The 47,606-nt window shown below is 38.4% G+C and carries 39 protein-coding genes and 2 tRNA genes; 23 read left to right on the forward strand and 18 right to left on the reverse strand.

The window, feature by feature from the left end:
* Positions 1 to 211: 211 nt before the first annotated feature.
* The gene (locus tag H7U22_RS00795) at positions 212 to 1,312 is read right to left on the reverse strand and encodes an NADH:flavin oxidoreductase (protein WP_187069438.1); all 1,101 of its coding nucleotides are present in this window, start codon (positions 1,310 to 1,312) and stop codon (positions 212 to 214) included.
* Between the two features lie 14 nt (positions 1,313 to 1,326).
* A complete protein-coding gene (locus tag H7U22_RS00800) occupies positions 1,327 to 1,629 on the reverse strand; it encodes an ArsR/SmtB family transcription factor (protein ID WP_187069439.1) in 303 nt (100 codons plus the stop codon).
* 175 nt (positions 1,630 to 1,804) lie between these two features.
* On the opposite strand from H7U22_RS00800, the gene H7U22_RS00805 reads away from it, so the two are divergent.
* From H7U22_RS00805 to H7U22_RS00830, 6 genes are all read left to right on the forward strand, one after another.
* Complete coding sequence (locus H7U22_RS00805; RefSeq protein ID WP_187069440.1) at positions 1,805 to 2,383, forward strand: RNA polymerase sigma factor; 579 nt, start codon at positions 1,805 to 1,807, stop codon at positions 2,381 to 2,383.
* Between the two features lie 613 nt (positions 2,384 to 2,996).
* Positions 2,997 to 4,172, forward strand: a complete 1,176-nt coding sequence (locus tag H7U22_RS00810; RefSeq protein WP_187069441.1) for a FecR family protein — start codon at positions 2,997 to 2,999, stop codon at positions 4,170 to 4,172.
* A gap of 216 nt (positions 4,173 to 4,388) precedes the next feature.
* Positions 4,389 to 7,745 (forward strand): TonB-dependent receptor, encoded by a 3,357-nt coding sequence (locus H7U22_RS00815; protein ID WP_248284643.1) that lies wholly within the window; start codon positions 4,389 to 4,391, stop codon positions 7,743 to 7,745.
* 8 nt (positions 7,746 to 7,753) lie between these two features.
* The gene (locus H7U22_RS00820; RefSeq protein WP_222621771.1) at positions 7,754 to 9,265 is read left to right on the forward strand and encodes a RagB/SusD family nutrient uptake outer membrane protein; all 1,512 of its coding nucleotides are present in this window, start codon (positions 7,754 to 7,756) and stop codon (positions 9,263 to 9,265) included.
* An 11-nt stretch (positions 9,266 to 9,276) separates the two neighbouring features.
* Complete coding sequence (locus H7U22_RS00825) at positions 9,277 to 10,698, forward strand: PKD domain-containing protein (RefSeq protein WP_187069443.1); 1,422 nt, start codon at positions 9,277 to 9,279, stop codon at positions 10,696 to 10,698.
* A gap of 73 nt (positions 10,699 to 10,771) precedes the next feature.
* A complete protein-coding gene (locus tag H7U22_RS00830; RefSeq protein WP_187069444.1) occupies positions 10,772 to 11,656 on the forward strand; it encodes a glycoside hydrolase family 16 protein in 885 nt (294 codons plus the stop codon).
* Between the two features lie 845 nt (positions 11,657 to 12,501).
* On the opposite strand, the gene H7U22_RS00835 is transcribed toward H7U22_RS00830, so the two are convergent.
* The 6 genes from H7U22_RS00835 to H7U22_RS00860 all read right to left on the reverse strand — a co-directional run bounded on the left by H7U22_RS00835 (position 12,502) and on the right by H7U22_RS00860 (position 16,488).
* Positions 12,502 to 13,140, reverse strand: coding sequence for a hypothetical protein (locus tag H7U22_RS00835; RefSeq protein WP_187069445.1), 639 nt, complete (start codon positions 13,138 to 13,140; stop codon positions 12,502 to 12,504).
* Positions 13,141 to 13,262: 122 nt separating this feature from the next.
* Positions 13,263 to 13,646 (reverse strand): winged helix-turn-helix transcriptional regulator, encoded by a 384-nt coding sequence (locus H7U22_RS00840; RefSeq protein WP_187069446.1) that lies wholly within the window; start codon positions 13,644 to 13,646, stop codon positions 13,263 to 13,265.
* Positions 13,647 to 13,903: 257 nt separating this feature from the next.
* A complete protein-coding gene (locus tag H7U22_RS00845; protein ID WP_187069447.1) occupies positions 13,904 to 14,476 on the reverse strand; it encodes an isochorismatase family protein in 573 nt (190 codons plus the stop codon).
* 15 nt (positions 14,477 to 14,491) lie between these two features.
* A complete protein-coding gene (locus tag H7U22_RS00850; protein WP_187069448.1) occupies positions 14,492 to 15,751 on the reverse strand; it encodes an MFS transporter in 1,260 nt (419 codons plus the stop codon).
* Positions 15,752 to 15,760: 9 nt separating this feature from the next.
* Positions 15,761 to 16,186 carry a MarR family winged helix-turn-helix transcriptional regulator gene (locus tag H7U22_RS00855; RefSeq protein WP_187069449.1) on the reverse strand — a complete coding sequence of 142 codons (426 nt, stop codon included), beginning with the start codon at positions 16,184 to 16,186 and terminating at the stop codon, positions 15,761 to 15,763.
* 104 nt (positions 16,187 to 16,290) lie between these two features.
* A complete protein-coding gene (locus tag H7U22_RS00860) occupies positions 16,291 to 16,488 on the reverse strand; it encodes a hypothetical protein (RefSeq protein ID WP_187069450.1) in 198 nt (65 codons plus the stop codon).
* Positions 16,489 to 16,642: 154 nt separating this feature from the next.
* On the opposite strand from H7U22_RS00860, the gene H7U22_RS00865 reads away from it, so the two are divergent.
* Positions 16,643 to 17,521 (forward strand): oxidoreductase, encoded by an 879-nt coding sequence (locus tag H7U22_RS00865; protein WP_248284644.1) that lies wholly within the window; start codon positions 16,643 to 16,645, stop codon positions 17,519 to 17,521.
* A 272-nt stretch (positions 17,522 to 17,793) separates the two neighbouring features.
* Positions 17,794 to 18,597 carry a helix-turn-helix domain-containing protein gene (locus H7U22_RS00870; RefSeq protein ID WP_187069451.1) on the forward strand — a complete coding sequence of 268 codons (804 nt, stop codon included), beginning with the start codon at positions 17,794 to 17,796 and terminating at the stop codon, positions 18,595 to 18,597.
* On the opposite strand, the gene H7U22_RS22985 is transcribed toward H7U22_RS00870, so the two are convergent.
* The 3 genes from H7U22_RS22985 to H7U22_RS00885 form a co-directional block, all read right to left on the reverse strand.
* Positions 18,598 to 20,859, reverse strand: a complete 2,262-nt coding sequence (locus H7U22_RS22985) for a T9SS type B sorting domain-containing protein (protein WP_222621772.1) — start codon at positions 20,857 to 20,859, stop codon at positions 18,598 to 18,600.
* Between the two features lie 172 nt (positions 20,860 to 21,031).
* Positions 21,032 to 22,960, reverse strand: a complete 1,929-nt coding sequence (locus H7U22_RS00880) for a carbohydrate-binding domain-containing protein (protein WP_187069453.1) — start codon at positions 22,958 to 22,960, stop codon at positions 21,032 to 21,034.
* A 139-nt stretch (positions 22,961 to 23,099) separates the two neighbouring features.
* On the reverse strand, positions 23,100 to 23,546 hold the full coding sequence (locus tag H7U22_RS00885) for a GNAT family N-acetyltransferase (RefSeq protein WP_187069454.1): 447 nt from the start codon (positions 23,544 to 23,546) through the stop codon (positions 23,100 to 23,102).
* 168 nt (positions 23,547 to 23,714) lie between these two features.
* Between H7U22_RS00885 and H7U22_RS00890 the strand changes: the two genes are divergently transcribed.
* On the forward strand, positions 23,715 to 24,845 hold the full coding sequence (locus H7U22_RS00890) for an alkaline phosphatase (RefSeq protein ID WP_187069455.1): 1,131 nt from the start codon (positions 23,715 to 23,717) through the stop codon (positions 24,843 to 24,845).
* A 252-nt stretch (positions 24,846 to 25,097) separates the two neighbouring features.
* Here H7U22_RS00890 and H7U22_RS00895 read toward each other — a convergent pair whose 3' ends face one another.
* Positions 25,098 to 26,153 carry a PepSY-associated TM helix domain-containing protein gene (locus H7U22_RS00895; RefSeq protein ID WP_187069456.1) on the reverse strand — a complete coding sequence of 352 codons (1,056 nt, stop codon included), beginning with the start codon at positions 26,151 to 26,153 and terminating at the stop codon, positions 25,098 to 25,100.
* 292 nt (positions 26,154 to 26,445) lie between these two features.
* On the opposite strand from H7U22_RS00895, the gene H7U22_RS00900 reads away from it, so the two are divergent.
* From H7U22_RS00900 to H7U22_RS00960, 12 genes are all read left to right on the forward strand, one after another.
* On the forward strand, positions 26,446 to 27,792 hold the full coding sequence (locus H7U22_RS00900; RefSeq protein WP_187069457.1) for a histidine phosphatase family protein: 1,347 nt from the start codon (positions 26,446 to 26,448) through the stop codon (positions 27,790 to 27,792).
* A gap of 119 nt (positions 27,793 to 27,911) precedes the next feature.
* Positions 27,912 to 30,731: a TonB-dependent receptor gene (locus H7U22_RS00905; protein ID WP_187069458.1), complete on the forward strand. Its 2,820-nt coding sequence runs from the start codon at positions 27,912 to 27,914 to the stop codon at positions 30,729 to 30,731.
* 4 nt (positions 30,732 to 30,735) lie between these two features.
* Positions 30,736 to 32,154 carry a hypothetical protein gene (locus H7U22_RS00910; protein WP_187069459.1) on the forward strand — a complete coding sequence of 473 codons (1,419 nt, stop codon included), beginning with the start codon at positions 30,736 to 30,738 and terminating at the stop codon, positions 32,152 to 32,154.
* Positions 32,155 to 32,346: 192 nt separating this feature from the next.
* Positions 32,347 to 33,609, forward strand: coding sequence for a sensor histidine kinase (locus H7U22_RS00915; protein ID WP_187069460.1), 1,263 nt, complete (start codon positions 32,347 to 32,349; stop codon positions 33,607 to 33,609).
* Positions 33,610 to 33,659: 50 nt separating this feature from the next.
* Entirely contained in the window at positions 33,660 to 34,067 is a 408-nt protein-coding gene (locus H7U22_RS00920; RefSeq protein ID WP_187069461.1) for a hypothetical protein, read from the forward strand.
* A 3-nt stretch (positions 34,068 to 34,070) separates the two neighbouring features.
* Positions 34,071 to 34,862 (forward strand): phosphatase PAP2 family protein, encoded by a 792-nt coding sequence (locus H7U22_RS00925; protein WP_187069462.1) that lies wholly within the window; start codon positions 34,071 to 34,073, stop codon positions 34,860 to 34,862.
* 18 nt (positions 34,863 to 34,880) lie between these two features.
* A complete protein-coding gene (locus tag H7U22_RS00930; protein ID WP_187069463.1) occupies positions 34,881 to 36,122 on the forward strand; it encodes a TolC family protein in 1,242 nt (413 codons plus the stop codon).
* 2 nt (positions 36,123 to 36,124) lie between these two features.
* On the forward strand, positions 36,125 to 37,051 hold the full coding sequence (locus H7U22_RS00935) for an efflux RND transporter periplasmic adaptor subunit (RefSeq protein WP_187069464.1): 927 nt from the start codon (positions 36,125 to 36,127) through the stop codon (positions 37,049 to 37,051).
* Positions 37,052 to 37,053: 2 nt separating this feature from the next.
* On the forward strand, positions 37,054 to 40,101 hold the full coding sequence (locus tag H7U22_RS00940) for an efflux RND transporter permease subunit (RefSeq protein ID WP_187069465.1): 3,048 nt from the start codon (positions 37,054 to 37,056) through the stop codon (positions 40,099 to 40,101).
* A 1-nt stretch (position 40,102) separates the two neighbouring features.
* Positions 40,103 to 41,110, forward strand: a complete 1,008-nt coding sequence (locus tag H7U22_RS00945) for a YncE family protein (protein ID WP_187069466.1) — start codon at positions 40,103 to 40,105, stop codon at positions 41,108 to 41,110.
* A gap of 330 nt (positions 41,111 to 41,440) precedes the next feature.
* Positions 41,441 to 41,851, forward strand: a complete 411-nt coding sequence (locus tag H7U22_RS00950; RefSeq protein WP_187069467.1) for a DUF805 domain-containing protein — start codon at positions 41,441 to 41,443, stop codon at positions 41,849 to 41,851.
* A 197-nt stretch (positions 41,852 to 42,048) separates the two neighbouring features.
* Entirely contained in the window at positions 42,049 to 42,207 is a 159-nt protein-coding gene (locus H7U22_RS00960) for a hypothetical protein (protein ID WP_187069469.1), read from the forward strand.
* A 125-nt stretch (positions 42,208 to 42,332) separates the two neighbouring features.
* Here the strand turns inward: H7U22_RS00960 and H7U22_RS00965 are convergent, their stop codons facing one another.
* Together H7U22_RS00965 and H7U22_RS00970 are read right to left on the reverse strand one after the other, a co-directional pair.
* Positions 42,333 to 43,907, reverse strand: coding sequence for a Na+/H+ antiporter (locus H7U22_RS00965; RefSeq protein WP_187069470.1), 1,575 nt, complete (start codon positions 43,905 to 43,907; stop codon positions 42,333 to 42,335).
* A 328-nt stretch (positions 43,908 to 44,235) separates the two neighbouring features.
* On the reverse strand, positions 44,236 to 44,634 hold the full coding sequence (locus H7U22_RS00970; RefSeq protein ID WP_187069471.1) for a response regulator: 399 nt from the start codon (positions 44,632 to 44,634) through the stop codon (positions 44,236 to 44,238).
* A gap of 504 nt (positions 44,635 to 45,138) precedes the next feature.
* On the opposite strand from H7U22_RS00970, the gene H7U22_RS00975 reads away from it, so the two are divergent.
* Both H7U22_RS00975 and H7U22_RS00980 read left to right on the forward strand, forming a co-directional pair.
* On the forward strand, positions 45,139 to 45,348 hold the full coding sequence (locus H7U22_RS00975) for a hypothetical protein (RefSeq protein WP_187069472.1): 210 nt from the start codon (positions 45,139 to 45,141) through the stop codon (positions 45,346 to 45,348).
* A 33-nt stretch (positions 45,349 to 45,381) separates the two neighbouring features.
* Positions 45,382 to 45,591, forward strand: a complete 210-nt coding sequence (locus tag H7U22_RS00980; RefSeq protein ID WP_187069473.1) for a hypothetical protein — start codon at positions 45,382 to 45,384, stop codon at positions 45,589 to 45,591.
* An 86-nt stretch (positions 45,592 to 45,677) separates the two neighbouring features.
* On the opposite strand, the gene H7U22_RS00985 is transcribed toward H7U22_RS00980, so the two are convergent.
* From H7U22_RS00985 to H7U22_RS01000, 4 genes are all read right to left on the reverse strand, one after another.
* On the reverse strand, positions 45,678 to 46,568 hold the full coding sequence (locus tag H7U22_RS00985) for an SDR family oxidoreductase (protein WP_187069474.1): 891 nt from the start codon (positions 46,566 to 46,568) through the stop codon (positions 45,678 to 45,680).
* A 101-nt stretch (positions 46,569 to 46,669) separates the two neighbouring features.
* Complete coding sequence (locus H7U22_RS00990; RefSeq protein ID WP_187069475.1) at positions 46,670 to 47,254, reverse strand: Crp/Fnr family transcriptional regulator; 585 nt, start codon at positions 47,252 to 47,254, stop codon at positions 46,670 to 46,672.
* Positions 47,255 to 47,376: 122 nt separating this feature from the next.
* Positions 47,377 to 47,448 (reverse strand) — tRNA-Glu (locus tag H7U22_RS00995).
* A gap of 79 nt (positions 47,449 to 47,527) precedes the next feature.
* Positions 47,528 to 47,603: transfer RNA gene (locus tag H7U22_RS01000), tRNA-Met, on the reverse strand.
* Between the last annotated feature and the right edge of the window lie 3 nt (positions 47,604 to 47,606).

The following is a 47,606-nucleotide window of genomic DNA, read 5'->3' on the forward strand; positions in this document are numbered from 1 at the left end:
AATCTCTCCGCAGGAGTCCCTTTGGGATAATGCATTTGCAAATTTGGCAAATATAGTACACGATTGAATCGGGACAGATTGAACAAAAAAAGCATTCCTTTCAGAATGCTTTTTAAACTTAAAAAGAAAAAATATTAGCGATCGTTGCAGTCTTATCCCAAAGGAATTGCTTTGTAGCTTTATGCCTTGCAATAAACGAATAACCTACAAATTATACCAATTCTGCCAAAGCTTCTTTGCTAAAACCTTTCAATTCGCTGGTACGGTTATTTTTAATTTTTTCTACCCAATTTGGATCCGCCAAAAGTGGTCTACCAACAGCAACTAAATCAAAATCGCCACGATCCATTCTACGCACCAATTCATCTAAAGAACTTGGTTGAGAACTCTGACCAGCAAATGCACCGAAGAAATCGCCATCTAAACCAACAGAACCAACCGAAATGGTTGCTTTACCAGTTAGTTTTTTAGCCCAGCCTGCAAAGTTCAAATCAGAACCTTCAAACTCTGGTTCCCAGAAACGACGTTGTGAACAATGAAAAATATCTATTCCGGCATCAGCCAATGGCGTTAACCATTGCTCCATTTCTTGTTCGTTTTTTGCTAATTTGAAATCGTAAGCGGCCGGTTTAAATTGCGATAAACGAATAATTAAAGCGAAATCTTCACCAACTCTTTTACGCACTTCTTTAATTACTTCTACGGCGAAACGAGAACGTTCTGCTAGGGTTTTGCCACCATAAATATCTGTACGGTTATTTGTGGCATCCCAGAAAAACTGATCGATTAAATATTGGTGTGCACCATGAATTTCAACAGTATCAAATCCTAATGCTTTTGCATCAGCAGCAGCTTGGCCGAAAGCGGCAATCGTATCTGCAATTGCAGCATCAGTCATAGCTACCCCATTTTCAAAACCAGGGCTATTTAAAGTAGACGGGCCTTCAAAAGGAGTGCTAGGCAACCATCCAGAAGCATGATTTGCATGAATGCCTTGATGCCAAATCTGTGGACCCATTTGGCCACCAGCCGAATGAATATCGTTAATTACTTTTTTCCAAGCAGTTAAAGCTTGGTCGCCATAAAAATGAGGAATGTTTGGGTCTGCAGAAAATGATGGTCTGTTGATCACCGTTCCCTCTGATAAAATTAAACCCACTTCACCTTCAGCTCTTTTTGCATAATAGGTGGCAACATCATCAGTTGGGATTCCGTTTGGCGAGAAAGATCTCGTCATCGGTGCCATTACAATTCTGTTTTTTGTATGCAATGTTTTAAGGCTAAATGGCCTAAATAAACTATCTGTATTCATAATATATTCTGATTTTATAATTCTTGATTAATTAATTTGCCCAGTTCTGCGAAGCCTTCTTCGTTACGTTTGTAGTAAGTCCATTGCCCAACTCGCGTAGAGTTAATTAACTCGGCACGCTGTAAAATGGAAAGGTATTCGGAAATGGTACTTTGAGATAAACCACTTTTAATTTGAATCTGCCCAACACAAACACCAACGTTTTCAAAATCTGCATTTGGCTGATCAGGGAAATGCGTTGCTGGCGATTTTAGCCAGTTTAAAATCTGTAAACGGGTTTTGTTAGAAAGGGCTTTAAAAACTTCTACTTGATCCATGGTACAAATGTATATCGACTTTTCCCGATATGCCAATTAAAAAACCAAAGATTACAATTACGTGTAAAACGGATTATAATCGTCGTTAAAACGTTTTAAATTAGTTTTGATATTTAAAATTTAGTTAGGATTTAATTTAAACTATTCCTTACATTCGTTTAACCATTCTAACCAAATGTATACTTATAAATCATTAACTGACAACGAACTCTTCTGTCTTATGCAAGATGGGGATAAGTATGCTTTCGAAGAAATTTACGAACGCTTTAATGGTTTGCTTTACATCTATGCCTGCAAATTGGTTCATGATAAGGAGGATGCCCGCGATATTGTTCAGGAAATCTTTGTTTATCTGTGGAGTAATCCAAATATCAAAATCAAATCTCAATTATCGTCTTATTTGTACACTGCCGTTCGATATAAAATTTTCGATTGGCTGGATAAAAATAAATCTAAATCCAATTACCTTTTATCGCTAGAGAAATTTGTAGATCAAGGCGATTGCATTACAGATAACTACATTCGTGAGAAAGAATTTGCCTCTATTATTGAGAAAGAAGTAAGCTTGTTGCCACCAAAAATGCGACAGATTTTCGAAATGAGCCGTCAGCAACATTTATCGCAGAGGGAAATTGCCGAACTGCTTCATCTTTCTGATAAAACGGTTAAAAAACAAATGAGCAATGCGCTTAAAGTTTTACGTTTAAAACTAACTTCATTTTTAATTCTTGCCATCGTTTTAATAATTTCTTAGGCATAACTTAGGAAGTCGAGGGGTGAGAAAAAAATCAGGTTTAGATTTGACAAATTAATAGCCAAAGGAAAGTTGCCAAATCCTATTTAGAAAGAATTTCGTGAGTATTTAAAATATCATTCTGTTTTTTGGAAAGCAACAGTAGTGCTTATCGGTTTCGATAGTCCCGCTCTTTGCTTTAATCTTTTTTGATGAGATTTCTTCTAGTTTTCAGTGTTTCTGCAATCAAAAAGGATTAATGCGGCGATCGGGTTTACCTAACCTTAAACAGTGCTAAAAACTTAATTTCTTAAACCCGACATGGCGGATACCGGCCTTAGTGTGTAAGGCCTGCAGGCGTATGAGCATGTGGCGGGCACAAACGTTAAAATGAAATACAGGTTTTGCTTTACTAATATTTAATTTACTTCAGGTTAGATTTGACAACTTTAATAACTAATAGATAAGAAAGTTGTCAAATCTTTTAGGTCGATCCAACAAAAGAACTCCGTAAATTTAAAAGCAACCTCTTTAAAATTTTACAAATAAAGAAAATTAAAATTATTTTCATTTCATCTACTACCTAGCCTTTACTTAACCTACTTGTATTTAATTAGCCAAATATATTAAAGTGATGAATAAAGCAGAAGTTGAGAAACTTTTACAGAAATATAGCGACGGATTGTGCACAGAGCAAGAAAAAGCTTTAGTAGAATCGTGGCACTTAGCTGAGCTTTCAGGTAAAAATTCTGATTTAAATCATGCCGATTTAATTGATGCCAAAAACCAAATCTGGAATGCAATAGAAGAACAAACTGAACTAAAGAGTGGTAAAAAATATTCTTTATGGTTAAAAATAGCTTCGGCCGCGGTGGTTCTTTTCTTCATCGGTTTTGTAATTAATAATCAAATTAAAAAACAACTTCCTGCTGAACAAAATTTTGGTAAAACCCTAACAAAAACCATAAAACCTGGAGGCAATAAGGCAACTTTAACCTTGGCCGATGGTTCTAAAATTTCTCTAACGGATGCTACAAACGGAATTATTGCCAAGCAAGCCGGCATCAACATTACCAAAACCGATAAAGGAGAACTTATTTATACCGTGGCATCGGTATCAACGGCAAAAGCAAAAGATTTATTTAATACAATAGAAACTCCCCGTGGCGGCCAATATCAAGTTAATTTGCCCGATGGCACTAAGGTTTGGCTCAATGCAGAATCATCTTTAAAATATCCAGCAGTTTTTAACCAGAGCAATAGAGTGGTCGAATTAAAGGGTGAAGCTTATTTCGAGGTCGCCAAGTTGCTGAATAAAACAGGTAATCGGGTTCCGTTTAAAGTTAAAAGCAATTTGGGTGCTGGCAGAAATCAAGAGGTTGAAGTGTTGGGAACGCATTTTAACATTAATGCTTATGATGATGAACCCAATAACAAAACCACATTGCTTGAGGGGAGTGTTAGGATTTCAAATCTCAGTGCCTCAACTTCAAACCTGTTAAAACCCGGCCAGCAATCTATTATTAGTTCTTCATCTCCATCAATTTTAATTAAAGATGTAGATGCGGAAGAAGCGGTGACTTGGAAAGACGGCTTTTTTAGCTTTAATGATGAGAATTTAGAAACCATTATGAATAAAATTTCGCGTTGGTACAATGTAGATATCGAATACCGCGGAACAAAAATAAATAAACTTTTTGGGGGTCGCATTTCGCGTTTCAACAGCGTTAATGAAGTGTTGGAAACGTTACAGACTACTGGCGATGTTCACTTTAAAATTGAAGAGAGGAGGATTTTAGTTATGCCTTAAACCTATACTTTCTTCATCATAAAATGATGTTTTGGAATAGACCTTAACTAAAAAAATCGGAAGCGCGGCAACGCTCCCGACTATAAAATTAGGGCTTTATTCTAATCGTAAAAATTGTGAGATACAACTATTCTAAACCTAATAACCAAATATATGAATTTTTATACTGAATGGTTGCCCAAACCTAAGGGGCGCCTGTTTAAAATTTTGTTGATTATGAAATTGACTTTTGTCTTATTAATCACCACCTTTCTTCAAATCAGTTACGGAGCACGAGCACAAAACGTAACGCTTTCAGAAAAGAATACGGCCTTACTTAAAGTTTTTCGAAAGTTAAACAAGAGCATTGGCTACAGCTTTTTGTACAATACCGAGCTTTTAAAAGAAGCGAAGCCGGTAACAATCGATATTAAAAATACAGACATAAAAGAGGTGCTAAGACAGATTTTTAGCGAACAGCCTCTTGGTTACACTATAAAAAATAATACCATTATCATTCATAGAAAATCTTTGGATGGCTCGCCTTTATTGCTTCGGGCTTATATAGATATTCGCGGAAAAGTGGTTGATGAAAACGGTGCACCAATGATTGGTGCCAGCGTAAAAGTAAAAGGATCTAACCAAGGTGTGGTAACCGATGCCAATGGTATTTTCGTTTTAAAAACCGTTGAGGATAATGCAACAATTGTAGTTTCATTTATCGGATATGAGAATAAGGAAGTTAAAGCGCCTTCTTCGGGAGAGCTAACCATCCAATTGGCACCACAGGCAGGTTTACTTGCCGATGCGGTTGTAATTGGTTATGGTACACAAAAGAAAAGCGTGGTAACTGGCGCAATTTCTCAGGTTAAAGCAACCGATTTAGAAAATATGCCAGTTGTGCGTATCGAGCAATCTTTGCAAGGCCGTACCTCGGGTCTAACCATTACTACAGCTTCTGGTCAGCCAGGTGAAGGCGCAACTTTGCGGATTCGTGGTACAACTTCAATTAACAACAGTGAGGCTTTGTATATTGTTGATGGTGTGCAAGTGGGTGGTGGAATTGATTATTTGAATCAAGCAGATATCGAATCTATTGAGGTTTTAAAAGATGCGGCTTCTGGAGCCATTTACGGTGCTAGAGCAGCAAACGGTGTAATTATTATTACCACCAAAAAGGGAAATAAAAATGGCCGAATGAGTGTAAATTACAACACTTATTTGGGTACCCAAGCACCATCTAGAAAACTGGATTTATTAAACGCAACACAGTATGCTACCATTTATAATGAAGCTGAATATGCTAAAACTCCAGGTTTAACCACTCCAAGATTCCCGAACCCATCGCAATATGGTGTTGGAACGGATTGGCAGGCTGCGGTATTTAACAACGATGCAAGAATTCAAAACCACGAATTGAGCATCAGTGGTGGAAACGAAAAATCTACTTATTATAGCTCGTTCGGTTATTTTGATCAAGATGGAATTGTAGCAACAAGTAATTCTCAGTATAAAAGATTTACCGCTCGTTTTAACTCTGAACATCAATTAACTAAAGCGATTAAATTCGGACAAACCATTGGTTATACCCGCACAAATTCTGTGGGTGTTGGTACCAATACCGAATACGGTTCGCCATTAAACAGAGCAATCAATATCGATCCAATTACGCCGATTGTAGAAACTGATCCAGCGAAATATGGCGCTGCGCCTTACATTGGCAATCCAGTTGTACGAAACGAAGCTGGTTTTCCGTATGGAATTTCTCAATATGCGCAATCAGAAATCTTAAACCCTGTTGCGGCTTTACAAGTTGCACAAGGCAATGGCTGGTCTGATAAAGTGGTTGCGAATGCTTTTGTTGAGGCTGAAATTATTAAAGGTTTAAAAGTAAGATCGCAAGGTGGGGTAGATTTAGCCTTTTGGGGCAGTGAAGGTTTTACGCCGATTTACTACCTAAACTCTATTAATCAAACTACTATTACTTCTTATAATAGAAACTCGAACAGAGGGTTATTTTATTCTTTAGAAAACACGGTTAGTTACAACAAACAAATCGCTAAGCATAATTTTACAGGCTTAATCGGTTATTCTTTCCAAAAAAACAGAGGCGAAACACAAGGTGGAACCAAAGAAGGAATTCCGGTTAACAATATCAAAGATGCTTCGTTGCAGTTTCCAGTTTCAAGAGCGAATGATGTGTTTTATGGTGGAGAATATTTAAATACCTTAAACTCGGCCTTTGCTCGTTTAACGTATAACTATGATGAGAAATATCTTTTCACAGGTATAGTTCGTAGAGATGGTTCTTCTCGCTTCGGGCCAAATAACAAATTCGGTTATTTCCCATCGGGATCAGTTGGTTGGGTAGCCAGTAAGGAAGATTTTTTTCCTAAAAACGACTACGTAACCTTCGTAAAATTCAGAGGTTCTTATGGTGTTGTAGGTAACGATAACATCGGAGATTTTAGATATTTATCAACCGTAAGTGGTGGTAGAAACTATACTTTGGGTACTTCCGCAGGTTTAAATAATGGGGTGAGTCCTGATGCCTTATCAAACCCAGATTTGAAATGGGAAGAAACTTCATCAACAGATATTGGTGTAGATATGAACCTTTTTGGCAACTTCACTTTAACCGCAGATTGGTACAAGAAAAAAACAACAGGTATGTTGTTGCAAATCGCTGTTCCGGGTTATGTTGGTAATGCTGGCCCGATTGGAAACATTGCCGATTTATCAAATAGAGGTTTTGAACTGGAATTGGGTTACACCAAAAGATTCGGAGAATTCTCTTTAAAAGTAAACGCAAACGGTGCTTTTGTTAAAAACAATATCGATTTCTTAGGTGATGATAAAGAATACTTGGGTGGACAAACTGTTACACCACAATCTTTAGAAATTACCCGTACTAAAGTTGGTTATGCAATTGGATCATTTTATGGTTATAGAAGCGATGGTTTATTCCAAAATCAGGCACAGATTAACAACTACAAAAATGCTGGTGGAACATTAATTCAGCCAAATGCTAAACCAGGCGATATTAAATTTGCAGATTTAAATGGCGATGGCCAGATTAACAATGATGATAGAGAAGTAATCGGCGATCCTACTCCTGATTTTACTTATGGTATGACTTTTAATTTAGCCTATAAAGGGTTCGATTTAATTGTTTTAGGACAAGGCGTTGCGGGCAACCAGATCTTTAATGCGTTAAGAAGGTTCGATTTGCCAACTGCAAATTATACTACTTCAATTTTAAACAGATGGACGGGCGATGGAACAAGTAATACCATCCCAAGGGTAACTTTAGATGATACCAACCAAAACTACAGTCGTGTTTCTAGTCTGTTTTTAGAAAGTGGATCTTATTTCAGAATCAAGACTTTACAGGTTGGATATTCACTTCCAAAAAACCTGATCAAAAAAGCTGGTTTGGATAAAGTAAGATTTTATGTAATGGCCAACAACTTGGTAACCTTTACAAAATATACTGGCTACGATCCAGAAATTGGTGGTGGAAGTTACGGGGTTGATCGTGGTTTCTATCCACAGGCAAGAACTTTCTTTGCTGGCTTAAATGTTGGTTTTTAATAATGGAAATGATGAGAAATAAAAATATTAAAAGTGCAATCGCAATAGTTGCGGTTATGCTGGTTTTTGTATCATGTAAAAAGGATTATCTAGAGCTTACCCCAAGAGGAACTGCTTTGGAAGATAACTTTTATCAAAATGAAAAAGAAGTAATGCAAGGCGTGCTTGCAGTTTACGATGTAACGCAATGGGGAACAACGGGTGGTTATACCATGAAAATGCCTTTGTTAAGTGCGGCATCTGATGATTGTTTCGCCGGCGGAAGTAATGCTTCCGATCAGCCAAATTGGGTGGCTTATGATAATTTTAACATGAACTCTAGTTTGGGGCCGCAGGTTGGATTATGGAATAAAAACTTCTCAGGAATTAACCGTGCGAATTTAATTTTAAGCAAAATCGATAAGTCGACCACGCTGAGCGCCGCATTTAAAACCCGCGTAACTGCTGAAGCCAAATTTTTAAGAGCCTATTTCTACTTTGATCTGGTTCGCTTTTTTGGCAATGTTCCCTTAATTACAAAGGTTTTATCAACAAGTGAGCTTTATGCACAGGTACAATCTACTCCTGCTCAGATTTATGCGCAGATTGAAAAAGATTTAAGAGAAGCGGGACCAGGTTTGCCACCAACAATTGCTGATGCTGATAAAGGGAGAGTTTCTCAAGGTGCAGCAAAAGCACAGTTGGCAAAAGTTTTATTGTATCAAAACGATAATACTAAAATGGCTGAGGCTGCAACAATTTTTGAAGATGTAAATCGTGTTGGTAATCCTTATGGGTATTCTTTACTGCCTAATTATGCCGATATTTTTAACCCTGCAAATAAATTTAATGCAGAAGCTATTTTAGAAATTCCGCATTCAAATAATGCTGCATGGACAGATTGGGGCTATATTAATGGTGGTGAAGGAAATGTTGGAACGCAATTTATTGGGATGGATAGCTACAATGGCGATACTTACTCTAGTGGTTGGGGCTTTTGCCCAGTAACATTGGATTTGGTAAACGTGATGAAAACTGACCCTCGCTTTGCGGCAACCATTATTGATGGAGCGGCGTTAAAAGCTTCGGGTGCAACCTACAATGCTCGATACCAAAACACCGATTATTTCATTAAAAAATATGCGCCATTAAAAGCATTCCGTTCGGCGAGTGGTGTTGCAGAACAAAACTGGCCTATTGATGAAATTGAAATCCGTTTGGCTGATACTTACTTAATGCAGGCAGAGGCTTTGTTAAGAAGCGGAGGTAGCGCAACCCGTGCTAAGGAATTGCTAGATGCAGTTAGAGCTAGAGTTGGATTACCCTCTATTCCAGCTACGCTTGATAATATTTACGCAGAACGTAGATTAGAATTGGCTACCGAAGGGCACCGTTTCTTTGATTTGGTTCGTACAGGAAAAGCAGTAACTGTTTTAGGCCCATCAGGGTATAAAGCAGGGAAAAGCGAGTACTTACCGATTCCTTTAAACGAAATTGAAGTTACCAAAGGTGGTATTAAACAAAATCCAGGTTACAACTAATCCGCACTGAAATGAAATTATTTAAAAACAATATAAAAACATCAGCCCTGCTTTGTCTGGGCATAATGTTTAGCGTTATCGTTTCTTGTAAAAAAAGTGAAACTGTTAAAGGTATTGGCACACCGCCAACTTCGGCAGAAATTCAGTTTACAACAACGCCAACGGCTACCAATCCAAATATCATCAATTTCAAAAGTCTTTACAATGGAATTAATGCCCATTGGGATTTTGGAAATGGCGCTACGGCCGATGGTAACGATGTACAATCATCATATCCAATCGCCGGAACGTATACCATTAAATTAACCGTATTGGCCGATGGGGGTTCGGTATCAACAACAAAAACTGTTGTTGTAGCCACTACCAATACCAGTATGTTAAGCGATCCGGCTTATGCTTTGCTTTCTGGAGGATTATCAAATCCAGCTGGTAAAGTTTGGGTAATTGATCAAACACAACCGGGCCATTTGGGTGTTGGACCAATTACTTCTCAAGGCCCAGATTGGTATCAAGCTGGTCCAAATGAAAAAACTGGAACAGGTTTCTACGATGATGAAATGACGTTTGCAATGGGCGCAACTTCGCTAAAATATACTTATGCGAATAATGGAACAACCTTTGCAAATGCATCAAATGCGCCAGGTATTGGTGGCCCTGTTGGCAGTAATGACCCAACGGTAAACTATACGCCTCCAACTAACTTAACTTGGATTTTAAATGTTGTAAATGGAACAAAGTACATTAACATTAGCAACAATGGTTTTATTTCTTACTATTTAGGTGTTTCATCTTATCAAATTTTAACGCTTACCGCTGATGAAATGTGGTTAAGATGTTTAGATAAATCTAATGCAGGTAACGCTTGGTATTTAAAACTGATTAGAAAAGGTTACGTTAGACCAGTTGTTCCTCCTGTTCAAAAACCGATTCAGGCTGCTAACTTAGCTGATGATTTTCAGGCTGCAACCGGCATGGCTTGGGTAACAGAAAATATGGATTACATCAGAAACTACGATAATCCATCTAAATTCCCTTTAAATACATCATCTAAAGTGGCGTATTATGAAAAAAGAACTGGACCGGATGGACAATATGGAAACTTAAACATTACCCTTCCGTATCGTTTTGATCTGGCTGCCAAAAATAAAATCAGGTTAAAAGTGTTTATTCCAGGCGGGAACGATTTTACCAAAGTTGCACCAACGGTTTCAGTTAAACTGCAAAACTCTTTGTTGGGTGGCAATGCATACACGACTCAAATCGAGATTGTAAAAACCATTACGCCAGCACAATACAACACTTGGGTACAGTTAGAATTTGATTATTCTGCTTTTGCAAGCCAAACTTTATACGATAAAATTGTGGTTCAGTTAGGTGGCGAAGGCCATCCAAATCCGGGCATATTTTACATAGACGATTTTGAGTTTAAATAGTAGAAAGACGCTCTAAAATACAGAGCAGTTTGGAAACTTAATTTTCAGACTGCTCTTTTAAAAACGTGATACGATGATAGATTTAGTGAAGTATTTTAAAAGAGAGATCTTTACAGCCTGTGCAATTGCTGTAGTGGGTTTAAGTGGATGTTCGAAAAACTCTGGAGGAGAAGAAGGACCAGTTTATGTGCCACCTGTGGCAACAACTCCAGTTGATAAAGGCTGGACATTTGAAGCAACACCCACCTGGAGCGATGAATTTACCAATACTGGGGCACCTTTAAGTGCCAATTGGGATTATGATACCGGCGGTGGCGGATGGGGAAATAACGAACTGGAATATTACACCAATACCACTAATAACGCAAGTGTAGCGAATGGAATTTTAACCATCACGGCCAAAAAAGAAAGTATGGGCGGAATGGGATATACCTCATCGAGAATGGTAACCAGAGGCAAGTTAGATGCGCTTTACGGACGCTTTGAAATTAAGGCAAAACTACCATTGGGAAAAGGAACTTGGCCCGCAATTTGGATGTTACCAACAGATAGGGCTTATGGAGACTGGCCAAAATCTGGCGAGATCGATATTATGGAGCACGTAGGTTACGATCAGGATAATGTACATTTTACTACCCATAGCGAGGCATATTACTTTAAAATAAACACACAAAAAACCATTACAAAAAAGATTGATGGCGCAAGCACAGCTTTTCATACGTATCGTGTAGATTGGACTCCTTATGCCATTCGTGGTTATTATGATGATGTAAAAGTATTCGATTTTGCCAACGAAGGAACGGGATACAAAGCTTGGCCTTTCGATAAACGTTTCCATCTTTTGCTAAACCTTGCTGTTGGTGGCGATTGGGGCGGTGCGCAGGGAATTGATGATTCCATTTGGCCTCAAAAAATGGATGTAGATTATGTTCGTTATTATAAAATGATCGAAAAATAGATAAAGAAAATTTTTGCCGGCTTAATCGCCGCAACATTAAAATATGTTAGTTTGATTGTTAAGTCACTGAGTTATCAGTGGCTTTTTTTATGCCTTAAAAAGTTTAGTTAGGCTTTCCTTTTTCCTTTAGTTAGTGTTATCACCAATCAATTTAGAAGATTAATTGCGTTGACAGAATTTACAAAAAAGAACGGGGATAAATCATACCGACCTATCCCCGTCATCTAAATTAACGCTCTCGTATATATAAACAGCCAAAAAGTTATTTTATTATGTGCGGTAGAAATTTTTTTTCTTTTTTTTTCTTTGATTGGAATTATCGCCTGCCAATAAATAATCTATTCGATTCTTCTTTATAAGATTTTCGAAGTTTGCCACCATAGGCCCTTAAAACTTCGCAAGTCGGGTAAGATAGTTCCGGTCTTTTTGTTAATGGTTACGTAAATCAAACCTGGTAGGTTTTTAAAACCTGCGAGGTTTTTTATGCTCAAAAAGTATCAACACTTCGATGGGGTTTAGCTAACGTAAAGCAGTACGAAAAACTTAATTTTTTAAACCCGACATAGCGGATACCGGCTTTTGTGCGTAAGGCCTGCAGGTGTATGAGCATTTGGCGGGAACAAACAATAAAATGAAATGCAGGTTTTGCTTTACTAATCTTTATAAGGCTTTCGAAGTTTTGCCAATATAGGCCTTCGGAACTTCGCAAGTTGGGGGGATATTAAAAATCGCTATAAAAAAGAACGGGGATAAATCATACCGACCTATCCCCGTCATCTAAATTAACGCTCTCATATATATAAACAACCAAAAAGTTGTTTTATTATATCTCGTGTAAATTTTTTTTATTTTTTTGGTGCAGCCTTCTTAGCAGCTGCTTTTGGTTTCTTAACTTCTGGAGTTTCTTCTGTTTCTGCAATAACTTTTTTCTTAGCAGGTGGTTTTACTTTTTTAACTTCAGCAACAACTTCTTCTGCAGGTTCAGCTTTCTTTTTTGCAGGGGCTTTTACTTTCTTAGGTTCAGCTACGGGAACTTCAACTGCTGGAACTTCTTCGGCTACAACAACTTTTTTCTTAGCTGGCGCTTTTACCTTTTTAGGTTCGGCTACTAGAGCTTCAACTGCTGGAACTTCTTCAGCTACAACCGCTTTTTTCTTAGCTGGCGCTTTTGCTGTTTTAACTTCAGCAACTTCATCTTTTACTTCAATAACAGGTTCTTGTACAGCCTCAACTATTTTAGGTGCATCAGCTTGCTGTAAGTAGTTTGTTAAAACCTGTTTAAGGTAAATTTCAGGTTTTGGCATGTTAATTACCGATCCTGGCTCTTTATCCTGAGATTGTTTAATGTATGCCGATTTAATTTTACCCCAATCTTTAGAGTAAAGTTTAATAAACATTTCTACAAATTGTTCGTGTGAATATTTTTTTGGCAACCTGCCCAACGTTGCCTGAATCTTTTCTTCTTTTTTATGTAATACTGCCATTTACTTCTAATTTCTGCAAAGATAACCGATATTACAGATAATCATGTAAATAAGGCATTTAAACTTTTCAAAGTCTGCCAATTACACAATGAAAACGCCTATTAACATACTAGTATTACTTACTATTCTGCTACAACCGGTTCCGAACGTCTGCTCGCCACCAACCTTTCCCTATGTTGCAAACCCCAGTTTCGAAGCTCGGTGATTACACTATCAAGCGTTTCGCTGTAAGGCGTTAACTCATAGGTTACGGTAACAGGCGTGGTTGGGAAAACTTTTCTAATCACGAATTCATTAAGTTCGAGGTCTTTCAGTTCTTTCGATAAAATTTTTGGAGTAATGTCCTCTAGCGCCTTTTGTATTTCGTTAAAACGCATTGGCCCATCCTGTAAACTCACAATTAGGGGTAATTTCCACTTTCCGTTCAATACGTACAAAGCATCTTTTACGGCGGTCATACTGGCGGTGCAGGCAGATTTGTCCAAGTGTTTTCGCTTAAATTCCATAATGCAAAAATAAAGGTTTCTTAAATGATAGCACTATCCTTTTGGATACTAGTATCTTTAAGATATCAATTCTACAATAATTGAATTAAAAACTATCATTTTATCGGGTCACCAAAATCTAATTCATTATTCGGGCGTTCCCCCTTTACGATGAAGGACCGTAAAAGGTGGCGGGCTTTTCAGGGCTTCGCTTCGCTGCGGTACCCAAAAAAAATGGGTACTAAACCCTTGCAATCCCTAACGCAAAACCCATCAGACTAAACTCTTTGCCCAATTAATTTTTCGATAATTTTCTCCGTATCGTCTACCTCTCCAATTCTAGGGAAAATACGTTTTACACTGTGCTCGTGCGCATCTGCATTGGTATCGGCCATAGCATCTATAGCGAATGTTAGGTTGTAACCGCGTTCGCTTGCTGCTCTGGCTGTTCCCTCAACACCAACACTGGTCGATATTCCAGCAAGCACAATACCGGTTATTCCCCTCTTTTTCAACGCCAGATCCAAAGCTGGATTGGAGAATGCATTCCAGGCATTTTTTGTAATAAAGATATCCGCATCGGTGGTTTTAATTTCTGGTGCAATTTCATACCATTTATCTGGAAAGCTTACAAATTGCGTTTTAACATCTTTGCGCAAGTCATTTAACAACGATTTTGTCGGGTCTACGTTAACCACAACAATAGTTAAATTTTCTTTTCTGAAAGCCGAAACCAACTGTGCCGCCTTTGCCAAAACCTCCTTAGCAGGTTTTGTTATTGGGAAATTTACAATTCCATTCTGCAGATCTATTAAAATCAGCGCCGTATTTTTATCTAGGGAAGTAACCATTTTTATGTTTTTAAATTATATTTTTTGCATTTCAGGCGGATTCAGCGGTTCTGAAACCTCAACATTTTTAACTTCTTCCTTGCGCAGTTTTCGGTAGAGTAAAACACCGATAATCAAGGCGATAGCACCCTCAAGTAAAACCGTATCGGGTGTTCCAATCCATTGCGAAATGCCACCAATTAATAAACCGCCAAGTGGTTGCATCCCAAAAAAGGCCATAGCATAAAAGCTAATCACTCGTCCACGCATATTTTCATCAACCGTAGTCTGAATTAAGGTGTTGCTAATGGTAATCTGAGACATCATGCCGAAACCAGAAACCGTAGCGAAAAGTAGCGCAAGCGGATAGTAAGTGCTGTGCGAAAAGAGCATGAGGCCGATTCCAAAAACCAATGTGTTGATGGCCAAAATTTTTCTCAGGTTTCTGCCCGGTTTTAATGAGGCTAAAAATATAGCTCCCGAGAATGCACCCAGCCCAATTACACTATCTATCACACCAAATGTAGAAGCCGTTCCTTTAAAAATGTCTTTGGCATAAACTGGAATGAGTGTGCTAAATGGCAAAACGAGTAGACTGATCAACGCCAGCATCAGAATAACCAAACTAATAGAAGGTGTTTTCTTGATGTAGGCAAAACCTTCCTTTAGCTCCCCGATTACATTTTTTGTATGGGGCTTAGCAATGTATTTCGGCAGTTTCATCATCAGTAACGAACCAATAACGGCAATAAAACTTACTGCATTTAGTCCAAAGCAAATATCATCACCAAATTTTTCAAGTGCCAAACCTGCCAAACCCGGCCCAATTAGTCGAGAGAGGTTTACCATAGAAGAGTTTAGCGCCAGTGCATTGGGCAAATCTGCCTTGTCATCAACCATTTCATAAACAAGGGATTGCCTCGCCGGAACATCAAAAGCATTAATCAATCCGAGCAAGGCACTTAGGGCAATAATTTCCCAAACAGAATAATGCTTAAAGAAAATTAACATCGTCATTAAAACGGCCTGAACCATCGATGCAATCTGCGTAATTAGCAAAAGCTTATATCGGTTATATCGATCGGAGGCTACCCCGCCAATGAATGAAAAAATAAACGATGGGAACAAACTGGCAAAGAGTGTTAAGCCGAGCATAAATTTGGAATGTGTTTCCGAATAAATTACCCAGCTTACGGCAGTTTTCTGCATCCAGGTTCCAATTAGAGATACCGATTGGCCGCCAAAGTATAGCCTATAATTTCGACTTTTAAATGCATTAAATGTGCTGATTTTCATAACCCGTAATTAAAAATCAACCAATTTTGCTAAGGCCACAATGGCATTATTCAATGCTTTTTTATCTTGATCTGTACAGGCATGATCGATCGCCATTGCTAGCCATTCTTCTCGTTCATGCCTAACCTGTTTAATCATTTCCAAGCCGGTTGAGGATATGGAAATGTAGATTTTCCGTTTATCACTTTCCGAAATACTTTTTTCAATAAGGTTAAGTGCATCTAAGTGATTCAAAACTTGCCCCATAGATTGTGGGGTAATTTTTTCAATTACGGCAAGTTCTGCAGATAGATATTTCTGACTTTCCAGCAAAACCAGAACAGAACGTTCCGTTTGCGAAAGCACGGTGTTTATGGGAGAAAGCTTCCGCATTTTTCGTACCAGTCGGGTTAAAACTGGTCGAAGGGCGGAGGCCAATTGCTGGCTGTCTAACATTCTAATATTTGTAAGGTAAGCTTATAAGTTTACCTTACAAATATAGTGCAATTATTTTTACTTTCTGATCATTTATAATAAATTAGCAATATTTTTCAAGTCCACTATTTTTTCTTCCAGCCCTTTTGCATTTTCTTGTAAGCCTTCTTGCTGATTTTAGATTTCTTTTTAGAACGTGATTTACCTTTCTTTTTACGGGCATTGATATTATTGACAAGGGAATTTTTTACGCCCAATTTATTCTTTTTCTTCCCTTTCTTCTTATCCTTTTTCTTTTTGCTTTTTGTCTTTTCCTTAGCCATGATTTAAATTTTATAAGATTTCCTAAAATACAACACTGCAAAAATCAAATGGTTCAACAAAAATTTGCGTGAGCTTTTTAGCAAAACAAATTGAGCTTTACAACAAAACTATAATTTTCAATTCGATCTACCTTTGACTAAACAAAAATTAAAAATGATGATAAAAATTTGGTTTATAACAGGCAGTTCACGCGGATTGGGACGGAGCCTTACCGAAGCAGTATTGGCTAAAGGCGATAAAGTAGCCGCAACAGCAAGAAATATAAATGCACTAAAAGACTTGGTAGAAAAATATCCCAAACAGATTTTTCCGATAAAATTGGATGTGACAGATTACGATCAAGTGCATTTGGCAGTCGAATCTACTATTGAGCATTTTGGGCAGCTCGATGTTTTAGTAAACAATGCAGGTTTTGGAATTGTTGGCGCTGCAGAAGCTTATAGCGATGAGCAAGTTCGCAGTCAGCTGGAAACCAACTTATATGCGCCAATAGAAATTACAAGAGCTGTTTTGCCTTATATGCGCAAACAGGGTTTTGGTCGGATTTTACAAATTAGCTCCATTGGTGGGCGAGTGGGCAATGCTGGTGTAAGTATTTACCAGGCAGCTAAATTTGGATTAAGTGGTTTTACAGAATCCTTAGCAAAAGAAGTTAAAGATTTAGGAATCTTGGTTACCAGTGTAGAGCCTGGGGGTTTTAGAACCGATTGGGCTGGAGATTCTATGACTTATGCAGCAAAAATTGAGGGATATGAGTTGGTTGATCAACGCAGTGAATTTTTTCAAAGCGGAAATTTTGTGCCTACTGGAGATCCAGAAAAAGCTGCGCAAGTGATGATTAATTTGGTCGAAAATCCGGAACCTCCTATCCATTTGGTTTTAGGTAGCGAAGCAATTGGAATGTTGAAACATACGGATGCCACCAGAACTGAAGAAATGGAAAAATGGATGGAAGTAAGTTTATCCACAGATCATGACGAAGCCACTAACTTTTTGGATACTGAGTTGGGTAAGACGTTTACTAAAAAATAGTATTTGCCTTAATTTTTTTTAGGTAAATGGAAATTATGTAGATGATTTTAACCACAGATGGACACGGATAAACACTGATAAACACGAATAAATGTTTCATATGTGGTTAAATTAATCATCGCTGGTAAGGAAAATGTAGTTAGTCGGGATTTGTTCCATAGGAGTTCCTTTGGAAAAAATCTCGACCAGCGATTAGTAAATGGTTATTAACTCGTTCATTTTAAGAAACCGTAATGCCAAGTATTGCCCATTATTTCATAAATTTGATTTAGATGCAAGAAGAGAAAAAACGCCCTAAAATTTTATATTCCTGTTATTCTAAGAAGAGTAGTGAAGGTGAGCAGTTTATAGAAAGTCATAATTTTGGGTACATCATTTCTGGTGTTTCAGAAATGTTTATTGGTGGCCAAAAATTCGTTTTCAAACCTGGTGATTTTAGATTTTTTAGGCGCAATCAATTGGCTCGCTATACAAAATATCCACCTGCAGATGGAGGAGAATATCGTTCCATTTCCATCTCTATTGATCAGGCAACCCTACACAGCATTAGCGAGGAATTTAACTTAACAATGGATCATCCTGAGCCAGAAATTAATTCAATCCTTTTAAAACCCAATGCGCTTTTCACCAATTACATTGATTCTTTACAGCCGTATATAGATGGTGTAAATGAATTGAATAGTATGCTTACCAATTTGAAGGTAAAAGAAGCCGTGATGATTCTGCTCCAAACCATTCCGCAGATTAAAAACGTGCTTTTTGATTTCACCGAACCTGGGAAAATAGATCTGGAAGCGTACATGAATGCGCACTATAAATTTAATGTAGATAGCAACCGCTTCGCCTATTTAACTGGCAGAAGTTTAGCCACGTTTAAAAGAGATTTCGAGAAAATTTACAAGATGTCGCCGAATAAATGGCTCCAACAAAAACGATTAAATGATGCGTATTACCTGATTAAAGAAAAGGGTAGAAAATCTACTGAGGTATATCTTGAAGTTGGCTTCAAAGACCTTTCTCATTTTTCTTTTGCCTTTAAAAAAGCTTTCGGATTGGCCCCCTCAAAACTTGCATAGCTATCTTAAAATAGTAACAGAACCAGAATCTTTTTTAGTTCCCTTTTCCGAGATAATTAAATAATAGTAGGTGCCTACTGGTAACGATCTTCCATTTAAATTTCCGTCCCAAGGTTTTTTATAACCAGTAGATTGGTAAACAATCGAACCATTTCGGTTAAATACCTTAACTAAAGCATTATCGCTAACCGCATTAATTTGCCAATAATCGTTTACTCCATCGCCATTTGGCGTAAACGAATTTCGAACTAAGACTTCGCAATCGTTTCTAATGGCAACCGTTATCGGGTTTGAATAGGCAATGGGGTTGGTTGTACAAGCGTTCTCCGTTTGCATTTTTACAGTTACCACATCATTGTTTTTTAAGGTTGCTGATGTAAAAGTGCTTTCATTTATTCCTGTAGTTTTATCGTTTACCAACCACTCATAGGTTGGAGAAATAATTGAGTTTGATGTGCCTGTTGCAACAAATGTAATTGGAAAACCAGCACAAATGGGTTCTGTTGTAGAGGCATTAATTTCGACCGTTGGAGTTGTGTATTCTTCAATGGAAAGTCTAATTTCATTGGAAATATCCGAAATTACGGGAACGCAATAATCCGTATTTATAATTTGACAGGTTACCAAATCGCCATCTTTCGCATCAACCGTAGAGAATGTTGAAGCATTGTTATTTACATTTATGCCATTAAAAAACCAGTTAAAACTAGGATTGGTGCCAGCACTAGTTACAATTGCTCTAAAAGTTATTCTTACACCTTGGCACGCCTTTGTTGCATCTGCAGTTATTACCGCAAAAGGTTTCTGGAAATCAGATACAACAAAATTTCGAGTTGAGGTTTCAGTCCCATTTGTTGCCGTAATGGTTGTAATGCCGGGTGCAACAACATGGATTTTGCCCGCTAAAATTGTAGCCACCTGTAAATTGCTACTGGAGTAAGTAATCGGCATCCCGCTAATGGCTTCTGGATCAAAATCTGCCTGACAAATGTTGGCTGTCGGCAATTCGTTGAACACAATTTTACTTGCCGAAACCACTTCAATATTAACCGTTTCTGAATCACTTCCGAACAAATTGTACGCCGTAATTACGTAATCTGTTTTAGTCCAGGTTTCGGTTGGTGTGCCCGAAATAATTCCAGTTCGAGCATCAAAAACTAATCCGTTCGGAAGGTTTCTATCAATAGTATAACCGGTTAGGCTAATTTTTCTGATCAAGTTATTGTTGAAATCAGTTACAAATAAGTTGCCCAATTTATCAAAGGCAAGCATAATTGGACTGTTAAAACTTGCGCCCTTGCCAACCCCATTGGTATTTCCAATATTGCCACCGCCAGCTAAAGTAGTTACATCTCCATTGGGCGTAATTTTTCTAACCTGATAATTTCGATAATCGGCAACGTAAAGATTGTTGTTCGGGTCGATGGTGATTCCCGTAGGATAATAAAGTCTGGCGTTTGTTCCATTTCCATCTACACTGCCAGGTAAACCGCTTCCGGCAAAAGTACTTACTACCCCAGCTGGCGTAATTTTTCTGATTTTATTATTGCCGGCATCTGCTACATATATGTTAAATTGATTATCCACAGCGACACCGTCTGGCCGATAAAAAGTGGCAACATTTACATTTCCATCTATCGCAGAAGCTTGCCCAGTTCCCGCAATTACCGTTAATACACCGCTTGGCGTAATCATTTTGATTTGATTACTACCCTGATCAGCTACATACAAATTTCCGACACCATCAAAATTCAATCCACCGGGATTTGAAAATCCCGAAGCAAAAACGGTTTTAACACCTGCTGGAGTTATCCTATAAATTACCTTATCCCAAGAGCTCGAAACAAATACATTTCCAGTATCATCTGCAGTTAGTCCAGTTGGATCAGTCGCATTGCCAATAGTGGTAACCACGCCTGCTGGGGTTATTTTTCTAATTGCGCCACTGCCAAAATCGCAGATGTAAATATTGCTATTTGCATCTAAACCAATGCCAGATGGAAGGTTAAAACTCGCGTTTGTGCCAATGCCATTCCCCGATAAACTTGCTCCACTACCTGCAAAGGTGCTTACCTGTTTGTAAATATTTGCCGGAACTGCGCCACCTTGATTTGTGGGGATAAGAGGAGCTATAGTGATGCCCGTTACATAAGTTTGTGGACTTGCATAGGTAATATCTGGTTTTTGTGCCACAGCATTTTTAAAACTGAAGCAGAAAAATATCATTAAGATGTAGAGAGATGGTTTGGTTGTTCTTTTCACTTATTTAAACGATTGAGCGATTAATCGAATAAAATTACGGAAATAAATGAGATTGAAAACCGCTTAATGAAATGATTACATATTGCGATGGATGAATTAACTTATTGTGGACTCTGGAGAGCGAAAAAGGCATCAGATTTTCTGATGCCTTCACAAAAAAAGTATTATAAAATTATTTGCTCACATTGGTGAGGATAGAACTTGTAGTAAAGTTTGTAGCGGTTGATGCCTTTGTGTAAGTAGAACCAGTGTATAAACCGTAAAAGTTAGTACCACCTGTTAAGCTCCCACCTGTATAAACTGAATAACTCGTGTTTGCAACTAAACCTGGCATACTAAATAACATGGTCATTTTAGAATAGGCTCTCGGCACTTTAAAAGTAAATATTTCTAAACCTGTTGAGGATTCTACATGAACAATCTGATCTGCCGTTGCAGTTGTGCTTAATATTACTGCTCTTTGTGTGGTTACACTTGTGGTTGGAGTACTGGTTGCACCTCCAACACCAATTAATGTTCCACCTGTAATTTTAAATGTATTGTTATCGCAATCGAAACCTTCTTCTGGAGCAGTGGTGCCCGAAGAAATAATCAATCCACCGGTAATGGTCATGGTTCCATTCGAGTCAATTCCATCATTCGTAGTACTATAGCAATAAATATTTCCACCATTTATTACAATCTGTTTAGATGCGTTTAAGCCGTCATCATAGGCCAATGATACAATAGTTCCTCCGTTTATAGTGAGGATAGTTTTGCTTTCAATCCCTTCAGCATCTTTTCCTGTGGTTTTTACAGAAATGTTGCCACCGTTAATGGTTAAATCGCCATCACTTTTTATGGCTTTCGCCGATGTATCTTCCGATCCGTAAGTAAATACACCACCCGATGTTGTTACGGTAATTGTTCCATCGTTAATAATCAATGTGCCATCGGCGTTAATGCCTTTTCCACCACTTCCCGAACTTGCAATGGTTACAGTACCTTTATCCATTTTAAAATTGCCTCCACTTTTAATGCCCGATGCTGAAGAGATATCTTTATCTGTAGTATCGTAAAAAGCATCTCCAGATGTGTTAATGTTTAAGTTCGCATTGGTTATGGTAAAATCTTTTCCACTGATTAATCCTTTTGCGCCCTTACCAGAAACAGTAATTTTAACCACATCAGTAGTGTTTATTGTGGTTGCGCCTTCACTTTTTATGCCCATTCCCTTTTCTCCAGTGGTCGTTATGGTTATTGTACCTCCATTAATTTTTACCGAAGGATCTATGCTGATATCTGTACCTTCATAAGAAGCAGAAATTCCATCATCAACGCTACTGATTATAATGGTGCCAGCTGTAGTTTGAACATATCCTTCTTCAGCTTCAATTCCATCTCCGGCTGAGGTGATGTTTAAAGAACCACCTTCCATGGTAAAATAATCATTAGCATGAATCCCATCAGATACAGCGCCGGTAACCGTTATGGTTCCACTTTTTACATCCACATAATCATCACTACAAATGGCGTGTTTGTAATTTCCTTTTACAATTAACCTACCATTACCGGTAAAAATTAATTGTCCGTTGCTAAACAGAGTTCCTTTCATATCTTCCGTTCCGCTTGCAGTATATGTTGTGCCATCTATTAAGCGGTTATTGGTTGCGCCAACTAAGGTTACGGTTGCTTTTTTACCAGACTGAATATTAATAGCCGGTCCATCTTTACTAATGATATCTGCTCCATTTAGTACCAATCCGAATTTATAATCGCTATAAATTTTTATTGCCCCACTTGTTGTACTGCCAGAAACCACGTAGTTTACTTCGGTGCTCTGTATAGAGGATGTTATGGTAACCATTCCATTTGCATTTGCAATAGAAACGCCGCTACTTGCATATGGATTAGTTACGGTAGCCACATTATTTGCGTAGGTAATTAGCACTGCATTTGCAACCGTGGTATCTTTTGCGTTGGTTACTATAGTTCCGTATGTTGTAGTCGTTTCTGTTGTGGTGGTTTCATCATCAGTCGTTTCGCTTTTTTTGCAGGAAACCAAGTTTAGGCATAGAATGGCAAAGCCAATTATAGCGGGTAAAAATTTCAATAACCTCATCTGTTTTTAAATCGTTAATTAATAAAAGCAGGAAATTATTGCGATTTAATGTAGGGTGGAGCCATGACTCTACGAATGGTGGTATTGACTCGATTAAAGTGTTAAAATTAAGTTAAAGCGTATCTAATGCCAACTTAAATTAGTTTTTCCTCAATTCCATAGATAGAATTGGATAGGGTTTACCCACAGCATCATGCTCATAACGATCGGTAATCTGGAAGCCCAAATGTTTGTAAAACCCAAAAGCCTGTTTGTTTTGTTCATTAACATCTACCTTTTTAATGTTTCTATTTTTAATGGCAAAGCCGATGAGTTGTTTTCCAACACCCTTACCTCTAAAGTTGGGATGAATAAAAAGCATCTGAAGAAAATCATCCGATAGGCCCATAAAACCAATAATTTCATCTTCCAGTTTAAGGCAAAATAAATCCACTTGATCTAAATATTTGTTGAAGATTAGTTTTTTGTAGGATTGGATATCCGCCTCTGATAAAAAATGATGAGTTGCCCGAACAGAAGATTCCCATAAGGAAATTAACGCTGGATAATCGGATTTGCTGAGTACGTAAAGCTGGTAGTGTTGCATCGTTATGCAAACTTAACCATTGCTTTGGCAGATTGTTCTTAATCTTTAAATAAAAAACGCCTGTCGCCAAATACGAAGCACCGCACACATTTAACAATTTCATAATCCTATTTAACCAAATTAATCAGATCATCAACTCATCTTTGTTAAAAGCCTGCGGTTTGCAAATTGCCAGATTCTGCCGCTGCAAGTTCCTCCTGGGGAGGTGGAATGCGGGTTAGAAATGGCTCGCTAAATGTTGGGCCCAATGGAGAAAAACCTCAACCAATTCTTCAGAAATTTAAAGAACAAGGTAAGAAAGTAGGTTGTGTAACTACGGTTCCAATTACACATGCAACTCCAGCTGGTTTTTGCATCAATATAGATAATCGCGGTGGTCAGGATATTATTGCTGAACTTTATCTGGCATTAAAATTTGATGTGATGATGGGCGGCGGAAGTAAATATTTCGGCGAAAAAAGAGTAGGTGGAAACTTGTTGCCTAAATATTTAACTCAAGGATATAAAGTTGCAGAAAATAGAGCCGAAATGTTGGCGCTCGATAAATCTAAACCCGTTTTAGGTTTGTTTGCAGAAGATGGAATGCCTTATGAAGTAGATAGATTACATGATGCAGAACTGATGAAAACTGTTCCATCCATCGCCGAAATGACGATGAAAGCAATTGAGTTGATGAAAGACCATAAAGATGGCTTTGCTTTGCAGATAGAAGGTGGAAAGGTAGATTGGGCAGCACATTCTAATGATCTTGGCGGACTTATTTTTGACCAACTTGCCTTCGATGAAGCTGTTGGAAAAGTGATTGAATTTGCCGAAAAAGATGGCGAAACATTAGTAATTATTACAACTGATCATGGCAACTCCAATCCGGGGCTTTTTTATGCCGATGAAGCCAATAAAAAATTTGATAATCTTCAAAAATTCAAACACAGTAATACTTGGTTACTTGGGCAATTGAATCAATCTTTTAGCGAGCAGAAGATTATGGAAATGATTAAGGAAAATCAAGGAATAGAAATGAAATCTGATGATATTAAATCACTCCTTGCGCATTTTAAAGAGATTGTTCCTGGGCAATTGTATAATGAAGCCAATCTTCCTTTTTACGAATATGGAAAAATTTTGGGTAAATATACGGATGTTCAATGGGCAGGAATGAACCATACCGGCGACTATGTAGAATTAACGATGTTTGGTCCTGGTGCTGAAAGCCTTAAGCCATTTGTTAAAAATTATGAACTGCACAATTTTATGTTAAAAGCAGCCGAAATGCCAATACATTTTTTAAACAGATCCTAAATCTGTACAAACTTTTTTATTTAAAATGCAACAATTTAATTTGTTGCATTTTTTATTTTTCCAATCCCGATTGCTTAGGCAAAAAAGGCCTTAATTTTATCCCATCTGGCGCAAGCGTACGCTTGTGCCCTTCAATATTTAATCAAATCTTTTCAACAGAATTTCTCTTTTAGCACAATCGGAGACTTTCGCTAGAGTATCCTTAAACTAGAGGGGAGAACTCTTTTTGCACTAATAATTTTATTGAACAACTTAAACTACGCTAATCTTTTTCTTCTTCTTACCTCTGCCCAAGTAAATTAAAAGACCTGTAATGGGAAGCGAGGCTGTTAAAAACGACACAATAAATGCAAGCAGTTTGGTTGGCCAGCCAAAAATACTTCCGGTATGAATGGGCTTGTTCAGTTTGCGAATTTGGTTGCCTAAAGTTAAAGAAGCAAAAGGACGCTTGCTAATCACTGCCCCAGTTCGATTGTCAAAATAAATCTGATCTACTGTTTTTACAACATCTTCACCATTTTCTTTTGAAACCAGTATTGGCTTATCCTTTTTATCAGGAAAATTGATGCTTAAATCACCTTGATGAAGGTATATACTATTGCTTTCCATTACAATTTTTGAGTAAAGACCATCTATTTTTTTAGCTTTATCTACCTTTTGCATCACCATTTCTGGCTTTGAAGTTTTTCCATCTGCAAGCTTAAACATTAGGGTTTCTATCCAATCATAACTCCAAATCAATCCGGTTAAGGTGATGATAAAAAGAAAAATCATTACATAAAATCCGCCAACAGCATGTAAATCCCAGTTTGTTCTTTTAAAAGAAGCATTCTGTTTAACCATAATCCGCTGTTTAAGCACCTTTCTGTTTTTTGGCCACCACAGGTAAAGTCCGCTAATCGTCATAAAAAAGGTTATTGCACAGGAAATTCCGGTGATGGTTTTCCCAACTGATCCAGCAAGCAGAAACCGATGCAGGTTAAGAACAACAGCAAAAAAGCGCTTATTTTCTTTTCCTTCGGATAAAATTTCTCCAGAATAAGGATTGATATACAAATAATCATAACCCAGTTTTTTGCTGCCAAACGTTGCTTTTACACTTCTGTAGGGCTCTGAGGGAAGGATCATTCTAAATATTTTCTTTTTTGGAGATGCGGTTTTAGCAATCGATAACAGAGAATCGACCGAAAGTTTATCGCCTTTGGGCACAACCTGCTGTTCTTTAACGAAAAATACGGATGTAAGTTCATCTTCAAAAGAAAGAATGCAACCTGTTAGCGCAACCACTAATAAAACGCTTCCAGCCAAAAGGCCAAGCTATAAGTGTAGAAAGGAAACAATTTTGCTTACGGTGGTTCTGAAACTACTTTTCTTTACTAAATTTCTCGTTTGGGATTCTACCTTCATGTGTTGATTTCGACTGGTAATTAAGGATTTGATGCTAGCATAAAAGATCAATCGCAAAAGTAGCTTTTATTTAGATTAATTAAAATAAGCGCAAAGCTTAAGTTAAAGCCCAATTTTCTGGATCATTTAGTGCATTTAATTTAACCTTATCTTAATATTAAATCCTCTACTTTTGGCGGTATTAATGGCCATTATGAACAGAATTTACATTTTACTACTTCTTACAGCATTTTCTTTATCTGGTTTTGCTCAGCAAAAACCATCCATAAAGCTTGGAACAAAAACGCTTTATCAGCCTTTACAATCCAATTATACACCTGTACCATCAGGCTATAAAGCAGTTTATATCAATTTTATTGGCCGGCATGGCGCAAGGCACTTAACTAAAGATGTAAAGGTTAGTTATGCTTGGCGATTATTAAAAAAGGCAGATAGCTTAAACGTACTTAACGATGAAGGCAAAATGCTTTGGAAGATGGTTTCCAATTTGGATAAGGTAGAAGAAAAAGGATTTGCATCGATCTCCAAAACCGGAGCAGAAGAGCTTGAAGGAATTGCCAAGCGCATGTATACCAATCAGAAAAATGTATTCTCTGGAAATTCCACGCCTTTGATGATCTCTACTACCAAAAAAGGAAGGACAAAGGAAAGTGCTGAGGCATTTTTAGCTGGATTGAAAGCTGAAAAACCATCCCTAACCGAAAATGTAAAGTTTAATTATGCCGATGATGATCACCTTAGGTTTTACGATTTTTCTAAAACTTATAACGAATTTGAAGAACATGGCGCTTGGATAAAAGAGTATCAAAAACTGGCCAACATAAAAAAACTAAACTCGATTACGGATCAATTTGTAAATAAGTTTTTTAAGGCTGATTTTTTAAAAAGCTTAAATCCTGAAAACAGAACTACTTTTATAGAGGATATTTATGGGTTTTACACCATTTTAGGTGCAATAGAATACGAGATTAAAGCGGTAAACCTAAACGATACAGATTTAAACTTCGCAAAGTATTTTATTGCGACCGATTTAAAAGCACTTGGAGTTTTAGGCGATGCTGAAGATTTCCTGAAAAAAGGTCCAGGAATGAATGCCAATGGAATTCAGGTTAGAATTGCAGCGCCTTTACTAGCAGATTTCATCAACACCACAGATAGCTATCTAAAATCAAATAGCCCAAAAGCCGATCTTCGTTTTGCACATGCAGAAACCGTAGCACCTTTTGCAGCGATTATGAATATTAAAGGAGCTTCAGAACCAGCTAAAGATATTTTAAGTTTTAATCAAGTTTGGAAGGCAGAAAAAGTGATTCCATTCAGTGCCAATATCCAGTGGATCTTTTATAAAAATGAATCCAAAAATCAATACTTGGTTAAATTTCTGCTCAACGAAAAGGAAGTTGCAATTAATGGTTTAAGCACAAAAACTTATCCGTATTACAACTGGGATTCTGTACGTGCATTCTATTTAAAAAAGCTCAAGAGCTTAAAAGTCAGACTAAACGACAATATGCATGATTATTTACTAAATGTTAAATAATTGGTTTTCGGATCCTTCATTTTTAATCTAACAAAAATAAAAATTTAACATAACCTTAATACGAACGGCTGTTTGTGTTAAAGTTCGAAGAGTTCCTTTGCGGTAAATAAACACCGTAAATGAAGAGACTATTACTCACCATAGTTCATGTGATTTTTTGCCTAGTTGCAATGGCTCAATATGATGGATCCATCAGAGGAACCGTAATCGATAAAAACACAAAGGAAACGCTAATTGGTGCTACTGTAACACTTAAGAATCAAAGTAAAACGTTTAAAACTTCTGTATCAACAGGTTTAGATGGAAGTTATGTTTTTAGAAACGTTAAGCCCGGAAAATATGAAGTTGAGGCCAAATTTGTGGCTTATAAAGATGATGATAAAGAATTTGAACTTAAAGCAGGCGAAGTAAAAATCATCAGTCTACAGATCGAGAGCAAATCAAGCGATTTGGATGAGGTAAAAATCTCCGGAAAATCCGATGAGGGAAGTGATTATAAATCCCGTTCTATTGAACGTAAATCTGATCAGGTTTTAAATGCAGTTTCGGCAAGAGCAATAGAAATTTCGCCAGATTTAACCATTGCCAATGTTACCCAAAGGGTTTCTGGCGTTTCCATAGAAAGAAGCAATAATGGTGAAGGGCAATACGCAATTATCCGAGGAATGGATAAACGCTACAATTATACGTTGGTAAACGGCGTAAAAATTCCAAGTCCCGATAATAAGAATAGGTACGTACCATTAGATATTTTTCCTGCGGATATTGTTGATCGCATGGAGGTTTATAAATCATTAACACCAAATTTAGAAGGCGATGCCATTGGTGGCGGAATTAACTTGGTTTTAAAAGATGCGCCAGATCGTTTAACTATTCGTGCAAATGTAGCAGTTGGTTTGGCAGGTTCGCTTTTCAATCAGGATTACACCCAGTTTGATCATTCGGCAAGTGCCAAATCTTCTCCAAGAAGTGTTAACGGAAATGGCTATTCAGCTACGCTGGCAGATTTTCCCAACAATGCATTTAATTACAGCACTAAAAAGGCACCTATTTCTACAGTATTTGGAGTAAGTATTGGCGGAAGATCAACAGATAAAAAATTCGGAGCACTTGCCGCGGTGAGTTATCAAAATACCTATCGTGGAACTAGCACTGTTTTTTACGACACTGATGTAGACCGTGCAACCAACGAACCGGCTTTAAAAAGTGTGCAGGCCAGAAGTTACAGCATTCAACAGGAACGTACAGGCTTACACGCTAAATTGGATTACAAATTTAATAAAGATCATAAAATAGATCTTTATGCCTCGTACATGAACTTGGCTCAAAACCAGTTTCGTTTTCAAAGCGATACGACTCTAAACTTGGGTCGTGTGGGTATGGGAACCGGCCGTGTGAGCAACACGTATCGCAGCAGCCGAATTGTACAGCAAATCTTTAGTACAAACCTTCATGGCGAACACGAACTGGCCGATCATTTGGACATGAACTGGTCGCTGGTTTACGCCAAAGCCGATGCAAATGAACCTGATCGTGCAAGCTTAAATATTGTTACTGGTAGAACTGCTATTTTGGATGCTGGAGGCATTAAAATCGGTGCCACACAAAATCCCGCTTTATTTAATTCTACAGGTGCTGCGCAATCTCATGTATGGGCGAAAAACTCAGATGAGGATAAAACTGCTTATTTAAACTTTATCTACAAACCAAAAATTGCCGATACCAAAGTAGAATTTAGTGTGGGTGGAATGTACCGCGATAAAACCAGAACTAGCAGTTACGATGATTATTCTTTAAGATTATCGGGCAGTACCACGCAGGTTTACGATGGCAACATCAACAACAACACGTTCATGGTGCAAACAGTTGGTGGTTCACCAAGCGACCCCTTAAATTACAACTTCAAGGAAAAGGTAGCAGCTGCTTATGCACAGTTTAAATTTACCATTGGTAAGTTGCAAACTTTGGGCGGTGTACGTTACGAAAATACTCAGCAAGACTGGGTAACTTCGGCAAATGTAAACCAAACGGTTGGTGCAATCGGATCGAAGAAATACGATGATTTATTACCAAGTTTAAACTTTAAATATGCGCTGGGCGATAAACAAAACCTTCGGGCATCTTATTATTCGGCGATTAGCAGACCAGGTTTTTATGAATTGATTCCGCATACTGGTGGCGATCCGGATGCCGATTATCAAGAACTTGGCAATCCAAACTTAAAACGAATTACCTCTGATAACTATGATTTAAGATATGAGTTTTTTCCAAAACAGCTGGATCAGTTATTGGTTGGCGTGTTCTATAAAGACATTAAAAACCCAATAGAATATGCTTTGGTTAATCAGGCCACAAGTGTATTTTACACCGCAGCAAATTTCGGTAATGCATCCAATTATGGTTTCGAGGTCGATTTTACCAAATACATCAGTAAGTTCGGTTTCCGTGCAAACTATACCTTTACCGATTCTAAAATTACCACAACCAAAACCGTTTTATATAGAGATGCAGCAACGACATCTTTAACACAAAGAAATGAAGATCAAACCCGTCCGTTACAAGGTCAGTCGAAACACATCGGTAATCTTTCGCTTTTGTTTAAGGATGCTAAATCTGGAATTGATGCACAGGTTGCTGCGGTTTACACCGGACCAAGAATCTACACGGTTTCACCTTATCTTGATAACGACATCTGGCAGAAAGGCACCATCACTTTAGATCTTTCTGCAGAGAAAAAAGTTTCCAAAAACTTCTCAGTTTACATTAAAGTGAACAACCTTTTAAACACGCCGTCTGAATTAGAAATTAGAAGACCCTATCAAGTTACCGCTTCAACAATCAATCAGGATGTTGCCAACCAAACGGTAGGCGAAAATGTATTTGTGCGCAAAGATGAATACAAACAATTCTATTTACTGGGCTTACGCTACAAATTATAAGAACATGAAACCATCTTTAAAAATAAATATGCAGATGAAAAATATTCTAAAATCGGTATCCATTGTGGCTATAGTTGCCTTATTGGCTTCCTGCCACAAAGATGAATTACTAACCTTGTCGGTTCCTGTAATTCAATCGGGTTCTTTAATTACCTCAGAAAACCTCGCCGGCGGAAGCATTAAAGGCACCATGCAAAGCGGTAAAACTTACTATTTTGATAAGGATATTACCGTAAATGATGGCGATACCTTGCTGATGCAAAGTGGGGTTACCTTAATTGCCGTAGGCGATGGAACAAAAGATAAGGCACCACAAATCAGTGTACACGGCACGTTTATCAGTTTGGGTACGCAAGAGAAACCAAATTATATTACGGTACAAAATGCGGCAACTTATCACGCAGAAGCTAGCGCAGCAAAATATGATAATGTATTTAAAGGCAGTTGGGGTGGCATTGTAGCTACGCCTGCACCAGTTACAACAGCAAAACCAAATCCAAAAGGAGGCGATGTAATTATAAAATGGACGCATATCGAATTTCCTGGAGCAGCCTCTTATGGCAACGATGCCGCTATTTATAAAGATGGAGATCCGCGTTACGGGATTTATTTTGCCAACATTGAAAAGGATTTCATATTAGAAGACAGCTGGATTTTCGGAACTACGGATGACGGAATCAGAACCGTTGGTGGTAAAGTTTCCATCATGAGAAATACCTTCGAGCTTTGCGGAAAAGCAGGTGGCGAATGTTTCAATATGAAAAGTGGTACCGTTGGCGATTTAGCTTACAATATGCTAATCGGCTCGGCAACCAACGCTTTAAAAGCTTCAAATTCTGGTGGCACAACCGTTCAGTGCAATGTAAATATGTACAACAACACAATGGCCAATTGCGGTTTCCGCCAAACCAAAACAGGTCGCGGGGGTTCTATAAATTATGAGCAGGGTGCACGAGGTTTAATTTACAATAACCTGATTGTGAATTGCCGTTTCGGGTTAAGGATGACAACCGATGCCGATCTTACGAATATTGCTTACAACAACCAATATTATTTCGGCAGTACGGCAGGTATTTTAGCGCAGTTCTTGGCAAGCGATGGTGTGGCGAAAGCACAAAGTGCTGATCTAAAAAGCGCTACCGCGAAAGATAAAAATCCATTGTTCTTCAATTACATTACCGATCAATTTGATTATTCGGCAAACCCCGGACCAATTACAGCATCTTTAATGCCAGCATATATTACTTCGATTGGAAATTCAAATTTTGGTTTACAGGCCACATCTCCTGGACACAACAAAAGCAAAACCGATTTCTCGCCAATGGTAGCTGTTAAAACTACTGGCAGTTTTGGTGCAAAAATTACAGCACCCGGAAGCGACATCGGTGCCTATCAAACCGATGGCTCAGGGAATCAGCACTAATATTTACACACACTAAAAAATTCTAAGCCTGCTTTTATGCGGGCTTTTTTTGTGAAATAATCTGTTTTCATATTACTAAAGCAAATCGATTAATGGAGCTTTATTAAATATTGATTAAGAAATCTCAGTTTGCAGAAACCGACACAGGAGATTACATTTGTATCATGGCATCGGTTATAAATTTTGATCATTATGAAGTTATCAGCAAGATATAACCGTGTAAATTTACTCACCTCGCTTATTATCTTACTGATTACTGGCGTAATTTATTACATCGTAATCCACTTTATTTTATTGGATAAGCTGGATAAAGATCTTGCCGTAGAAGAAAATGAGATTAGGCAATACACCAAAGCCTATCAAAAACTTCCCTTACCCGCCAGTTATCTAGATCAACAGGTTTCTTACAAACCGATTCATAAAGATTCGGGTGGCGTACGCGAATTTAGCTACACCACCTACCTCAATACCAAAGAAAACGAAATAGAACCCGGTAGGAGTTTGGTTACAACCGTTTCGCTCCAAGGCAAAATCTACCAAATTACCATCACCAAATCTAGGGTAGAATCAGAAGATCTGGTACGGATTATTCTCCTCATTACCCTTGGCGTAACCGTAGTTTTGTTGCTCTCACTGATTTTGATTAACCGATTTATGCTTAACCGCTTATGGAAACCGTTTTACATTACGCTCCAGCGGATGAAAGCTTTCGAGGTGGCAAAAATGGATCGCATAAAAGAAGAGCCTACTAAAATTGATGAATTTAACGAGCTCAACCAATCCGTAAATGCAATGGCCGAAAGGGTGAGGCAAGATTATAAAGAGCTTAAAAGCTTTACCGATAATGCTTCGCATGAGATGATGACGCCTCTAGCCGTGATCAATTCGAAATTGGATTCTTTACTTCAAACCGAATCTTTTACCGAACAGCAAGGCACTTTGCTCGAAGATATTTACCTAGCAACAGGCAAACTTTCCCGATTGCACCAATCCCTTTTACTGCTTGCAAAAATTGAAAACAATCTCATTTCCGATGCACAGGAAATTGATTTTAAAGAATTGATTGAAGCAAAAACCCGTCAGTTTAAAGAGCTTTTTGAAAAAGATAATCTTACCGTAACATTTGAACTGGAACAAACAGAAATAAATATGAGCAGGTATTTGGCAGATATCCTGTTGAATAACCTCTTCAGCAATGCGGTTAGACACAACCGATCCGGAGGTCAGATTAGTATAATGTTGACAAGCGATCTACTCACTTTTTCCAACACAGGGAAAAATATTCAAGTTCAAAATAGACTGTTCGATCGATTTTCAAAATCAACAGAATCAGAAGGTATGGGGCTAGGACTGGCCATTACCAAACAGATTTGTAACCTCTACGGCTTTAAAATTGATTACGAGCAAATAGACGAATCGCACATATTTACAATTTGTTTTAAACCAACAACCTAACTACAGAATTCCTCCATAATTAGACCCTAGATTTATTAAAATTTAGCACTATGAAAAGGATTTTTGGAATATTTGTTTTAATAGGAGGTTTAGCTTCTGTTTCACTGGCTCAAAAGTTAGATGTAGCCAAAGTGCCTGCTTCGGTAAAGGCCGCATTCGCAAAACGTCATCCGGCAACCAAAGTAAATTGGGAAATGGAAAAGGTTAACTATGAAGCTGGTTTTAGCTTAAATGGAAAAGAAATATCTGAAGTGTATGCAAAGAGCGGCGCACTGCTAGAAACAGAGATCGAAATTAAATCTTCGGAGCTTCCTACCCCTGTACTTGCTAAATTAAGAGGAATGAAGATTGCAGAGGCAGCAAGAATTACTAAGGCAGATGGAACACTAAATTACGAAGCCGAAGTAAAGGGCAAGGATTTATTGTTTGATGCAAATGGCAATCCAATAAAATCGTAACCCATGCGCCAATTCTTTCTATCTACATTGCTGGTCATTACTACCATTACTTTCTGTTCAGCACAAAGTCCAGATTCTACCAATATTAAACCTACTGATTCTGTAGGACGGTGGTATTCTGGCAATCCAATTCCTAAAAATAAATTTAGGCCAGCTACATTTATCGCTCCTGCCGTACTGATTGGTTATGGATTTGCCGCCGTGTATGATCATGGCGCACTGAAGCAACTCGATGTAAGTACCAAAGCCGAACTGCAGGAAGACCATCCACTTTTTGCCGCACACGTAGATGATTACATTCAGTTTGCACCTGCAGCTGCAGTTTATGCGTTGAACCTAGCCGGTATAAAAGGTAAGCACAATCTTTTCGATGCCTCGATGCTTTATGTAACCTCGGCAGCCATAATGGGCGTTTCTACTCATTTTGTTAAGCAGGGCGTTGGCAGAGAAAGACCAAATGGAAATGGCGAAAATTCTTTCCCATCTGGCCATACCGCATCTGCTTTTATGGCTGCGGAGTTTCTCCACCAAGAATATAAAGACGTAAATCCATGGATTGGTTACGCTGGATACTTTGTTGCCACGGCTACCGGAACCTTAAGAATGTACAACAATAAACATTGGTTTAGCGATGTGGTTGCCGGTGCGGGATTTGGAATTGCATCAACCAAAATTGCCTATCTCATTTATCCTTACATGAAAAGCCTTTTTACAACCAAAAAAGAAGGAAACTTTACGCTAATGCCATTCCATCAACCGGGCAGTACCGGACTGATGCTCTCGGGCAGATTTTAATTCTCCAAGCGAAAGAAAATGATCTTTAAGCAACTTATCTATTTAATATTGGTTTTTTGCGCTGGTTCTGCCATGGCGCAGGCGCCCGCAAAAAATCTCGACTATTTTCTGAGCCAGGCCAAATCTGCAAGTCCGATTTTAAAGGATTTCCAAAACCAGGAAAAATCTTCGGCAATTGATAGCCTAATTGCAAAAGCAAGTGCCCGACCTCAGGTTACCGCTACAGGAGCCGGCATGTATGCACCGATTATTAGGGGTTATGGTTACGATGAAGTGATTACCAACGGACAGGCTTTAGAGGCCATGCTGAATGTAAATTACGATTTGCTCAACAAAAAACGAATCAATAATCAGCTTCAAGGCATAAAAATTCAACGCGATTCGATTCGTTACGCAAGTCAATTGTCTTTGTACGATTTAAATAAATCTATCGTCGATCAATACATCACGGCTTTTGCCAGTCAGGAGCAGGTCGATTTTAACCAAGAAGTGGTTGTACTTTTAAGGAAAGAAGAAGGTTTGCTTAAATCGCTTACCCGCAGCAACATCTATAAACAATCCGAATACCTAACCTTTTTGGTTACGTTGCAACAACAGGAATTAAGCTTAAAACAGGCAGAAATTCAGTTTAAAAATGATTATGCCACGCTCAACTATCTTGCAGGAACCACGGATTCGGCACTTTCCAGATTGGAAATACCCAAACTAAAAAGCGATTTTGCAGTTGGTGAGCCAGCATTTTTTACCAAACGCTTTGAAATCGATAGTTTAAAAAACACGAATCTTAAAAATGGAATCGACCTGAATTACAAACCAAAACTTGGGGTTTATGTAAACAGTGGATACAGTTCGTCTCTAGTTTTTCAGCCGTATAAAAATTTTGGTGCCAGTGCAGGCTTCACTTTTTCAATTCCGATTTATGATGGCCATCAAAAACAGATGCAATATAACAAGCTCGCCCTCTCCTCCAATACAGTTACGGGTTATCGAGATTATTTTATCAAACAGCAGAAACAGCAGATTTACCTCATCCGCCAGCAATTAGAAGAAACCGATTTGCTTACTTCAAAAATTAATGAACAGATTCGTTTTAGCAAGGGATTGATCGATGTAGACAGCAAACTTTTACATACTGGAGATCTTAAAGTATCCGATTTTGTAATCGCCATCAACAATTACCTATCCGCCCAAAATTTACTGAGGCAAACCCAAATTAACCGCCTAAAACTGATTAATCAATTTAACTACTGGAATCGGTAACCATGAATAAATATCTAACTATATTTCCCTGTGGCCTTTTGCTTTTGGGGAGCCTTTGCGCTTGCAACCACGCAGATCCCACTGCAGAAACTGATGCGCCATCGCCCACTACGCCTGTTCAAATTACCATGGTTGGCGATAGTTCCCTTTCCGAATATGTAGAACTTTCTGCCGTTTCCGCTTATCTCGAAAAAAGTTTTGTAAAGGCCAACATCAATGGTTACGTAGACCGTGCCAATGCAAAAACAGGCCAGACTGTTGGCCGTGGGCAATCTCTCTTTACCTTGGTTACCAAAGAAGCCCGAGCCATTGGCAACACGATTAATAAACTCGATCCAGATTTTAAATTCTCTGGCATTTCTACCATCCGGGCAGATCAGGCAGGCATAATTGTTCAGGTAAATCATCAAAAAGGCGATTATATTCAAGATGGAGAAGCGCTGGCTACCATCAGCAACCGCAATAGCCTTGTTTTCTTGCTCGATCTACCTTACGAACTCAATCAAATCATCAAACAAAATAATAGTCTTTCCATCCTTCTACCTGATGGGACAACATTAACCGGTTCGGTTTCTGGAACTATGCCAGCTGTAGATTCGCTTGCTCAAACCCAACGGTATATTATCAAAGTAAATTCGGGGAAAGATATTCCGGAGGGATTGATTGCCAAGGTGAGATTGACGAAGTTAAACCATGCCCAAGCACAAGTATTGCCAAAATCGGCAGTGCTCTCCAATGAAACGGAAGATGAGTTTTGGGTAATGAAAATGATCAATGATTCTACCGCCGTAAAAATTAACGTAAAAAAGGGCATCGAAAACAGTTCCTCTATCGAAATTATGGAGCCTAAGTTTGCAAAGGGCGATCGGATTATCAAAACCGGAAACTATGGAATAGCCGATACGGCGAAAGTTAAAATACAGCAATAGCCATGAAAAACTATTTCCTTTCCCATAAAAACCCCATTTTGGCTGTTCTGGTTATTGTTATTGTAGGCGGAATTTATTCTTTCCAACAGTTAAAGACAGGATTATTCCCGGAGATTACTTTCCCTAAAATCAAGATTATTGCCGATGCCGAACTTCAGCCGGTTGATAAAATGGTGGTTACCGTTACCCGTCCGCTGGAAAACGCCGTAAAACAGGTTCCCGATCTCCAATTGGTGAGAAGCACCACCAGTAGAGGCAGTTGCGAACTTTCGGCTTTTATGAATCCCGGGGCGGATATTGATCTTAGTCAGCAACGCATTGAGGCGCAAATAGCCAAAATATCGGCCTCACTTCCGGCAGGTGTAAATATTTCTGTAGAGAAAATGAATCCCTCTATTCTGCCCGTAAGTGGTTACAGTTTAGAAAGTCATAACTATTCGCCAGCAGCACTAAAAAAAATAGCCACTTACACGGTAAAACCATTCCTATCACAAGTGGATGGCGTATCAGAAATCCGTGTAATTGGAGGAAGGAGTAAGGAATACTGGCTGGAACTTGATGAACAGAAAATGCAGACTTTGGGCATCTCGCCCGATCAGATTACCAATGCCATTGCCCAAACCAACTTTATAAAATCTAACGGATATCTTTCAGATCACCACTATTTATACCTCTCGGTTACCGATGCCACCGTAAAAACCAAAAGCGATTTAGAGCAATTGGTGCTGATGAAAAAGGGAAATAGAATCCTCAAGGTAAGTGATGTTGCAAAAGTAAACATTCAGCAAAGCGTAGAATATACCCGCATTAATGCCAACGGAAAAGATGGGATTTTAATCGCAGTAATTAAACAGCCCAATGCCAATTTGGTTGATCTTTCTGCTGAAATGAGCACTAAGGTTGCCGCACTTAAGAAAATTCTTCCAGGTGGAATTCTGATTAAACCCTATTATGTGCAAGCCGATTTTGTGAACGAATCTGTTAAAAGCGTTCGCGATAGTTTATGGATCGGATTGGCACTTGCCATTATCGTTGCCATTATTTTTTTAAGATCATTAAAAGCGAGTGCCACCATTTTAATTACCATTCCAATTACGCTTTGCCTCACGGTTATTGTGCTTTATGGCATTGGTTATTCGCTAAATATCATGACACTTGGTGCCATCGCAGCCGCCATTGGATTAATCATTGATGATGCCATTGTAGTGGTAGAACAGATTCATCGAAGCCATGAAGAACATCCCAATGAACCTACGGTAAGCCTACTCAGTAAAGCCATCCGTTATCTTTTCCCGGCCATGCTCGGGTCTTCCATCAGTACCATTGTAATTTTTATTCCCTTTGTGCTGATGACTGGGGTTGCAGGCTCCTATTTCCAAGTGATGACCAATACCATGATCATTACCCTGGTTTGTTCTTTCTTCGTTACCTGGATTGGGCTTCCGGTGATTTACCTATTGCTGACCAAAAATTCTGGCCATAATTCGAAATCCGCAGAAGCAATTATACATGAAGTAAAGCCACAACGTTGGGTGCCTTATTTTATCCATCGTCCTTACCTTACGTATTTATTTTTGCTGGTTTTAACGGCTTCCATTGTGTTGGTGTATCCTCATCTGGAGACAGGGTTTTTGCCAGAAATGGATGAGGGCAGCATTGTACTGGATTATGCCTCTCCTCCCGGAACTTCGCTCGAAGAAACCGATCGGATGCTGAAGGAAGTGGAGAAGGAAATTGTTAAAATTCCGGATGTGCAGGCCTATTCGAGAAGAACCGGAACGCAGATGGGTTTCTTTATTACGGAACCCAATACGGGCGATTACCTCATTCAGTTGAAGCACAACAGAAGCAAAAGTACGGAAGAGGTGATCTCGGAAATCAGAAACCACATTGAAGGCACTCAACCTGCATTGGTTGTCGATTTTGGACAGGTGATCGGTGATATGCTGGGCGATTTAATGAGTTCTACCCAACCCATTGAGGTGAAGATTTTTGGCAACGACCAACAAAAACTTCAAGTATTATCCAAACAGGTTGCCCAATTAATTGGTGAAGTAGGCGGAACAGCCGATGTGTTTGATGGTATTGTATTGTCCGGACCAACCGTAAATATACAACCCAATTTTTCCATGCTGGCCCAATATGGTGTTACGCCAGTTTCCTTTCAATCGCAGATTCAAACTGCATTACAGGGTAACGTAATTGGCGATCTTTATGATCAGCAACAGCTTTCGCCCATTAGGATGGTGTACCCCGGAAACCGAAATTTTGGTCTTTCCGCAATCGATCATCTTAAAATATTCTTGCCCGATGGAACGGCTGTACCGATTCAAAATCTGGCTAAGGTAGAACTTAAAGCAGGCAGTGCAGAAGTAGAACGCGAAAACCTGCAAACCATTGGCGCCATTACCGCAAGGCTGGATAATCGGGATTTGGGCAGTGTAATGAAAGACATCCAGACTTCCATCGATTCGAAAGTTAATCTGCCTTCGGGATATCACATCGAATATGGTGGTGCTTATAAAGAACAGCAACAATCCTTTTCTGAATTACTAACCATTTTAATTGCTTCCAGTCTGTTGGTTTTTAGTGTAATTCTGTTTCTTTTTAGAGACTTTAGAATTGCCTTCTTAATCTTGCTGATTTCCGTTCTCGGGATTTCGGGAAGTTATCTTGCCCTGCTCATTACGGGTACGCCCTTAAATGTGGGGAGCTATACCGGCCTCATTATGATCGTTGGTATTATTGGAGAAAACGCCATTTTTACCTTTTTACAGTTTAAAGAATCTCTGAAGGATAAGGACATGGATGAGGCCATTACTTTTGCCATTTCTACTCGATTAAGGCCAAAGCTGATGACAGCGCTTGGGGCTATTATTGCACTTTTGCCATTGGCTTTGGGCATCGGCGCAGGTGCACAATTACATCAGCCCCTGGCCATAGCCGTTATCGGCGGATTTATAATCGCATTACCGCTCTTACTGATTGCCTTACCAAGCCTCATCCGGAAATTTTATTCACCCAAAACAAAATCGTTAAACACAAACTAAAATGAACACGAAATTTTTAAGTATCGTACTCTTCAGCGCTTTCGGGCTTTCTACTTTTGCCCAAAAGAAAAGCACCATGAAAGTGCTGGCTGTGCACAAAATCCAAAGTGATGGCGGTTGGGATTATCTAACCGTTGATCAAAAAAACAACAATCTTTTTGTTTCTCACGGCAACCAGGTAAATGTTCTAAATAAAACTAATGGCGATTCTGTTGGGGTGATCCATAATACATTGGGCGTGCACGGAATCGCGATCGCCAACGAATTTGGCAAAGGTTATACCACCAACGGCAAATCGGGTACCTGCACAGTTTTCGATTTGAAAAACTTTATGGTAATGGGACAAATTAAGGTAGGCACGAATCCAGACGCAACCTTTTTTGATGTTTATTCCAAAAAAATTATTGTTTTCAACGGCAAGAGTAAGGATGCCAGCATTATCGATCCACAAAATGATCAGGTTGTGGCCACCATTCCGCTTGGCGGAAAACCAGAAGCTGGCGTATCAGATGGCAAAGGCAAAATTTATGTCAACATCGAAGATACTGGAGAAATTGTATGTTTCGACAGCAAGACTTTCAAGGTGCTCTCTCGATTTCCATTAAAAGGCGGGGAAGAGCCGTCAGGCTTGGCAATCGATCGGAACACTTCCAGATTATTTAGCGTTTGCGCAAACAAGGTTATGATTATTTTAGATGCCAAAACCGGCAAACAATTGGCTTCTTTACCTATTGGCGAGGAATGCGATGGAGTAGTTTTCGATCCAATTAGCAAAACGGCTTACAGTTCCAATGGAGCAGGTAACATTACCGCGGTTAAAGAAATTTCTGCCAATAAATTTGTAGTACAGGAAACCATAAAAACCGAAGTTGGCGCTAGAACCATTGCCTTGGATGCTTCCAATCACCATCTTTATTTGCCCACAGCATCCTTTGAAAAAAGCACCGATGCCACACAGCGTCCAAAACGAATTTCTGGAACTTTCAGGGTTTTGGAAGTGGGACAATAGCCCAAACTAATCTTTATGAAAGAGCTGAAGCTACTTTTAGATATAAAATCTAACTCTACCTTCATTCTCGCTCAGGCGGGAATCCTAATGCTATCGATACTATAAAAGCCCAATCTTCTAAAAAGAGCAGGGCTTTTGCCGATTCAAGAAATCCTTTTCCAAGTTTGAATGAAACTCCCCTCCTAATTTTAGGAGGGGCGGGAGTGGTTAAGAAGTTTAAAACCCTTTCTAAAAAAGACAATTTGAAATCCCTAAAATCTATTTGAAAAAAAGGTAATTATCCGTACTTTCAACACAGTTTAAAAATCGATAAAAACAAACGTCTCTCCAATGTTTAAAGATCCATTTTCCTTCTACGGCAGAATTCGCCGTACCGAATTTGCACTTACGCATCTCTTTTATTATCTCTGGTATTTTTTTATAATAGTGTTTGAAGATCATACAAGGGTAGGTGATTGGATTGGTATTACTTTACTTTTTCCCGTTTACCTACTCCTCTCTCAAGGTGCAAAACGCTGTCATGATTTAGGTAAATCAGGCTGGTGGCAACTTGTACCTTTTTATAACTTAGCCTTATTCTTTTCCTCTGGCGATCTTGGGCCTAACCAATATGGCAATAACCCCAAAGGTGAAGATCAGCCAAATTATGATGTGTTTGGCTACGATGTTAAAACCGGTAAAAAAATCGATGCCGAAGGAAACGAAGTGCTTCCATTTAGGCAAAATTTTAAAGTGGATTAGAATCAGATTATTGATACCGAAACGATGAGAGCGGACGTTGATCCTGCAGATTTTCACAAACTTTTTGCAGAAAGAAAACAAGGTATGTTTTATTCTCAACAAGTAACCGATCAAATTAAACCTTCTAAATGGTTTGGCGTCAAAACCATACACACAAATTAACGCTTGATTTATGGTTTTACTTAAAAGGTTAGGTTATGAAAAGGATTATGCGTGTATTGCTTTTGCTGGCAATGGTAATTAATTTGAGTGCTTGTGTGGTGAGAACGCGAGCACCAAGAGCACAATGGGTTCCTGGACACTATAATGTTGGGCCACATGGTGGGCATTATTGGATAAAAGGACATTATCGTTAACGAATTTATTTTGGCCACCACGAAGCTTTTTGGTGGCCATTAATTTATCCAGCTGTTGAAAGCAATTTTTATATGGCTATTTTTTGAGCGATGCTTTTCAGAGGTTGGCTATTGGGCCAATTCATTTACAAAAAGCTTAGTTTTTCCTCTTCTAGATCGAGGTAATTAAGTTGTTTCCTTATTATATCTTCGTTTAAGGTAACCTCCTGTTTGTTTTTTTCGAGCAACCATTTCCGCTGTTGATTTAGAATATCAAGGTATATCAATTTTCCTTTTTCATCAATTAGGGTACCATCTTTCAGCAAATCCTTATCTTCCCATTTACGGGCCATTTGCTGTAAAAATGGCTGACTAACCAATTGATCGCTATAATTTTTTCGCAAATATTGTGTGGCATGTTGTGCCAGTTGTTGGCGTATTAGATGATCTGTTTCTTCATCGGGCGGGGTATGATCCAAATTGGGGATATGAATTTTTTTGATTAAATAGGGTAGCGTGAGCCCTTGAAGCAATAAGGTAAGGAGTATAACAATAAAAGTAATGAAGAGAATAAGGTTACGCTGTGGAAATGGGATGCCGCCATCTAAATGTACAGGAATGGATAAAGCTGCAGCGAGTGAAACTACGCCCCTCATTCCCGTCCACCCGAGTATAAAAGGAACCCGATAGCCTGGGTGTGAAGCGTCTGCAACCGTAATGTAATTTCGGGCAATTAAAGTAATGAAAACGGCTCCGTAGGTAGAAAGCAACCTCGCCAATATTAAAACGAAAGTAATGAGCACACCATAACCAATGGCAGATGGAATGCTTACGGTTCCTAATCCGGCAGTAATTTCGGGGAGATCGAGCCCAATGAGCATAAATACCAGTCCATTTAGAATAAAGCAGAGACTTTCCCATACATTAACCCCTCGTAAACGCGAGGCACTGCTCAAGAAAAAGTGCCTCTTGTTCGACATAAACACGCCACCACTTACCACGGCCAAAACACCCGAACTGTGCAGCTCTTCAGCAACAATATACATAATGTAGGGTGCTACAAAAGTGAGTACAATATCCATGTTGGCATCGGTTGGCAGGTATTTGTGGATTTTAATAAAAATAAATCCAACGGCTAGCCCAATCAATAAACCGCCAATCAACATCCAGCTAAAACTTAACGCAGCTTCGTACCAAATAAATTGTCCGGTTGCAACGGCAATAAGTGCAAAGCGAAAAATAATTAAGGAAGAGGCGTCGTTTAATAAGCTTTCTCCTTCCAGAATGGACGACATTCTTTTGGGCACATTTACAAATTTTAATATAGCTCCAGCACTTACTGCATCTGGTGGAGACACAATGCCACCCAATAGCAAGCCTAAAGCAATAGAAAAACCGGGGATAAAATGATTGGCCACAAACGCAACTGAAAGTGCCGTAAAGAATACCACGATAAAGGCAAAACTGGTAATAATTCGCCTCCAGCGCCAAAGTTCTTTCCAAGAGATGGCCCAGGCGGCTTCGTACAATAATGGGGGTAGAAACAAGATAAAAATCAATTCGGGATCTATATGCAATACAGGAATACCCGGAATAAAGCTAATTACTAAACCAGCCACCACGAGTAAAACCGGATAAGCCACTTTTATTTTTTTAGCCAACATAATGATGAGCACAATGGCAAAAATTAGCGCAAGGTAGAAAGGAAAATTTTCTAGCATTAATAAGGTTTTAAAGAATAACCAAAATAGATTAAATGTTTATCAAGCACATTCATAAAACAGTTTGTGGTGCCTCAATTTAAATATATAAAAATATTGTGGTTTTTTTTGGCGGTAAGAGCAGGATTTGATGGGAGACGAATAAAACCTATAAGTTCCAAATACAGCCTTTTGTTTTCCTCTCTTCAAGTAAAGCGGTGAAATGCCAAACAATAACCACTACCTTTTATAGAGTGAGGTTAAGCGTTGAGCATTAGAAAGAATGGATAAACAAAATTTTATTTTATCTCAAAATGATGCATTCATAAATAATAATACCGCTTATGGTTTAAAAGGAATCGATTACTTTCTTTATCCCTTTAAGCATTTTAAAATGATCGAGCACAAAAGGTTTGGTTACAAAACCGTGTACCTGCTTATAAGAAGCTGCTCTTAACTTATCTGAATCATTCTCTGATGCGGTAACCAATACTACATAAATATTATTGCTAAATGGGCTTTTCTTCAAGGCATCCAATAACTGCCATCCATCCATTTCAGGCATACCAAGATCTAGTAAAATCAAGAACGACAACTCATAGGAAATGTTTTTTTCAATATACTTAAGTGCAGGCTTAGCGCCGTTAAAGTATTTGGCTCCAAAAGAGAATTCGCTACCTTTCAGTAACTCTCTATGAATTAAAAGGGTCATCTCATCATCATCGATGATCAGTATTTTCGTCTTCATTTATATTTTGGGATGTTTTAAATTAGGGATTGATAGGGCGAATTTATAAAAAGGAGTTATAAAAGAATTAAAATTTTATACCCAATTTAAGAATAATACGCTTAACTGCTAAGGTAGTTTTTTCTTTCCACATCGATTACGCTAAATACATTCATTTTGTTCAAGAAGAATAGACTTATTTTAAAAAAAATGATTGATTGAACTGAGATTCATTAGCGCAAAAATTTGATTTAAAGAATTTAACCTAATATTAGTTGCTATAAATTCTATAACCGAACAGTTTTAAAATGCATTGAAAACTGAACATTTTTTCATAAACAATCATCAAGATAATCAACACGTCTAAAATTATCTTATCGTTTAAAATTAAAAACTATAATCACGTAACCAATTGAATATCTGTTAATAACTTACTTTAAATGTGGATAAAAATATAATTAATACTACAGGTTAAATTATGTTTTGTTAATTTTTGGTATTAAATTTGGATATCACCCTGTACCTATGAAAAAAGTACTTCTAACCCTATTTGTATTTGTAATTTGCTTTTCTAGTTGTAAGAAAAAGTTTTGTGGCGTTATTACGGCCATCAGTTCTGAAACTTCACCTGTAGATGGACAACCCTTGTACAAACTATATTTAGAAAACGGTGAAATTGTGCCAACCAAGAGTAAGGGCAATCACCAAGTTGGTGAAGCGTATTGTAATGATTAGAACATTAACATTTATATTTCAAAATAAACCGATATGTTACTTAAAATAAATCCTTCCAAGTTTAGAGAGCTTTTAAATGTGCTCGACATCAATACCCAACTAAACCGCATCACGCTTTTTACACAAATTAGATCTGTTCATAAGGGGCTCGGAGCCATTTATATGGAAAAATCTGATTTCGAAGTCTCCTTTGATGCCTATTTGCAAAAATTAGAAAAAACTGAATCTAAGTTTAGTGCTTAACTAAATCAGATATTTGGCTTTTAATTGCAAACAAAATAGAGTTTGAATTTGTCTGGTGGTTTTTAGCTTAGTTATACTCTATACTTTTAATAGGCGAATTCTGATTTGTGCTTTTCAATAAAATTAATCCACTTCGTGGGCTCTTGACCTGTAATTTCAGGAAAATTATCAAAGGTATCATCAGCTCCGGGAATCGATCCATTAGCGTAACGTTTCCAGTGATCATATACACAACCCATATAAGCCATTTCTGCCCCAGCATCTATCATAGATTGTAAAAACACTTCTGGAGCAAGCGGTTCGTAAAAAAATGGTTTACCAATAATAGCGGTCATCAATTGGGCCAGTTCGGTAAATGTCTTGGCATCGTAACCCAAACGATAAGTTTTGCCAGTATGTAATTCTGGAGAAGCAAGCGCTATAGATGCCACCAAGGCCACATCATCAACATCAACCCAGCTTAAACGTGCGCCCTTAACATAAGCATGGATTACGCCGTTTTCTATTGCTTTTTTACCGCCATAGCTCAGCAAGTTCTGCATAAAAGTTTCTGGACGGAGGTGCGTATAGGAAAAGCCAGACCATTCAATATATCTTTCAATCAGTTGGTGCCATGCCCAGTGTGCAACAGTGGTATCATCACGCCCGCAAGCACCTAAATGCACCACATGCTTTACGCCGGCATTTTTTGCAGAATCCAGCAGTGCTTTACTCTGCCGTAACATATCAACAGTATATCCAGTAACAATCAATACGCGATCAATTCCTTCGAACGCGGTGGGGTAGGTGCCTTCATCATCAAAATCTAGCATTACTGTAGAAATTCCCTTAGCTTCAAAAGGAATCGCTTTTTCTTTGCTTCGCACTGCGGCTACAATTTCTATTTCTTTATTGGATAAAAGAAATTCAATCGTTTTGCTTCCAACCTGTCCGGTTGCTCCGGTGATGAGTATTTTGGGTTTTGGTGTTTTTAACATATCACTCCTTATTTGTAAAATTGGGTATATGCAAAATTACTTAAGAGTAAGTAAATCAAAATTGATCTGCAACAAGAAATATTATTGATTAAGATCAACTTTTAAGGCTTTCGCAAAGCAAGATTCTTTTTTATTCTGCTTAAGGTTTCAGGAGCTAAGCCAAGATAGGAGGCAATTAAATTCTGAGGAATTCTTTGCATCATAATTGGGTGATGTGCAGCAAGCTGAGTATATTTTTCCTCTGCTGTATAGGTGGTGGCACTGATTAGTCTGCGTTCTTTTGTAATGAGGCTATTCTGAAAAAGAATTCGGAAGTATCTGTCCATCATAGGCACTTTCAAAGTCATCTCTTCTAAATCTACTCTTGTTATCATTAAAAGTTCAGAGGCTTCTAAGGCATCTATATTAAATACAGCTTTTTCACCTGTAGAGAAACTGCTCATATCTGAAGTCCACCAGCCTTCCCAAGCAAACATATTCATGTGTTCTTCTCCTTTTTCATCTACGTTGTAAGATCGAAGCAGGCCTGTAGATACAAAAGAAAGGTATTTGCAAACCTCACCTTCTTGAAGCAGATATTGTTTCCTGCGCAGTTTTTTCGGAACAAAAAAAGATTTGATGATTTCTTTATCTGCTGCCGTTAGTGCTACCTTTTCTGTAATGTGTGCAAAAAATACTTCGAACATCGGCCAAATATAAGTGATGCTAATTTACTAAGAGGTAAAAAATAAGATTTTTTGAAATGTGACTGAGGCATTAATCTAAAAAACCACTAACAATTATCTTGCTAGTGGTTTTTAAATCTGTGTAGCCCGCAGGGGAATCGAACCCCTATTTCCAGAATGAAAATCTGGCGTCCTAACCGGTAGACGAGCGGGCCATTTTCAATCTTGGAGTTAAGATTTGGAATCAGGATTATTTAAAATCCAAATTCGTAAATCTACCATCGTCAATTTACTTGGTAGCGGGGACACGACTCGAACGTGCGACCTTCGGGTTATGAGCCCGACGAGCTACCAACTGCTCCACCCCGCACTC

The organism is Pedobacter fastidiosus (assembly GCF_014306625.1).
GTDB lineage: Bacteria > Bacteroidota > Bacteroidia > Sphingobacteriales > Sphingobacteriaceae > Pedobacter > Pedobacter fastidiosus.

Excerpts from the sequence above, each read along its gene's own strand:
- H7U22_RS00805 (WP_187069440.1), top strand. The coding sequence starts at position 1,805 with ATGTATACTTATAAATCATTAACTGACAACGAACTCTTCTGTCTTATG.
- H7U22_RS00900 (WP_187069457.1), top strand. The coding sequence starts at position 26,446 with ATGAACAGAATTTACATTTTACTACTTCTTACAGCATTTTCTTTATCT.
- H7U22_RS00795 (WP_187069438.1), bottom strand. The coding sequence starts at position 1,312 with ATGAATACAGATAGTTTATTTAGGCCATTTAGCCTTAAAACATTGCAT.
- H7U22_RS00810 (WP_187069441.1), top strand. The coding sequence starts at position 2,997 with ATGAATAAAGCAGAAGTTGAGAAACTTTTACAGAAATATAGCGACGGA.
- H7U22_RS00820 (WP_222621771.1), top strand. The coding sequence starts at position 7,754 with ATGATGAGAAATAAAAATATTAAAAGTGCAATCGCAATAGTTGCGGTT.
- H7U22_RS00950 (WP_187069467.1), top strand. The coding sequence starts at position 41,441 with ATGTTTAAAGATCCATTTTCCTTCTACGGCAGAATTCGCCGTACCGAA.
- H7U22_RS00935 (WP_187069464.1), top strand. The coding sequence starts at position 36,125 with ATGAATAAATATCTAACTATATTTCCCTGTGGCCTTTTGCTTTTGGGG.
- H7U22_RS00885 (WP_187069454.1), bottom strand. The coding sequence starts at position 23,546 with ATGCAACACTACCAGCTTTACGTACTCAGCAAATCCGATTATCCAGCG.
- H7U22_RS00970 (WP_187069471.1), bottom strand. The coding sequence starts at position 44,634 with ATGAAGACGAAAATACTGATCATCGATGATGATGAGATGACCCTTTTA.
- H7U22_RS00865 (WP_248284644.1), top strand. The coding sequence starts at position 16,643 with ATGATGATAAAAATTTGGTTTATAACAGGCAGTTCACGCGGATTGGGA.
- H7U22_RS00965 (WP_187069470.1), bottom strand. The coding sequence starts at position 43,907 with ATGCTAGAAAATTTTCCTTTCTACCTTGCGCTAATTTTTGCCATTGTG.
- H7U22_RS00925 (WP_187069462.1), top strand. The coding sequence starts at position 34,071 with ATGCGCCAATTCTTTCTATCTACATTGCTGGTCATTACTACCATTACT.
- H7U22_RS00855 (WP_187069449.1), bottom strand. The coding sequence starts at position 16,186 with ATGTTAGACAGCCAGCAATTGGCCTCCGCCCTTCGACCAGTTTTAACC.
- H7U22_RS00990 (WP_187069475.1), bottom strand. The coding sequence starts at position 47,254 with ATGTTCGAAGTATTTTTTGCACACATTACAGAAAAGGTAGCACTAACG.
- H7U22_RS00960 (WP_187069469.1), top strand. The coding sequence starts at position 42,049 with ATGAAAAGGATTATGCGTGTATTGCTTTTGCTGGCAATGGTAATTAAT.
- H7U22_RS00800 (WP_187069439.1), bottom strand. The coding sequence starts at position 1,629 with ATGGATCAAGTAGAAGTTTTTAAAGCCCTTTCTAACAAAACCCGTTTA.
- H7U22_RS00980 (WP_187069473.1), top strand. The coding sequence starts at position 45,382 with ATGTTACTTAAAATAAATCCTTCCAAGTTTAGAGAGCTTTTAAATGTG.
- H7U22_RS00940 (WP_187069465.1), top strand. The coding sequence starts at position 37,054 with ATGAAAAACTATTTCCTTTCCCATAAAAACCCCATTTTGGCTGTTCTG.
- H7U22_RS00880 (WP_187069453.1), bottom strand. The coding sequence starts at position 22,960 with ATGAGGTTATTGAAATTTTTACCCGCTATAATTGGCTTTGCCATTCTA.
- H7U22_RS00910 (WP_187069459.1), top strand. The coding sequence starts at position 30,736 with ATGAAACCATCTTTAAAAATAAATATGCAGATGAAAAATATTCTAAAA.
- H7U22_RS00915 (WP_187069460.1), top strand. The coding sequence starts at position 32,347 with ATGAAGTTATCAGCAAGATATAACCGTGTAAATTTACTCACCTCGCTT.
- H7U22_RS00905 (WP_187069458.1), top strand. The coding sequence starts at position 27,912 with ATGAAGAGACTATTACTCACCATAGTTCATGTGATTTTTTGCCTAGTT.
- H7U22_RS00860 (WP_187069450.1), bottom strand. The coding sequence starts at position 16,488 with ATGGCTAAGGAAAAGACAAAAAGCAAAAAGAAAAAGGATAAGAAGAAA.
- H7U22_RS00830 (WP_187069444.1), top strand. The coding sequence starts at position 10,772 with ATGATAGATTTAGTGAAGTATTTTAAAAGAGAGATCTTTACAGCCTGT.
- H7U22_RS00845 (WP_187069447.1), bottom strand. The coding sequence starts at position 14,476 with ATGGTTACTTCCCTAGATAAAAATACGGCGCTGATTTTAATAGATCTG.
- H7U22_RS00985 (WP_187069474.1), bottom strand. The coding sequence starts at position 46,568 with ATGTTAAAAACACCAAAACCCAAAATACTCATCACCGGAGCAACCGGA.
- H7U22_RS00920 (WP_187069461.1), top strand. The coding sequence starts at position 33,660 with ATGAAAAGGATTTTTGGAATATTTGTTTTAATAGGAGGTTTAGCTTCT.
- H7U22_RS00835 (WP_187069445.1), bottom strand. The coding sequence starts at position 13,140 with ATGGCAGTATTACATAAAAAAGAAGAAAAGATTCAGGCAACGTTGGGC.
- H7U22_RS00815 (WP_248284643.1), top strand. The coding sequence starts at position 4,389 with ATGAAATTGACTTTTGTCTTATTAATCACCACCTTTCTTCAAATCAGT.
- H7U22_RS00975 (WP_187069472.1), top strand. The coding sequence starts at position 45,139 with ATGAAAAAAGTACTTCTAACCCTATTTGTATTTGTAATTTGCTTTTCT.
- H7U22_RS00850 (WP_187069448.1), bottom strand. The coding sequence starts at position 15,751 with ATGAAAATCAGCACATTTAATGCATTTAAAAGTCGAAATTATAGGCTA.
- H7U22_RS00870 (WP_187069451.1), top strand. The coding sequence starts at position 17,794 with ATGCAAGAAGAGAAAAAACGCCCTAAAATTTTATATTCCTGTTATTCT.
- H7U22_RS00930 (WP_187069463.1), top strand. The coding sequence starts at position 34,881 with ATGATCTTTAAGCAACTTATCTATTTAATATTGGTTTTTTGCGCTGGT.
- H7U22_RS00840 (WP_187069446.1), bottom strand. The coding sequence starts at position 13,646 with ATGGAATTTAAGCGAAAACACTTGGACAAATCTGCCTGCACCGCCAGT.
- H7U22_RS00825 (WP_187069443.1), top strand. The coding sequence starts at position 9,277 with ATGAAATTATTTAAAAACAATATAAAAACATCAGCCCTGCTTTGTCTG.
- H7U22_RS00945 (WP_187069466.1), top strand. The coding sequence starts at position 40,103 with ATGAACACGAAATTTTTAAGTATCGTACTCTTCAGCGCTTTCGGGCTT.